This is a genomic window from Nostoc sp. WHI, assembly GCF_015714725.1.
Classification (GTDB): domain Bacteria; phylum Cyanobacteriota; class Cyanobacteriia; order Cyanobacteriales; family Nostocaceae; genus Nostoc.
The window spans coordinates 1-46,274 of record NZ_WBKM01000265.1 but is presented as its reverse complement, the minus strand read 5'-3'; the positions used below and the strand labels follow the sequence as shown (position 1 = coordinate 46,274).

44 protein-coding genes and 2 pseudogenes are annotated in these 46,274 nt (G+C 41.5%); 24 read left to right on the top strand and 22 right to left on the bottom strand.

The features are described from left to right. A partial coding sequence (locus tag F8S12_RS26960; protein WP_196519362.1) for a hypothetical protein occupies positions 1-312 on the bottom strand: 312 nt, incomplete at its 3' end. On the opposite strand from F8S12_RS26960, the gene ispE reads away from it, so the two are divergent. From ispE to F8S12_RS26940, 4 genes are all read left to right on the top strand, one after another. Beyond that, positions 307-1,281: a 4-(cytidine 5'-diphospho)-2-C-methyl-D-erythritol kinase gene (ispE, locus tag F8S12_RS26955; protein ID WP_196519361.1), complete on the top strand. Its 975-nt coding sequence runs from the start codon at positions 307-309 to the stop codon at positions 1,279-1,281. The genes F8S12_RS26960 and ispE overlap by 6 nt on opposite strands. Before the next feature lie 125 nt (positions 1,282-1,406). Next, positions 1,407-1,922 (top strand): DUF29 family protein, encoded by a 516-nt coding sequence (locus F8S12_RS26950; protein ID WP_196519360.1) that lies wholly within the window; start codon positions 1,407-1,409, stop codon positions 1,920-1,922. A gap of 32 nt (positions 1,923-1,954) precedes the next feature. After that, a complete protein-coding gene (locus tag F8S12_RS26945; protein ID WP_196519359.1) occupies positions 1,955-2,284 on the top strand; it encodes a DUF3082 domain-containing protein in 330 nt (109 codons plus the stop codon). Between the two features lie 75 nt (positions 2,285-2,359). Beyond that, positions 2,360-2,620: a hypothetical protein gene (locus F8S12_RS26940; RefSeq protein ID WP_196519358.1), complete on the top strand. Its 261-nt coding sequence runs from the start codon at positions 2,360-2,362 to the stop codon at positions 2,618-2,620. Between the two features lie 48 nt (positions 2,621-2,668). On the opposite strand, the gene F8S12_RS26935 is transcribed toward F8S12_RS26940, so the two are convergent. Further along, positions 2,669-3,565, bottom strand: coding sequence for an ATP adenylyltransferase family protein (locus F8S12_RS26935; RefSeq protein WP_196519357.1), 897 nt, complete (start codon positions 3,563-3,565; stop codon positions 2,669-2,671). A gap of 357 nt (positions 3,566-3,922) precedes the next feature. Between F8S12_RS26935 and F8S12_RS26930 the strand changes: the two genes are divergently transcribed. Next, a complete protein-coding gene (locus F8S12_RS26930) occupies positions 3,923-5,185 on the top strand; it encodes an HhoA/HhoB/HtrA family serine endopeptidase (protein ID WP_196519356.1) in 1,263 nt (420 codons plus the stop codon). A gap of 703 nt (positions 5,186-5,888) precedes the next feature. Here the strand turns inward: F8S12_RS26930 and F8S12_RS26925 are convergent. Together F8S12_RS26925 and F8S12_RS26920 are read right to left on the bottom strand one after the other, a co-directional pair. Continuing rightward, complete coding sequence (locus tag F8S12_RS26925) at positions 5,889-6,344, bottom strand: pentapeptide repeat-containing protein (protein WP_196519355.1); 456 nt, start codon at positions 6,342-6,344, stop codon at positions 5,889-5,891. Positions 6,345-6,632: 288 nt separating this feature from the next. Beyond that, a complete protein-coding gene (locus F8S12_RS26920) occupies positions 6,633-7,496 on the bottom strand; it encodes an alpha/beta fold hydrolase (protein ID WP_196519354.1) in 864 nt (287 codons plus the stop codon). A gap of 209 nt (positions 7,497-7,705) precedes the next feature. Between F8S12_RS26920 and F8S12_RS26915 the strand changes: the two genes are divergently transcribed. The 6 genes and pseudogenes from F8S12_RS26915 to opcA all read left to right on the top strand — a co-directional run bounded on the left by F8S12_RS26915 (position 7,706) and on the right by opcA (position 14,679). Beyond that, a complete protein-coding gene (locus tag F8S12_RS26915) occupies positions 7,706-8,521 on the top strand; it encodes a DUF1206 domain-containing protein (protein ID WP_196519353.1) in 816 nt (271 codons plus the stop codon). Between the two features lie 33 nt (positions 8,522-8,554). After that, positions 8,555-9,037, top strand: a pseudogene (locus F8S12_RS26910) (glycoside hydrolase family 10 protein); the annotation flags it as partial. Between the two features lie 442 nt (positions 9,038-9,479). Continuing rightward, the gene (gene fbp, locus F8S12_RS26905) at positions 9,480-10,529 is read left to right on the top strand and encodes a class 1 fructose-bisphosphatase (RefSeq protein WP_196519352.1); all 1,050 of its coding nucleotides are present in this window, start codon (positions 9,480-9,482) and stop codon (positions 10,527-10,529) included. A 337-nt stretch (positions 10,530-10,866) separates the two neighbouring features. Further along, positions 10,867-11,475: pseudogene (locus F8S12_RS42090) on the top strand (transaldolase family protein). Positions 11,476-11,586: 111 nt separating this feature from the next. Next, positions 11,587-13,116 (top strand): glucose-6-phosphate dehydrogenase, encoded by a 1,530-nt coding sequence (zwf, locus tag F8S12_RS26895; RefSeq protein WP_196519351.1) that lies wholly within the window; start codon positions 11,587-11,589, stop codon positions 13,114-13,116. A gap of 186 nt (positions 13,117-13,302) precedes the next feature. After that, the gene (opcA, locus tag F8S12_RS26890) at positions 13,303-14,679 is read left to right on the top strand and encodes a glucose-6-phosphate dehydrogenase assembly protein OpcA (RefSeq protein WP_196519350.1); all 1,377 of its coding nucleotides are present in this window, start codon (positions 13,303-13,305) and stop codon (positions 14,677-14,679) included. Positions 14,680-14,862: 183 nt separating this feature from the next. On the opposite strand, the gene F8S12_RS26885 is transcribed toward opcA, so the two are convergent. The 6 genes from F8S12_RS26885 to F8S12_RS26860 all read right to left on the bottom strand — a co-directional run bounded on the left by F8S12_RS26885 (position 14,863) and on the right by F8S12_RS26860 (position 20,426). Next, positions 14,863-15,276 carry a type II toxin-antitoxin system VapC family toxin gene (locus tag F8S12_RS26885; protein ID WP_196519349.1) on the bottom strand — a complete coding sequence of 138 codons (414 nt, stop codon included), beginning with the start codon at positions 15,274-15,276 and terminating at the stop codon, positions 14,863-14,865. Then, positions 15,273-15,482, bottom strand: coding sequence for a hypothetical protein (locus F8S12_RS26880; RefSeq protein WP_196519348.1), 210 nt, complete (start codon positions 15,480-15,482; stop codon positions 15,273-15,275). The genes F8S12_RS26885 and F8S12_RS26880 overlap by 4 nt, the downstream gene beginning before the upstream one ends. A 329-nt stretch (positions 15,483-15,811) precedes the next feature. Continuing rightward, a complete protein-coding gene (locus F8S12_RS26875; RefSeq protein ID WP_196519347.1) occupies positions 15,812-16,669 on the bottom strand; it encodes a hypothetical protein in 858 nt (285 codons plus the stop codon). 2 nt (positions 16,670-16,671) lie between these two features. Then, entirely contained in the window at positions 16,672-18,039 is a 1,368-nt protein-coding gene (locus tag F8S12_RS26870; RefSeq protein ID WP_196519346.1) for an AAA family ATPase, read from the bottom strand. Positions 18,040-18,044: 5 nt separating this feature from the next. Continuing rightward, complete coding sequence (locus F8S12_RS26865; RefSeq protein WP_196519345.1) at positions 18,045-19,160, bottom strand: DUF262 domain-containing protein; 1,116 nt, start codon at positions 19,158-19,160, stop codon at positions 18,045-18,047. A 630-nt stretch (positions 19,161-19,790) separates the two neighbouring features. Further along, on the bottom strand, positions 19,791-20,426 hold the full coding sequence (locus F8S12_RS26860; RefSeq protein WP_196519363.1) for a glutathione S-transferase: 636 nt from the start codon (positions 20,424-20,426) through the stop codon (positions 19,791-19,793). 107 nt (positions 20,427-20,533) lie between these two features. On the opposite strand from F8S12_RS26860, the gene F8S12_RS26855 reads away from it, so the two are divergent. The 3 genes from F8S12_RS26855 to F8S12_RS26845 all read left to right on the top strand — a co-directional run bounded on the left by F8S12_RS26855 (position 20,534) and on the right by F8S12_RS26845 (position 23,052). Beyond that, positions 20,534-22,009: a cobyrinate a,c-diamide synthase gene (locus F8S12_RS26855; protein ID WP_196519344.1), complete on the top strand. Its 1,476-nt coding sequence runs from the start codon at positions 20,534-20,536 to the stop codon at positions 22,007-22,009. Between the two features lie 204 nt (positions 22,010-22,213). Next, the gene (locus tag F8S12_RS26850; RefSeq protein ID WP_196519343.1) at positions 22,214-22,423 is read left to right on the top strand and encodes a hypothetical protein; all 210 of its coding nucleotides are present in this window, start codon (positions 22,214-22,216) and stop codon (positions 22,421-22,423) included. Between the two features lie 167 nt (positions 22,424-22,590). Beyond that, positions 22,591-23,052, top strand: coding sequence for a hypothetical protein (locus F8S12_RS26845; RefSeq protein ID WP_196519342.1), 462 nt, complete (start codon positions 22,591-22,593; stop codon positions 23,050-23,052). 97 nt (positions 23,053-23,149) lie between these two features. Here F8S12_RS26845 and F8S12_RS26840 read toward each other — a convergent pair whose 3' ends face one another. Beyond that, positions 23,150-23,590, bottom strand: coding sequence for a Crp/Fnr family transcriptional regulator (locus tag F8S12_RS26840; RefSeq protein ID WP_196519341.1), 441 nt, complete (start codon positions 23,588-23,590; stop codon positions 23,150-23,152). Positions 23,591-23,805: 215 nt separating this feature from the next. On the opposite strand from F8S12_RS26840, the gene F8S12_RS26835 reads away from it, so the two are divergent. Then, positions 23,806-26,799, top strand: coding sequence for a UPF0182 family protein (locus F8S12_RS26835; protein WP_196519340.1), 2,994 nt, complete (start codon positions 23,806-23,808; stop codon positions 26,797-26,799). A 172-nt stretch (positions 26,800-26,971) separates the two neighbouring features. Further along, positions 26,972-27,154, top strand: coding sequence for a hypothetical protein (locus F8S12_RS26830; RefSeq protein ID WP_196519339.1), 183 nt, complete (start codon positions 26,972-26,974; stop codon positions 27,152-27,154). Between the two features lie 57 nt (positions 27,155-27,211). Here the strand turns inward: F8S12_RS26830 and F8S12_RS26825 are convergent, their stop codons facing one another. The 8 genes from F8S12_RS26825 to F8S12_RS26795 all read right to left on the bottom strand — a co-directional run bounded on the left by F8S12_RS26825 (position 27,212) and on the right by F8S12_RS26795 (position 34,302). Beyond that, a complete protein-coding gene (locus F8S12_RS26825; protein WP_196519338.1) occupies positions 27,212-27,664 on the bottom strand; it encodes a hypothetical protein in 453 nt (150 codons plus the stop codon). Positions 27,665-27,761: 97 nt separating this feature from the next. Then, a complete protein-coding gene (locus F8S12_RS41775) occupies positions 27,762-27,890 on the bottom strand; it encodes a hypothetical protein (RefSeq protein WP_269144852.1) in 129 nt (42 codons plus the stop codon). Positions 27,891-28,007: 117 nt separating this feature from the next. Beyond that, positions 28,008-28,310, bottom strand: coding sequence for a hypothetical protein (locus tag F8S12_RS26820; RefSeq protein WP_196519337.1), 303 nt, complete (start codon positions 28,308-28,310; stop codon positions 28,008-28,010). Positions 28,311-28,633: 323 nt separating this feature from the next. Continuing rightward, complete coding sequence (locus tag F8S12_RS26815) at positions 28,634-30,046, bottom strand: glycoside hydrolase 100 family protein (protein WP_196519336.1); 1,413 nt, start codon at positions 30,044-30,046, stop codon at positions 28,634-28,636. Positions 30,047-30,108: 62 nt separating this feature from the next. Next, complete coding sequence (locus F8S12_RS26810; RefSeq protein WP_196519335.1) at positions 30,109-30,918, bottom strand: SDR family oxidoreductase; 810 nt, start codon at positions 30,916-30,918, stop codon at positions 30,109-30,111. Positions 30,919-31,181: 263 nt separating this feature from the next. Beyond that, a complete protein-coding gene (locus F8S12_RS26805) occupies positions 31,182-31,853 on the bottom strand; it encodes a class I SAM-dependent methyltransferase (protein ID WP_196519334.1) in 672 nt (223 codons plus the stop codon). A 66-nt stretch (positions 31,854-31,919) separates the two neighbouring features. After that, positions 31,920-33,278 (bottom strand): APC family permease, encoded by a 1,359-nt coding sequence (locus F8S12_RS26800; protein ID WP_196519333.1) that lies wholly within the window; start codon positions 33,276-33,278, stop codon positions 31,920-31,922. 595 nt (positions 33,279-33,873) lie between these two features. Further along, positions 33,874-34,302: a hypothetical protein gene (locus tag F8S12_RS26795; RefSeq protein WP_196519332.1), complete on the bottom strand. Its 429-nt coding sequence runs from the start codon at positions 34,300-34,302 to the stop codon at positions 33,874-33,876. A gap of 519 nt (positions 34,303-34,821) precedes the next feature. Between F8S12_RS26795 and F8S12_RS41010 the strand changes: the two genes are divergently transcribed. The 6 genes from F8S12_RS41010 to ilvD all read left to right on the top strand — a co-directional run bounded on the left by F8S12_RS41010 (position 34,822) and on the right by ilvD (position 41,703). After that, positions 34,822-35,067, top strand: a complete 246-nt coding sequence (locus F8S12_RS41010) for a hypothetical protein (RefSeq protein WP_230968296.1) — start codon at positions 34,822-34,824, stop codon at positions 35,065-35,067. Between the two features lie 10 nt (positions 35,068-35,077). Further along, the gene (locus tag F8S12_RS26790; protein WP_196519331.1) at positions 35,078-36,094 is read left to right on the top strand and encodes a hypothetical protein; all 1,017 of its coding nucleotides are present in this window, start codon (positions 35,078-35,080) and stop codon (positions 36,092-36,094) included. A gap of 361 nt (positions 36,095-36,455) precedes the next feature. Beyond that, positions 36,456-37,226, top strand: coding sequence for a pentapeptide repeat-containing protein (locus tag F8S12_RS26785; RefSeq protein ID WP_196519330.1), 771 nt, complete (start codon positions 36,456-36,458; stop codon positions 37,224-37,226). A 194-nt stretch (positions 37,227-37,420) separates the two neighbouring features. Continuing rightward, complete coding sequence (locus F8S12_RS26780; RefSeq protein ID WP_196519329.1) at positions 37,421-38,053, top strand: TenA family protein; 633 nt, start codon at positions 37,421-37,423, stop codon at positions 38,051-38,053. A 577-nt stretch (positions 38,054-38,630) separates the two neighbouring features. Then, positions 38,631-39,776 carry a calcium-binding protein gene (locus F8S12_RS42085; protein WP_196519328.1) on the top strand — a complete coding sequence of 382 codons (1,146 nt, stop codon included), beginning with the start codon at positions 38,631-38,633 and terminating at the stop codon, positions 39,774-39,776. A gap of 241 nt (positions 39,777-40,017) precedes the next feature. After that, the gene (gene ilvD / locus F8S12_RS26770; protein ID WP_196519327.1) at positions 40,018-41,703 is read left to right on the top strand and encodes a dihydroxy-acid dehydratase; all 1,686 of its coding nucleotides are present in this window, start codon (positions 40,018-40,020) and stop codon (positions 41,701-41,703) included. 298 nt (positions 41,704-42,001) lie between these two features. On the opposite strand, the gene F8S12_RS26765 is transcribed toward ilvD, so the two are convergent. Further along, positions 42,002-43,675, bottom strand: coding sequence for a flavin monoamine oxidase family protein (locus tag F8S12_RS26765; RefSeq protein ID WP_196519326.1), 1,674 nt, complete (start codon positions 43,673-43,675; stop codon positions 42,002-42,004). Positions 43,676-43,764: 89 nt separating this feature from the next. Between F8S12_RS26765 and F8S12_RS26760 the strand changes: the two genes are divergently transcribed. Both F8S12_RS26760 and F8S12_RS26755 read left to right on the top strand, forming a co-directional pair. After that, positions 43,765-44,004 carry a hypothetical protein gene (locus tag F8S12_RS26760; RefSeq protein WP_196519325.1) on the top strand — a complete coding sequence of 80 codons (240 nt, stop codon included), beginning with the start codon at positions 43,765-43,767 and terminating at the stop codon, positions 44,002-44,004. 91 nt (positions 44,005-44,095) lie between these two features. After that, on the top strand, positions 44,096-44,836 hold the full coding sequence (locus F8S12_RS26755; RefSeq protein ID WP_196519324.1) for a hypothetical protein: 741 nt from the start codon (positions 44,096-44,098) through the stop codon (positions 44,834-44,836). Here F8S12_RS26755 and urtE read toward each other — a convergent pair. Beyond that, a complete protein-coding gene (urtE, locus tag F8S12_RS26750; protein ID WP_196519323.1) occupies positions 44,799-45,497 on the bottom strand; it encodes an urea ABC transporter ATP-binding subunit UrtE in 699 nt (232 codons plus the stop codon). The genes F8S12_RS26755 and urtE overlap by 38 nt on opposite strands. 77 nt (positions 45,498-45,574) lie before the next feature. Then, a complete protein-coding gene (locus F8S12_RS26745) occupies positions 45,575-46,051 on the bottom strand; it encodes a hypothetical protein (RefSeq protein WP_196519322.1) in 477 nt (158 codons plus the stop codon). Positions 46,052-46,274 lie beyond the last annotated feature (223 nt).

The following is a 46,274-nucleotide window of genomic DNA, read 5'->3' as shown; positions in this document are numbered from 1 at the left end:
CATTCCCCATTCCCCATTCCCCATTCCCCATTCCCCATTCCCCATTCCCCATTCCCCATTCCCCATTCCCCATTCCCCATTCCCCATTCCCCATTCCCCATTCCCCATTCCCCATTCCCCATTCCCCATTCCCCATTCCCCATTCCCCATTCCCCATTCCCCATTCCCCATTCCCCATTCCCCATTCCCCATTCCCCATTCCCCATTCCCCATTCCCCATTCCCCATTCCCCATTCCCCATTCCCCATTCCCCATTCCCCATTCCCCATTCCCCATTCCCCATTCCCCATTCCCCATTCCCAGAAAATGCATTCCTACACCCTAATTGCCCCTGCCAAAATCAACTTGTATCTGGAAATTATTGGCGATGCCTCCGGCGGGCTACGCCAACGCCCCGATGGCTATCACGAGTTAGCCATGATACTCCAAAGTATCGGTCTTGCAGACCAAATTGGTGTGCATTCTCTCAGCACTGACAGCATCCGTGTTCACTGTAACCATCCACAAGTACCAACAGATAACACTAATCTGGCATACCGAGCAGCAGAACTAATGGCAACGCAATTTCCCGAAGCCTTTAGTAAATATAGGGGTGTAGAGATTACCATAAACAAACAGATTCCTGTAGCTGCTGGATTGGCTGGGGGTTCGACGAATGCAGCAGCTGTGTTAGTGGGGATAGATTTACTGTGGAAATTGGGACTAACTCAGTCAGAATTAGAAGAATTGGGAGCTAAACTCGGTTCAGATGTGCCGTTTTGTGTAGCAGGGGGAACTGCGATCGCCACAGGTAGAGGTGAACAACTTTCTCCCCTACCGAGTTTAGATAATATATATATACTATTAGCGAAATACCGCAGCTTGGAAGTTTCTACCGCTTGGGCATACCAAACCTATCGACAGCAGTTTGGTAATTCTGATATTCGAGATACCAATAACTTAGCAGCGCGTGCTAGTGCAGTCCATTCAGGAGCAATTGTAAAAGCTATCTTTGATAAAGATGTAAGACAAATTGCCCAAAAACTGCATAATGATTTAGAGCGCGTGGTATTGCCAGCCTATCCCCAAGTCTTGCAACTGCGAGAAGTAATTGCAAATCAGGAAGGCATTTTAGGAACAATGATGTCTGGTTCTGGGCCGACAGTATTTGCCCTCCTTGAGTCTCAACAGCAGGCAGAACAGCTTAAGCTGCAAGTAAGGGAAGCAATTCCTGATGAGGACTTAGAATTGTTTGTGACTCGGACAATTACACATGGTATTCAGATAGGTTCGTCAGTCTAAGTAAATCTTTATCGTTAATACAGCAGTTAACCAAGCAGAAAAGTAGTGAAAACTGACACTGAAGGACGAAAGCTAGGGGATTTTAGTTTATGCTGAATTTAGTATTGGAGCAGTCGCTATAATTTATGACTCAAGAACTTTGGGATTTAAGGAAGTCTATTCTTGATGGACGTTATGATGATGCTTTGGTACTTGTTGATGAGTTGGAGTTGATGAGTCGAAAGAGTTATATTAGAAATATTAGAAGTTTTCTCATCCGGCTGATTACTCATTTGATTAAAAATCAGGTCGAACAAAGATTAACTAATTCCTGGGTAGCCTCTATTAAAGGCTCTATTTTAGAAATTCAAGATTTAAATTTACAGGATAATAAGACTTCTCATTATGTGAAACAAGATGAATGGGAAGATTTGCTGAATGCTGCTTATGATGCAGCAATCGATCCTGCATCTGCTGAGATTTTTGATGGTTTGTATACACCTAAGCGACTGCAAACAATGGTTGATAAATCATTGATTATCTTTAGAACAAAAGATTTTTTAAATTTGACTTATACAAATTCTCAAAAATTTTTGCCTAGTGCTATTGATGAGATGTTGACGAATTTACCTGGTAGTCAAGAGTGGGAAGAAGGTAAATAAAATTGAAGTTTACCAGATTTAACAGAAATTATATGAATGACCAAAATATTACACCACAAACAGATGCTAAAGTACAGGTTAGAGCGAGTCCGTTAAGCAGTTTAACTGGTGCAGTGATTTCCGGCGGAATGGGATTTGCACTGTATTCGCTGATGATTGCGATCGCTACGAATTTTGCTACTAAACCTATTCATTCAGTTAATCCATTAGTGATAAAGATTTCCTCTGCTGTTCGTACCCTAGTTGTTGGTGTGGTTGCTTTGGGAAGCGGAATATTTGCTATAGTGGCAATTGGTTTGTTAGCTTTAGGAGTGCAATTATTAGTGCAACAATTGAACAAGCAAAAAAGCAATGAAAACTAGCACTTTGCTTCCAAAGATTATCTAGGGTAAGCAGATTACTTAATTCTAGAATTTACTTAACAAAGGTGGTAAAAAATGGGTCGCATGAATCCTTATACACTGCAATTGCAGATTACCCGAATGTTTGAGCAGGGACAATCATTTTTTGCCACAACTAAGGTGCAGGAATGGTTGCAAGAACGCAAACACAATCCACTAGATTATGACATTCTTTTCCATAAGAAACCTGCGCCTCCTGGTTCAAAAGAAGTGATGGTAGTAGAAATTGAATTACGCCGCAAAGATGGACAACCTGTAGATCCGTGGTTGCAAGAACAAGTAAATTTTCATGCCTGATTTTCGGAACCAGGAATTTGCAGATCAACGAAAAATAACCAATGACAATTAGGATACAGCAACATTCTTCAGGATAGTCATTGGCCCTTGGGCTTTGAGAATCTCCATTTCTGCCGCATTTCGCACTAGCAAGGCACCAGCGAATCCTAATGAATTCACAGAGATGGATTGGAAATGCTCCTGCGATCGCGGTACAATCAACATCCATTCTCGTGTCACCAGCAGATTGTAAGCATCAGATTGCATTGGATCTAAATCCAGAGCATCTAGCAAGGTGCGATAAGCCTCCAGTGTTGCTTGGGCTGCTGTGAAAGGACACTGCACCCAATGGGGAGCCAAGGATGCAAAAGCGTGTAAAAAAGGAAGTTTTGGTGAAGTTGCAATCAAGTTTTGAAATTGTACTGATGTCAACAGAGGTTCAATAGGAATCTGCGAACCTGAAGGTGCAAGTGGTAGTGGGACTAATTGCAAGTGCTTGTGTCGCTGACTGGCACCTGCGGTTTTGCCACTATTGTAGAATCCTAAACCATCAAAATCAGCCAGACATGCCCCCATAGCTGCAAAGTCTTCCAGAGTGAGTAAACTTTCCTGTTCCTCAAAGGCACGGGTGATGATTAGCAGGTGATAATCAACAACATTGAATTTATTTAAGATACATACATGGGTATCGGAGATATCCGCCACAAATAAATCCTTTTCGTAGGGCAAGAAAGGATTAAACTCTTTACCAGACGTGGCAGATTGTTTTTCTTGTTTCTCCTTAGCTGCTTTTTTGCGATTCAGGTTAGACAATATCCGCACTAAAAAGTGCACGCCATCCTGCTCGACAAATTCAAATTCTGTTGGTATCGACAGCAGTGCCCCGCATTGCAAAGCATATTCAGTCTGCTCTTTAACACTTGTCCATAAAGTGCCAGGTTTAAGCAATATTTTCCCCTGTACCATTTTTATTCCTTCAGCATAGATGGAACATGCAGTAGAAGCAATACGGTTCGGTTAACATATTTGGCTCTCGGAGATCCCCCCAACCCCCCTTAAAAAGGGGGGCTTTGTTTCCTATTTACCCCCTTTTTAAGGGGGTCGCCGCAGGCGGGGGGATCTTATCCGAACCGTATTGGCAGTAGAGGGGCATAACTGTCATTGGTGTCAACTTCAGAAAAAATCTGCTTTGTTTCGAGGTTTTGCCCTCATCCCCTGCTAAAATACCAAACTCTTTACAATAACGCAATATCTCTGCAACAAAACTGCCATAAATAATATCTACATTAGTAATACATCTAACCATATTCTTCTAGACAGCAAATGCAAAACGAATCTCCCAACAGAGAACACCCATCAAATAGCATTTCACATAACACCACTAATACCAAATACTATAATCGAGTCCCGTGGAAAAAGGCCGCCGCCTCTCTATCGCTGGTGCTACTGGGATCAGGCATGACGTTAGCAGGCGGCTATATAGCTGGAAATCCTCAGCAGGTGTCTAAGAGTGCATCTAATTTGGCACTGAGTCGAGTAAATGCTGCTCCTCCATTACCAGGCGCCACAGATTCTAACTTTGTTATCCAGGTGGTACAAAAAGTCGGCCCAGCAGTAGTACGGATTAATTCTTCCCGAACGGTAAGAAGCCAAATACCAGATGAATTTAACGATCCGTTTTTTCGCCGCTTTTTTGGTTCGCAACTGCCACAATCGCGAGAAAGGGTAGAACGCGGTACTGGTTCAGGTTTTATCATCAGTGCCGATGGTCGCATTCTCACTAACGCCCATGTGGTAGATGGAGCTGATACAGTGACAGTGACACTCAAAGATGGGCGTACCTTGCAAGGTAAGGTGCTAGGAAAAGATGAATTAACCGATGTCGCTGTTGTCAAGATTCAAGCGGATAATTTACCTTCAGTAGCCTTAGGTAACTCCGATACACTGCAACCCGGAGAATGGGCGATCGCGATCGGCAATCCCCTTGGACTAGATAATACAGTAACTACCGGAATCATCAGTGCCACCGGACGCAGTAGCAATCTAATCGGCGCTGCTGATAAGCGAGTAGAGTATATTCAAACCGACGCCGCAATTAATCCTGGTAACTCTGGCGGGCCTCTACTAAATTCTCGTGGCGAGGTGATTGCCATGAATACAGCCATTATCCAAGGGGCACAAGGATTAGGCTTTGCTATTCCTATCAACACAGTCCAACGTATTTCCAGCCAACTAATAGCTACAGGCAAAGTTCAACGTGCTTATTTAGGAATTCAAATGGTAGGATTAACGCCTCAGCTAAAACAAAATATCAATTCAGATCCCAATAGCGGTTTGAGGGTGAATGAAGATAAAGGTGTACTGGTTGTGAAAGTTGTGCCAAATTCACCAGCTGCTAAAGCAGGGATACGTGCTGGTGATGTTATCCAAAAAGTCGGTGGTCAATCAGTCACAGATGCCAGCAGTGTCCAAAAGGCAATAGAAAATAGCCAAATCGGGGGCAATTTACCTATGGAATTACGTCGCAATGGGCAGAATCTTAACATAGCTGTGCAACCTGGTGCTTTTCCCACGCAAGTGCAATAAAAGTTTTGCTAGTCCTGAATGTTACTAATTTAAGCAACACTCTAGGTATGCCATGTTTTTATAATATGGAAATACTATAGAAATGCGATCGCGCTGCAATACAGTTAAGTTAGTGATATTTAGTGTTCGGAGATCCCCCCAACCCCTTAAAAAGAGGTTACTATCTCTTTTACCCCCTTAAAAAGGGGGTCGCCGCAGGCGGGGGGATCTTAACTGAACTGTATTGCAGCGCGTTGTTCCAGTTGCGTAAATCTTGGGGCTATATTGCATTTTCGTTTCTCTCGTTCCCATGCTCTGCATGGGAATGGCTAATTAGAGGCTCTGCCTCCAGTTAGATATTGAGCCAGAGACTCAATGAATGCATTCCCAGGCAGAGCCTGGGAACCAGGAAAGCCTTATCAAGTTAAGTTTTTAGTACTTGTGTGTACACCGTAGCCTTGAAAAGGGGGTCGCCGCAGGCGGGGGATCTTAACTGAACTGTATTGGGCTATATTGCACTTTTGTTAGGGTTTCTCGGTTCAACTTTGATAAGAAATCCCTCTACCTTAATCATTGTGAAGTAACTACAAGGCAGAGGGTTTCATTTGTCTTAATATTTTTATCGGGCAGGTTTAGGGAAAAGTTTGCAAACAACCAGTTCCTTTGATTAAAAATCTAATAAAACTTATGTTGTGCTTATTTTAACCTGCCTACTCAGTTCAGCCTATTTCCAATCGGGAATCTCGGCATCTTCTCCACCAATACCGATTCCAGTGTTAAATATTTCTGCATCAGTGAGGTTGAGATCATTCATTGATGCTTTATACACATTAGAATCGTGAATCGTGGCGCGAGTAAAATTTACCCCGTTGAGATTAGTTTGCTTCAAATTCACATTCGTTACATAAGCTGATGTTAGGTTAGCACCTGCCAAGTTTGCACCCGTTAAGTCAGCACCTTCGAGGTTAGCCCCTACAAGGTTGGCTCCTTGGAGCTTCGAGCCTCTCAAGTCAGCACCAATTAAATGAGCGCCACTGAGGTTAGCTCCCGATAGATCACATTGGATACATTCGCCAGTTGAAAGCAGCTTTTGTAAGTCCTGCGAATTCTCGGCTCTAACCAAGTTCGTGAACAATAGGGGAGTTGCTAAGGCAATGGCCGCTAATAGCTGGAGTTTCATAATTTTCCCCCTTAATAATCAAGTTGCGTCCGTTCTTTCCCTCACGACTCTATTATCTCACTAAACTTCATAAGGTCAATCTATCTATGTCTTAAGAAGTTGGTTGTGATGTCAAAGAGCTATGATAGCGAGGGAAAAAATGCCATTTATTCTGTTTTTGGACGATTTGTACTCGATAAACCTCAAAAAACTGCCAGGTTAAATCACTGTTAAATCTTTTTAAAAGCTTGCACTACTCGTGATAATTTGGCTCGTTTGATAAGTATTTATACTTTATTAACTGTTAGGTTAAGTCTTTAGAAATTCTCTCATATACTGATTGACCAACTCAGGCTGTTCTTCCTGCACCCAATGGCCACAATTAGGAATATACTTGATTTGAAAGTCCCTAACATAGGCTGCGGTGTCGTAAGTTAGTTCCTTGCCGAGTACAGTGTCATTTTCTCCCCAAATCATCAGTGTTGGCACTTGCAGAACGCCCCAATTTTGATTTAATATTCTCTGTTGAAAAATATTGCGGTAGTAGTTCAACATTCTTGTGAGGGCACCGCGTTTTGCAGCAGCATTTTTATAAGCGTCAATATCCGCTTTGGTGAAAGCACTTTTGTTAACTGCTGTGTCTTTAAAAACTGTTTCAATTACTTGGTAGTCTAAAGATTGTAAAAGTAATTCTGGTATCCACGGTAGTTGAAAGATAAATATATAGGAACTACGCAGCAACTGTTCTAGGGTACGTAAGCCTTGGGCAAATTTAGCAGGATGAGGCATATTAAGTATAATTAATCGCTCCAACATTTCGGGGTGAGCATAGGCAAAATTCCAAGCGATCGCACCACCCCAATCATGTCCAACTAAAACACACTTTTGGTATCCTAATCCTTTAATTATTCCCTCAACATCTTTGATAAATTCATTCATTACATAAGCTGATTGCTCTGTTGGTTTATCACTATCGTTGTAGCCACGCAAGTCAAGGGCGACGACTTTAAAATCTTGAGCAAATTCTGGGATTTGATGCCGCCAAGAGTACCAAAATTCAGGAAACCCATGCAACATCAACATTAAGGGGCCTTCACCTTGGGTAACATAGTGGAGTTTCACCCCGTTGGTAATTATATATTCGTCTTTCCAAGAATGTTCTATTACAGACATAATTAATTAAATCTTAGCTTTTAAAACACTAAATAATAATACTGCATTTTAGCTTTCATATAATATTATTTGCAGCAACGTAACATCTCTTGAAAGACAGTATTTAGATAGTGATTTTTAGCAAAAGTGTTACATAACTTGCCTTAAGATAGATGTAAATTGTGGGGAAATACTGATAAAAAGTAGGCATAATTCTAACCATGCTTATCATGACACAACAGTTAACACATGATGCTTCATTGTGGGTTGAGCGACTGGCACGATTTGGCTATGTTTCCAAAGGAGTAGTTTACGCGATCGTGGGATTCCTGGCAGCACAAGCAGCTTTCGGCCCAGGTGGTAAAACAACTGATACCCAAGGCGCTCTCCAAACAATCCTCAACCAGCCATTTGGTAAGTTTTTGCTGACTTTAGTTGCAATTGGCTTGATTGGATACGTAATTTGGCGTTTTGTACAGGCAATTAAAGACCCTGAAAATAAAGGTAACGATGCCAAAGGTTTGGCAATGCGAATTGGTTACGCAATTAATGGCGTGATTTATGCAAGTTTAGCCTTAAGTGCTGTAAAACTCGTCATGGGTACAGGTGGCGGCAAAAATAGTAATTCTACCGAAGATTGGACAGCACGTTTGCTCTCTCAACCCTTTGGTCAATGGTTAGTTGGAACTGTGGGGGCTTTCATAATTTCTCTAGGCTTCTATCAGTTTTATCAAGCTTTTAGTGGCAAATTTCGTAAAGAACTTAATTTAACTGAATTAAGCAACACCGATACTGAATGGGTGATCAGTATTTGCAGATTTGGTTTGACGGCACGAGGTATAGTATTTTGTATGATCGGTTGGTTTCTAATTCAAGCCGCAAGGCAGTCAAAGGCCTCTGCCGCAGGAGGTTTGGATCAAGCATTACAGACGTTAGCCCAGCAGCCCAACGGAGCATGGCTTCTAGGTATTGTGGCGTTAGGTTTGGTTGCCTATGGGATTTACACAATAATACAGGCGCGGTATCGTCGGCTAGGCAATTTTTAGAGGGTGCAGCGCAGAAAATTTCAGTTTTGGAAAATGGCAATCATAGAAATACGTGGTATCTGGCTTACCACTACTGATAGTAAAGTTCTCAGATCAAAGCAACGCATTGCCGAGGCGATGGATTTCCTTGCAGAGACGGGATTTAATGTAGTGTTTCCCGTTGTTTGGAATAAGGCAGTAACTTTGTATCCTAGTCAAACAATGCAGCAGACTTTTGGAGTCGAAATTGACCCTTTATCTGTAGGACGCGACCCCTTAGAAGAAGTGGTGGTTGAGGCGCGGCGAGTCGGGTTGAAAGTCATCCCTTGGTTTGAATACGGTTTTGCCAGTTCCTACAATTTGGATAGCGGTATACTTTTGCAGAAAAAACCGGAATGGGCTGCGCGTGACTGTAACGGTAACTTACTGAAGAAAAACGGCTTTGAGTGGTTGAATGCACTCGACCCACAGGTGCAAGAATTTTTGTTGAACTTGGTGCTGGAGGTTGTGAAGAATTACGATGTCGATGGTGTTCAAGCCCACATTCCGCACTTCATTTTGTAACACATATATAGTCATTGCGATCGCGACCTTCGCAATGACATTGAAAAATTGATTATTGTAGAGACGGCGATTTATCGGGTCTCTTGCCTTAACCGAATCGCGTCTCTTGCCTTAACCGAACCGTATTGTTTCAGACGCTCAATTAAGCGCGATCGCGCGTCGGAAGCATCAAAAGCCTCCGCTCAGACAAACTCTGCACAACGCAGTGGCTTCTCTTAAGGAAAGACCGCCTTAGCTCACCACTGCGTGTTTACGCTCTGGGCGCGGAGGTTAACAAAGATTCATTTCTTTAGTTTATCTAAAGTCGCATCTAAGTTATCAAATTACCTTTCTAAGATAGAGGCAGCAACTATAAAAAAGTTGCCACACACGACTAAAACCCAATTAACAACCAGTCACTAAGGAAAACATAACAATGACTAAAGCACCAGAATCTTTAGACCTGTCTGTTAACGACGCTACAGACTTAGCTCTAGATCGTGATTGTACAACCTTATCCCGTCACATACTACAGCAACTTCAAAGTTTTTCGGCAGATGCACAAGATTTAAGTGCGCTGATGAATCGCATCGCCCTTGCTGGCAAATTAGTTGCTCGCCGCATGAGTCGTGCTGGTTTAATGGAAGGCGTTCTTGGATTTACTGGGGAAGTTAATGTGCAGGGAGAATCCGTCAAAAAGATGGATGTCTATGCCAATGATGTATTTATCTCAGTATTTAAGCAAAGCGGCTTAGTTTGTCGCCTAGCTTCAGAAGAAATGGAAAAACCCTACTATATCCCCGAAAATTGCCCCATTGGGCGTTACACTCTGCTGTATGATCCCATTGATGGCTCATCTAACACTGATAACAATCTCAGCTTAGGTTCCATTTTTGCCATTCGCCAACAAGAAGGAACTGATAGCGATGGTAAAGCAACTGACCTCCTCACCAACGGACGTAAGCAACTCGCTGCCGGATACATCTTGTATGGGCCATGCACGATGCTGGTTTATAGTATAGGTAAAGGTGTTCATTCCTTTGTCCTTGATCCCAGCTTGGGAGAATTTATTCTCACCGAAGAAAACATCCGAATTCCTACCCACGGCTCAGTTTACAGTGTGAATGAAGGGAACTTCTGGCAGTGGGAAGAATCAATTCGAGAATACATCCGCTACGTTCATCGCACAGAAGGCTACAGCGCCCGTTATAGCGGAGCAATGGTTAGCGACATCCATAGAATTTTGGTTCAAGGCGGCGTGTTTCTCTACCCAGGCACAATTCAAAACCCAGAAGGTAAATTGCGCTTGCTTTATGAAACCGCTCCCTTAGCGTTTTTGATTGAGCAAGCAGGCGGTCGTGCTACTACAGGACTGATGGATATTTTGGACGTGGTGCCAAAAAAACTGCATCAGCGCACACCTTTAATTATTGGTAGTAAAGAGGATGTCGCAAAGGTGGAGTCTTTTATTCAAAACGGCCATTAAGGAGGCAGGGGGCAGGGGGCAGGAGGAATATTGCTTGTTGCATCGGCTTCTTAACCTTTTTTAACTAGGTCACTATTTCTGCGATGCTGCACTGGACAAGGCTGACAAAGTTATCAAGGATGCATCTAGCCTATGGGATTAATTAAAAGTTAATCATGGTGATTTAGGATTGGAAATATAGAGTAGCAATTCTTGAGGATGTTTTAAAGATTATCTCAGCTAGCCGATGCGATAAGTGATTGGCAACGCCACAATTCAAAAGTCACCATCAAATGTTGATAGGTTTTGTCAACTCCATTAGAAAACATCATTAACAGGAGTGAAACAAGCTAGAGCTATGACAACCAATCATCTACAAGAAATTAACCAATGCGGTCAAAGTATCTGGATGGATAACTTGAGCCGTGGCATTATGAAATCAGGTGAATTCAAAGACCTACAAAGGATCTCTGGGATTAACTCTAACTCAGCTATCTTTGAAAAAGCGATCGCTAGCGACAAGACGCAAGGCATCAACGCTGGTAACATCATTTATAATGCCAATATCGAAGCCGGAGTTAGTGCTGGCTTGCCGACATCCGAAATTTACGAATCGCTAGTTTTTGCAGACATCCGCAATGCCTGTAATATTTTATGCCCTAGACCCCACCTATAGCGAGGTGATGTATGTCGATGAGTTGATTGGCAAGCGATCGCAAAGCCCACACTTCTCTGCGAGAGGCTGCGCCAACGACTTGGCTCAGTGACTACCGCAGGCGATCGTTTAAAAACGGGGGTACAAAAAGCTTACACGCTAATCGAAAACCTCAAAGATCCCGACATCGACATCGATCTCGATACCGTAATGGATGAATTGTTAGTTGAAGGTATTGATCAGTTTATCCAGCCCTTCCAGTCCTTGATGAACTCTTTAGAAGAAAATATCAAGGTATTGTCGCCAGTGTAGGGACTGGGTATTGGCGACAAGGGAGACAAGGAGAATAAACCCATGCCCCATGCCCCATGCCCCATACCCAATGCCCAATCCAAAATCTAAAATCCAAAATCCAAAATTCCTATGGTTAGTCTGCTAGAAAATCCCCTGCGCGTTGGTCTGCAACAACAAGGGATGCCCGAACCCCAGATTATAGTTATCTTTGGCGCTTCTGGTGATCTCACCTGGCGCAAACTAGTACCAGCACTTTACAAATTGCGGCGAGAACGGCGTATCCCCCCAGAAACGACCATTGTCGGCGTAGCACGGCGAGAGTGGAGCCATGAATACTTCCGCGAACAAATGCAAAAGGGGATGGAAGAGGCTCATGCTAATGTCGATTTAGGAGAACTCTGGCAAGACTTCTCTCAAGGTCTGTTCTATTGTCCTGGAGACATAGACAACCCCGAAGGCTATCAAAAACTGAAAAGTTTATTGAGTGAATTAGACGAAAAACGGGGTACGCGAGGGAATCGGATGTTTTACCTCTCAGTTGCCCCGTCATTCTTTCCTGAAGCAATTAAGCAGCTAGGAAGCGCGGGAATGCTAGAAGATCCCTACAAACATCGTCTAGTAGTTGAAAAACCCTTTGGTCGGGACTTGGCTTCTGCCCAGAGTCTTAACCAAGTTGTCCAGAAATATTGCAAAGAAAACCAAGTTTACCGCATTGACCACTACTTAGGTAAAGAAACAGTCCAGAATTTGCTAGTGTTTCGCTTTGCCAATGCGATTTTTGAACCCTTGTGGAATCGTCAATTTGTTGACCACGTGCAAATTACCGTGGCAGAAACCGTCGGCGTGGAAGACCGAGCTGGTTACTATGAAAGTGCCGGCGCATTGCGGGATATGTTGCAAAACCACCTGATGCAACTTTACTGCCTAACAGCGATGGAAGCACCCAACGCAATGGATGCAGACAGCATCCGCACTGAAAAAGTCAAGGTACTCCAAGCTACCCGTTTAGCTGATGTACACAATCTGTCGCGTTCAGCAGTGCGCGGTCAATATAGTGCTGGCTGGATGAAGGGACAAGTAGCGCCAGGGTATCTGGAAGAACCAGGCGTTAACCCCAACTCTACAACACCCACCTATGTAGCCATGAAGTTTCTAGTTGACAACTGGCGCTGGCAAGGTGTTCCCTTTTACCTGCGTACTGGTAAGCGGATGCCGAAAAAAGTCAGCGAGATTTCGATTCACTTCCGCGACGTTCCTTCTCGGATGTTTCAATCCGCCGCGCAACAAAGAAATGCCAATATTTTGGCAATGCGGATTCAGCCGAATGAAGGAATTTCCCTCCGCTTTGATGTGAAAATGCCAGGGGCAGAATTCCGCACTCGTTCCGTTGACATGGACTTTAGTTATGGTTCCTTTGGTATCCAAGCAACTTCCGATGCTTACGATCGCCTATTCCTTGATTGTATGATGGGCGATCAAACATTGTTCACACGGGCGGACGAAGTAGAAGCTGCTTGGCAAGTAGTAAATCCAGCCCTTTCTGTTTGGGATGCACCCGCAGATCCCACCACCATTCCCCGGTACGAAGCCGGTACTTGGGAACCAGCAGAAGCAGAATTCTTAATTAACCAGGATGGCCGTCGTTGGCGCAGACTCTAAAATTTTAGATTTTAGATTTTAGATTTTAGATTGGGGACAGTGAAAATAGGTAATGAGTTATGGATAAACGTGAAAAATCATTATTAACTACTAATTACCAAATTACCAGTTCTTAATCTCAAATCTCAAATCTCAAATCTCAAATCTCAAAATCCAAAATCCAAAATCCAAAATCCAAAATTTCCTATGGCTCCCCAAGCTCCTACCATTTTTTCACTTCAAGCACCGAAAGATATTTCGCTCAACGAAATAGATGCGGAACTTAATCAAATTTGGCAAAGTTACGGCATGACTGGTGAAGACGGTGGTCTTCCGGCTGCCACTCGCGCCACGACATTCACTTTAGTAGTTTACGAACCCGAAGAAACCCAATATCTTTTAGCCACTTTGGGATTTTACAACGGGCCAATTGACGGGATTGTAGGGCCTCAGATGGAAACTGCGCTGCGGCAAGTGCAGAAAAAATATGCCCTGCCAGAAACTGGAACAGCAACACATGAAACCTTGGCTAGACTGCGAGAAGAATTTACCAAACGTCAGGGAAACGGAGCTACAGGAGACAATGCTTCTAGTGGTACTTATAGCTTAAGTGCCGCAAGCCCCAGGATTGCTGATGAAATTGCCCTCCGCAATCCCTGCCGCATTATTGCGCTGTTTCCAATTGCTGGAGAAGATGAAGGAGTCAAGGCTCAAGTTTCTGCTTATTGCCCCATCCAAAAGCAATCGTCAAGTACACTCATCTGCTGCGAATACATAACTCTTAGCGGAACTGCTGCTGCCTTGGAACGCATCGGGGGAATGATTCCAGCATTGTTAATTGGTGGCTTGCCGAAGTTTCTTTGGTGGAAAGCAACACCAGATCCCAACAACGCTCTATTCAAGCGATTGGCAGCAGTCTGCAATAATGTCATTGTTGATTCTTGCGACTTTAACGAGCCAGAAAGTGATTTACTTAACCTCCAAGAGTTGGTAGAAACTGGCGTACCTCTAGCTGACTTGAACTGGCGTCGCCTTGCATCATGGCAGGAATTGACAGCCGAAGCTTACGATTCACCACACCGTCGCGCCGCCCTAAAAGAAATTGACCGAGTAACTATTGATTACGAAAAAGGCAACTCTGCCCAAGGTTTACTGTTTTTGGGGTGGCTGGCAAGTCGGTTAGAATGGGAGCCAGTTTCCTATCAAAAGGAAAGTGGAGATTACGAAATTACTCGTATTCGCTTTGTTGCCCAAGACCAACGACAAGTGGAAGCTGAATTAGCGGGTGTCCCCGTTGCTGATGTTGGCGAGATTATGGGCGACTTGATTGCCTTACGCCTCAGTTCGACAAATCCGCAGGCAGACTGTGGTACAGTCATTTGCTCAGAAACTGGTGGTTGTATGCGGATGGAAACACACGGTGGTGCCCAGTCCGCAGGTTTGTTTCAACAGGTGACTTCACTTTCGGAACAAAAGGCGGAAGCGTTGCTCAGTCAGCAGGTGCAACGCTGGGGCCGTGAGTCACTATTTGAAGAAAGCCTGGGAGTAACAGCGAAGATTTTCCAAATGGAAACAAATAGTTAGCTTCCCCTGGAAAGAATAAAAGTCACTCAGAAGCCCACACTCCCCCTTAACAGGTGAGTGTGGGCTTCTGAGTGACTCCTATATGAGAACATTATGTAATTTTCTACATAGGCTTTAAAGTCTTCGTGGGACTAGATAGAATCATCCTGAATAGTAAATATATTTTTCTTATTTACACTTAATTTATGATGGTAAAATTTGAAATCCAGCTTGATAAAAATGATTATCTAAGGTTAAAGCTGTAACAATCTCTCGTTGTTGCATAACGATAAATGATAAACAATCAGTGAGAGAATAAGATTTGTCTTTATGCTTTTGAAAATATTCCCATCCCTGATTAAATAGAGTTTGATCAATTTCGATTAGTTCTATATCAGGGCTTTCCAATAACCGATTACCAACTTCAACTGCTTTATAATGAAGGTTTCGACTATTAAAAAAAGTAACAACTTCATTAAAAATGTATGTTGTTGTTATTAAAAAAGGTTTGGATTGTATTAAAGTAGCCCAATTTTGTAATACTTTTTGATGAACATCTTCATTTTTTATTTCCAGAGCTAAAATATAGCTGATATCTAAAAAGTAGATATTTTTCATGGATTATAGAGATAATAATCGTGGTTAATTGCACCATCTTTTACATCACATTCCACCGGATTTGAACCTAAATCCCAAATAGAAGATGTTGGTTTTATGCTAGTAATAATAATTTTTCCATCTTCTTGAATAATGTCAAATTCTTGGTTTTCTCCTAATAGTTCTTTAGGGATTAATAAGCCTTTTTCTGTTGCTGTTAATTTCATGTTTAATTACCTCGATTAATTTTGTCAGTTAATAAAATGAATTTGCTTTGTAGCAGAGTAGGTATTATCTACCTACTCAACTAAGAAAAAGATTATTTGAGGAAACTTCCTTCTAAAATTTTAGCAAAATTATCGAGTCACGTTTCTCGATTTAAAGGTGCTGAAATTTCAGATTGCAGCAATTCAATTAAATCTCCTAAGTTGGCGGTATTTTATAGCGCAACACAATCCAGTGATGACTGCAATTAACGCACGGGTTTTGCCTGAGGCTGCGGGTGCGAGAAACGGTGCAGTGATATTAAGGTTCATAGCCCATAGACAAACATTGATTAGGATAAATCAATAGTTTTGTCTTTATCTTTTTTACTAGTATCAATATTTCCTTGCAAGTCAGCTTCCCCAATATGATATCCTCTTTTATCGAAAACTTCTAAGTGAGCAGCTTCACCATAATGTAAATTATCTACATACCAATACATTCCTGTAAGCAATTCACAATAAATACATCTGCCGTTATACTTCCGCGATTTTTTTTGAAATCTTGTAGTGTCTCGTAAAATTGTGTGTTCATCTCTTGGAGGTTCAGTAATATCTAAAGAATATTCTAATGAGCTTAGATTTAATTTATTTTCTAACCAATATTCCAGTGCTGGTTTACTATCCACACCATCTATACATATCTGATTGTCTTCCACATTATTTTTAATCACTGTAATTAAACAACAGTTAATAATATGTGGGTGAGTGATTTGAAAACTAGAATTAATAAAATTAACTAACAGATATTCTTTATTATTATTTTGACTTTTTCGTTCAGCTACTTCTGCCAAAGAAGTATCACAAACATTTTTATAATCATTGTCAATAGTTAAGCAATCAAATAAATCTTTTGAAGAATGCAGTTGCTCTGTACGCCATTGCTTGGGATTTGACTTATTGAAGACGATATTAATAAAGGCAGTTTTCAAGGATTTATCTTTCAGTTGGTTAAGACTAGCACTGAAACTAGATCCTTTGATTGCTTCATAATTAGCATATATATTGCTATCTTCTTTATAAAGTACTTTATCTTTAATTTTTTGATTGATTAATTCAAAAATCGAATTAAAAATTTTTATAGCATCCCGGAATTCTACCTCTGTCATAAACTGTCCTTCTAGAGATACTTCGTTAATAAATATTTCCATTACTACATTCCAAAAAGTCGAGAGAAATCTTTATCCATTTGATCAAAAAATCCTTCTGGCCATTCTTCAATTCCTCCGTTTGGTTGAACGGGAATTTGCACTACTGGCTGTTCTGGATTTTGCTGGAAATATAATATGCTTAAATCGTCTGGAGTGACAATTTTATCAAGAACGGCTATTCGCAAAGCATTCAAGATGTGGTCGCTGTGTGATTCAATAAAGACTTGTACACCACAACTGCTAACTCTAGCTAAAAATTGGGCTAATCGGGATTGCGCTCTTGGATGCAAATGTGCTTCAGGATTTTCTACGATTAATATTTCTCCTTCTTGTGCAATCAATCCTGAAACAACAATAGGCAAAATGCAATGGTATCCAAATCCAACGTTAGCTGGTTTAAAACGGTCTTTTGAGTTATTGGTATTAAATAAAAGTTCGAGTATATTACTATCAGAGCTAGGAATTTCAACCTTTGCTCCATTAAAAATTTCGTTAAGCCATTCCTCTGTCTGAGTATATAAAGTCTTGGCATCTTGACCAAGACATAAGTTTTCATTTATTAAAAAATCTCTCTTTTTATAGAGTAAATTAACTGTAAATTCACCTTTGGCTCCTACATTTGGAAATTTGTTCAAAGTAGCTTTAGAATAAGATTCTTGTGGCCCTAAACGGTCTGCTGAAATGTAATGTATTTTATAAAAATGCAAAGATTTATGCAGTGAATATACATCCAATGTAAGGCTGTGTTTTTGTGGAGTTTGAAAAACATATCCTCCACCATAGAAAGGTAATAAATTAAGAAGATGACAAGAGCCTTTTCGTTCCGGTAGTAGACCTAGAAATTTACCTCGGTTTACTTCATGAGAATCAAATCTATTTATATTCAAAATATTTGAATCTTTAATCTTTTTGTAGATTCCTTCAAATTCATAATCGTCTTGTATAGTCTTTTTAATATTTATGACAACTTTATCAGAAAAAGTAATATTACTTATCTGAGCTACCATATCATCTTCAAAGTTTTCCTCAAAATCATACTCTGCGTAGCCGTGAAGCTTGAGATTATCTTCTTGATTAGGATTCAGAATATGTTTATCTTCATAATGGTATATAAATTTGATTGATTCATTTCTGGAAATACTACTGTTTTTAATATCTGTAAAGCTACCTAAGTTGATACAACTACCATTTAATACAATTTGAGATGCACTATCATTATGCTCAATAGATTGCCTCATTAATAGCAAAGACTGAAGAAACGTAGACTTACCACATCCATTTATTCCTGTTAACAGAGTTATTTGACCTAATAGGAAGGATGTTCTTTCTTTAAAAATTTTAAAATTTTCTAATTCTATTTGTGTTATCATTATGCTTATAAACTTCCTAATGCTTCTTGTGCAAGTTTAAATCTAGTAATTACTTTAGCTTTACTACTCGTAGCATATCTTATAGCATCAATATATTCGGGATTTTGTAGTAATTTATCAAACTTATCTTGGATATTTTTTTTATTTTCTTGTAAAAAATCATCACTGTTAATTGAGAAAAAATAAGAAACAGATTCAAAAATAGCAATATTTATTCTTCCTCTCCTTTCTGGTGCAGGTAAACGGAAGTTTCTTCTGCCAAAAAACTCTAAACTTAAATTCATAACTCTCTCAAAATCATTTTTCAATAAATCTATTTGTTCATCTGACATCAAATTAATTTTTTTCATTGCATTTTCCACAAAATCGCTCAATTCACCCTGGTATTCTGTTTCATAATCAAAAATTTTAAATGCTAAGTAGCGCAAAATAGCTTCTCTATCTTTCATTCTTCTAGGAGATATTCCATAATCAATAGCTCTTTTAAAATAGTCTTTTTCTGATAGTTCTTTGAGAAGTTTAGTAGATTTTCCTGAAAAAATACCGTTTCGGACTTCTTGACGCTCAAGATATGTTCCACCCGTATTAATTCTATTAAAAATATCGTAAACAACTTTGGCTGGTACAGAAGGTTTAATAATGTATATATAAAGTTTTTTATCTTCTATTCTCGTTTGATAGTCACCGGGTAACTCTTTGAGTTTTGAAAAATTATAATCATTCAGATATGTTAAAGCTTCTAAACCTGTTAAGTTAAATTCGTCGTTAATAAATTCGTGTAATGTGGATATTCTTTGTAAGCCGTCTACAATAATATACTTACCTTCTACAGTTTGATTAACATACAAAGGAGGTAATGGAAAGTTAAGTATTACTGATTCAACGAAATTACTTTTCTTTTCTGGTGTCCAAACTAAATTACGTTGAAAATCAGGATCAACAATCAGGTTGTTATTATCATATTTTCTCATTAACTCGAAAACTGTTTGAAGGTCTTCTCTGATGTCAATATCTGCTTTAGTCGGGTCATAAGGATACAACCCCCCATTATCACTTCTATCTTCTTCAGCCGTATCTTCATCTTTTTGAATTACATCACTATCTTGTACTTCAATATCCATTTATCTTTACTCCTTTTGTTGGTTAATATACTCGATGTTGTTGGGATTTACAGTGAGTGGATCTTAAAGCACCTTATAATTTGATTATGACATTTTCTAGCCACTCAGAATCTCCTCCTGTTACATCCACTACAGCCTAAGCTAAACTATTGCAAAATCTCCAACTTCCTAACAATCTTCCTCACCTAACTCACCAACCGCAGTCAGTGCGTGTGGCTCGTTTTTCCCTGGATATCTAGTATGCTCGTTATGGATAACATCGGCAAAACTTACTATACGTAGAATTATCTGAGAATTGGGCGATCGCACTCCTATACAACGCTTTAGTAACTAATAATGTTTCTGATTTTGAGTTTTTTAATAATTTAAGAGTTGAAAATTGGTTTGTTGATAGCACTGAATTTGTCTAAGGAGAGATAATGTAAAAACAAAGTGATAGAAAAAATATCATCAGACATACAAACTCAAGGTAAAAATTGATCCATCTGGTAACTTGGTAATTACCGAAACTGTGAATTTCCCCCCAGAGATGTGGAAGTGATAGTCTGGCAAGTTGCTGAGATGCAGAGCGATCGCCTATAGTATTTGTAAAGTTGCGTTGTTGAGGGCGATCGCTTCTTGACGGTCTAATTATTGAAAGGATACGTCGTATTTGCCGCCACGCTCAAGCGCGCGTTTGTAAGCAGGTCGCGCATGAATTCGGTCGATAAATTCTTTAAGCTTTGGCCGGCTCTCGACTTCTTTGGGTTGCGTGGCAATTAGTTCGAGGGGAAAGCTCATTTGGATATCGGCGGCAGTAAATTCTTCGCCCACAAACCATGTACTTTTACCAAGTTCGCTTTCTACGTAGTCAAAGTGAAGTTTGATCTGAGGCGCGACAAATCCGCTAACGACGCTGCTGTCTCCTGCCCCGAAATTGTTCAAGACTACCTGCATCACCAGCAGTGGCATTGCAGAGCCTTCGGCGTAATGCAGCCAATAAGTATAGCGCACATACTCCGATGTCCCGGATGCCGGAACTAGCCGATTATTGCCATAGCGATCAATTAGGTATTCGATGATGGCACCCGACTCAGCGATTGTGAGGTCTGCATCTGTAATCACTGGTGACTTGCCGAGGGGATGGACTTGTTGCAGCGACTCTGGTGCAAGCATTGTCTTTGGATCACGTTCATAGAATTTGATTTCGTATTCGATATCTAATTCCTCAAGCAGCCATAGCACACGCTGCGATCGCGAGTTGTTAAGATGATGAACAACGATCATAAAACGTTCCTCTTTTGCAGATGTGGTCAAACACAGAATAATATTACCAGTCAAAATTTAATTAATACTTAAATAGTTGCTGCATCAAAATCTTATTTGTTTCATTTATGGCTTTAATCATTGCTGGGGAACGGAGTGGGGTGGGCAAGACAACAGTCACGCTGACCCTTTTAGCATCTTTACGTCGTCGCGATCGCCTGGTGCAATCTTTCAAGGTTGGCCCAGACTACATTGATCCAATGTTTCATCAGCACGTTACTGGTCGTGCTTGTCGGAATTTAGACCCAGTACTAACTTCCGAAGCCTACGTTCAGCAATGTTTTGCTCGTCATAGCCAACTGAGTGAATATGCCCTAGTGGAAGGGGTAATGGGGTTATTTGATGGAATTGGGCATAGGGCATGGGGCATGGGGCATGGGCAAGAAAAGCAAAAATCAACAGACTTTGCAAGTACTGCCCACATTGCGCGGCTTTTAGATTTACCTGTGGTGTTGGTGATTGATTGTAGTCGCCTTTCTGGTTCTGTAGCTGCGATCGCTCACGGCTACCAATCTTTTGATCACCGAATTAAAATCGCTGGGGTAGTACTAAATCGAGTTGGAAGCGATCGCCATCTCTCTCTACTCAAAGATTCCCTAGAACCACTACAATTACCTATTCTCGGCGTACTGCGTCGTCAAGATAACATCACAATTCCCGATCGCCATTTGGGTTTAGTACCCACAGCCGAACTTCCCGAACTTAATGCTTTAATTGATCGCCTCGCCGATTTAGGAGATACCTGCTTTGACTGGGAACATTTGTTACCTCTATTAAAATCTCCACCCTTGTCCTCCTTTTTAACAAAATCCTCAGACGCTACGCCAACGTTAACGCAAAACTTAATTACGAATTACGTTAGCGTAGCGGTAGCGAGTCCGCGAGCGTCATTACGAATTACGAATTATTTAAGGATTGCCATTGCCCGCGATCGCGCTTTTAATTTTTACTATCAAGACAATCTCGACTTGCTGCAACAGTTGGGTGCAGAACTGGTTTTCTGGAGTCCATTAGAAGATGCTGGACTACCACAAAACATCCAGGGAATGTATTTTGGCGGTGGTTTCCCAGAAGTTTTTGCCCAGCAACTAGCAGAAAACACCAGCGCCCGTGATGCAGTGAAAACAGCAATTGTGACGGGAATGCCTGCGATCGCTGAATGCGGGGGTTTAATGTATTTGTGTGAGCAAATTATCGATTTTGAGGGTAAATCTTGGTCGATGGCGGGAGTATTACCGACATCTGCTGTGATGGGTGGACGTTTAATTTTGGGATATCGTCGTGCAGTAGCTTTGCAAGATAATCTGTTAGTGAAGGCAGGTACAACTGTTTACGGACATGAGTTTCATCGTTCTTCTTTAACCTCAACTCCCACTCAGCCTTTATTTGAAACTTCTCGCTACGATTGTGAAGAAAATATGGGATGCGAGGGATGGGGTTTACCTGTTAACATTCACGCTTCTTATGTTCATCTGCACTGGGGAGAAAGTGTAGAGATTCCCCAGCAGTTTCTAGAGTATTGCCTGAGACATAATCACTTTTGAATAGTCATAACTTGTAATATCTCTCTGCTTTACTAGACTTAAATAAATTTAGGCAAGGACATAGTTTTTAAAAGTCTGATTTATATGGCTTTAATACAAGCTCTGGTTCATCAAAGTCTTGACTAGAATAGCTTTTTAGGTTATTATATTGATAGGGAACTATACCTAAAAATTGCTATTAGCCCGCAAATATGGAGAGTTAAGATGGCACGCTCAGTTAATATTAGTCTCAGTGACACTGCTACCAAAGACCTAGAAGAAATTTCAAAACAATTGAAAATTGATAAAACTGAAGTTCTTCGTAGAGGTCTAGAAATCATGAAAGTTTACTCTGATGCTAGCCGCACTGAAAACACAAAGCCTGAACTTTTATTAAGGACAGGAGATACTGCTCAACAATTGGTTGTTGGGTAACAGCAAGTCTATTTTCATAAACTTGGTATGCACTTGTAAGTTTTGATAAGCCATACATAAGTTAAGTAAATGTTAGTCTTGCTCAAAAATGCAACAAAAGCCTTGTTTAAAACTTTTCTCCCTTACTTTCTGCAAGTAGGGGAGAAGCTTTATTTTAACTGATAAATATGCTAAATCCTGATCAACCTAATTCTCAGCTTCCAGAGGAAAATCAACCATCTGACTCTTCGCATCCAGAAGACATAAAACTTCCAATAGGAACTCTAAAACTAGACCTAACCAAAAAACTAGACCTAACCAAACGTGACCCTGATGCAATGAATCCAGTGAAGGTGCTGACCAGTGATGATGGGCGTAAAACTATTAACCTATTCATATCAGGGTTTTTAGGAGGATCATTATGGGTTACTTTGATTGTGCTTATCGGTTTTAACTATTGGAGTGTCAATCAGCTTAGTCAAAAATTAGCATCTCTAAAAGGAGATGATAAAGATAGTTATATTAAAGATGCTATTGCAGCTAATAATGACACGGCAAGAGGTTTATATGCTTTCTTAACACCTTTGGCCGCTGGAATAACAGGTTATTATTTTAATCTTGTAAATTCAAGTGAAAATAAAAGTAATTAGGAAGAAAAGAAATAATTGATTGATTAGTGGTAGACATAAATCAGTTAGGAAAGATATAGTCAAGAAGATATTTACGCTAGTTTTTTAAACTTTGCTCTTAAGTTTTGACTCCGTTTGTATTCATATCGTCATTTAATCTGCGAATCAGACGAGATAACTCACGAATAATATTCACCGCGATTTCGGGAGTTTCTTCGATCGCATCATACAATTGCTCTTGCGTCAGTTCTAAAAATTCACAGTGTTCTAGTGTCGTCGCGGTAGCGGAACGGGGTTGAGTATCAAATACTGCCATTTCGCCGAAGTATCTTCCTTGTTCTACCTCTGCGAGTTTTTGCTCTCCAATGTGGACTTTAACTCGCCCTGACACAACAATGTAGAGCGATCGCCCTTCTTCTCCCTGGCGAAAAATGGTGTAATTAGCTGGAAATGACAGTTCGTTCATCACTGAAGTGAGCCGCACAATAAAATCATCCCGCAATTCCTTAAAAATCGGGACTCGCCGGACAAATAATAAACGGTCAACACTGGTTAGCATAATTACAATTTAAAAATCATACATTACTGAATATCTGAAAATTGAAGTGGGAGTGCGATTAGTCATATTAAACGATGTTTATTGCTAGTTGCCAAGGATATTGCCCCTTTTATCAGCAGAAATCCACTTAAGCATCTAACAAGGATCGTCTTCAATAAGAGCGATCGCTTACAGTTATCTTAGAACCGGAAAACATTTGACTGTTAGGGTAAGGAATGTTCTGGAAATGGAGCTTTAGACTATTCATCGTATTCCTGGGGCTGTGGCTACTCTTGGATCTGGGTTCCCGCCTGGGAGTAGAAATTTTTTGGTTTCAGGAAATCGGCTACCTGCAAGTATTTGTGTTGCGGGTAGTGACTCGTGGTGTTTTATGGGTATCGGTGGTTGGTATAACTGCTGCCTATCTACTGATAAATCTTGCTCTAGCACAACGGCTAAAATATCCCCAGTCTGAGAAGATTGAGGAAGTTGAACTTAACAGTGAATTAAAAAACTTTTTCAGTCCTGATTATCCCAGACGTGATGAAATTTGGATACCTAAAGCACAAAGCTCTAAACCATTAAAATTACGTTGGTTATTACCCCTAGCTCTGGTACTAAGCTTGTTAATCGGGTTAATGCTGGCTCACTACGGTCAAATTGCTCTTTCCTACTGGCATTCTCCAGTTAATAAGATTAGTCTACCTATTCGGGTCTTATTCCGACCAGAGACAATCTGGCAACTGTTAAGGCAGATTGTCGCTCAAGTCTGGTATCTTGGCTTAATTGTGGGAGGCGAGATCGCTATCTTAGTTTATCCTCAATTTTTACTAAGAGCGATCGCACTCGTGTTCAGTGCCATTTTTGGGTCGATACTATTCCAAAACTGGACACAGGTGCTGCAATATTTCCACCCCACCTCGTTCAATTACTCTGAGCCTTTATTTGGTCGAGATATTAGCTTTTACGTATTTTCTCTACCCTTTTGGGAACTGCTAGAACTCTGGCTGATGGGATTATGTTTGTATGGCTTCGTCGCCGTTACCCTCACTTATCTCTTGTCGGCTGACAGTTTGAGTCAGGGGATTTTTCCTGGTTTTTCGCCCCAGCAGCAGCGTCATTTATTCGGTATGGGTGGCTTATTGATGCTGGTAGTGGCTCTGAGTTACTGGCTGAGTCGTTATGAACTCGTGTATTCTAACCGTGGTGTTAGTTATGGTGCTAGCTATACGGATGTGATGGCCCAGTTGCCAGCGTATACCGTCTTGTGCATCGTGGCAGTAGCGATCGCAACTTACCTACTTTGGCGAACGTTTTTCTGGAAACCCAAATCTCAGTATCGTCACTTAGTATTTTACGGATTGGGAATTTATCTAGTACTGGTTGTATTAGGTGATGTTGTTGTACCTGCTGTGGTGCAATATTTAATTGTCCTACCTAATGAGTTGCAACGGGAGCAACCCTACATTCAGCGGACTATCGCCTTGACTCGCCAAGCATTCGATTTAGAGGCGATCGATTCCAGAGGTTTCAACCCTCAAGGAACACTAACTGAAGCTGATATTCAAACGAATGACTTGACAATTCGCAATATTCGCCTTTGGGATCAGCGGCCACTGTTACAAACTAACCGTCAACTGCAACAAATTCGGCCATATTATCGGTTCCCCGATGCCGATATTGATCGATATACTCTGAAAACAGATGTAACTTCCCGCCGCCCATCTGCCCCTCAAAAGCCACCAGAACCTCAGCAGGAAATAGTTGAATTAACAGAACGGCGCCAGGTATTGATTGCCGCACGAGAATTAGACTACACTGGCGTACCACAGGAAGCTCAAACATGGGTGAACCGCCATTTAATTTATACCCACGGTTTCGGGTTTACTGTTAGCCCAGTTAATACAGTTGGGGCGGGTGGATTACCAGAATATTTTGTCAAAGATATTAGCGGTGATAGTAGCGCTCTCACAACTTCCAGTGCAGCCATTCGTGACAGTATTCCCATTGGGCAACCCCGAATTTATTACGGTCAAATCGCCAATACCTACGTAATGACTGGCACAAGAGTTCGAGAGTTAGATTACCCTAGCGGTAGTGATAATGTTTACAACTCCTACGATGGTTTGGGTGGCGTTGAAATCGGTTCAGCATGGCGACGGTGGTTATTTGCCATATATTTGAAAGATTGGCAGATGGTGCTGACGCGAGATTTTTTGCCAGAGACAAGGGTGCTACTGCGGCGAAATGTCAAGCAAAGAATTCAAGCGATCGCACCCTTCCTCAAATTTGACAGCGACCCTTATTTAGTTGCTGCTGCTGCTGATGAAAATTTCCCAAGTAATCCAAGTTATCTTTACTGGATTGTTGATGCCTACACAACGAGCGATCGCTATCCCTACTCAGACGCTGGTAGCGATAGGATTAACTACATTCGTAACTCGATCAAGGTAGTAATTGATGCTTACAACGGCAGCGTTAATTTTTATATTGCCGATAAGAGCGATCCGATCATTGCCACTTGGTCAGCGCTATTTCCCAACACTTTCAAACCGCTCAGTGCCATGCCGGTTAATCTCCGCAGTCATATCCGCTATCCGGTGGACTTTTTCAAACTTCAATCTGAGCGGTTGATGACTTACCACATGACCGATCCCCAGGTATTTTACAACCGGGAAGACCAGTGGCAGATTCCTAATGAAATCTATGGCAATGAAACCCGTCCGGTAGAGCCGTATTATTTGATTACTAGTCTACCCACTGTAGACTTTGAAGAATTTATCCTACTTTTACCTTATACTCCCAGACAACGGACTAATTTAATCGCTTGGTTAGCAGCGCGATCGGATGGTGAAAACTACGGTAAGTTGTTGTTATATACCTTTCCCAAAGAAAGACTGATTTATGGGACAGAGCAAATCGAGGCGCGGATTAACCAAGACCCAGTAATTTCCCAGCAAATTTCCCTGTGGAATCGTCAGGGTTCCAGAGCCATTCAAGGCAACCTATTAGTAATTCCCATTGAGCAATCGCTGCTGTATGTCGAGCCAATTTATCTAGAGGCCACACAGAATAGCCTACCAACTTTGGTGCGGGTAGTCGTGGCTTACGAAAACCGGATTGTCATGGCACAAACCTTGCAACAGGCATTACAGGCAATCTTTAAACCAGAAGTCACGCCAGCCCCAGCAATTATCCGCCCAGTAGAAGAAGCACCCCCGTCAGGTTAAGTACACATCTCATTAATTCTCCGCGTGCCTCTGCGCTTCCCTCTGCGCGACGGCAGTCGCTACAACGGGGGGAACCCCCGCAACGCGCTGCCTCCCCTCTGCGTTTAAACTTCCCCCCTCAATTCACCACGATTTTACGCAAAGCTGTACTATTAGTAGACACCAAAAGTTAATGGACATGGTACAAGATAACCAACTAGAGATTCGCCACGTTAGTCCTAAAGTAAGGCAGTTGATTAAAATCTACGCGAATATTAATAACTGTACGCAATCAGAGATGTTAGAACGCATTGTTTTGCAGTGGAACGCCCAACAAAGCGAGAGCGAACGACCGCCAGGGGACGAAGATGAATAGCTTTGTTAGACAATCCTTAGTCCGCTTTTAGTCAGAGGCTTTGATTAATTTAACTATTTAGTTAGAGAAAAACTTTCTAGAAATTGGGTCTTCTTTGAGGGATTGAATAAAATCTCTCAAAGTCATCATGTTGCCCTTGAAGGTAAATTTTGGAGTGCCATTTGGAGCAACGATTCTCACTTCACCGTCTTGGATCTGGATCTTATTTTTAATGCTATCCCATAGACTATCGAAGCTCTCATCATCCTCACAACCATTGGCTTCAAGAAATCTTTGGCGCACTTCTGTTTTTAGCGCTAGTGCTTCTGCTGCTTGGGTACGCGCCTCAAAGTGCTTAATTACATCTTCATAAGCACTCTCTCTCAGGATTTTATTTTCAGCCTGAACTTGATCTAACTGAGTTTTTATGAGTTGCAGTTGGGACGATAAAGCGGCTGATTTTTGATATTCAACTTTTAAAGCTTGCTTTGCATTGGCTAACAAGGTTTTATCATCTGGCTGATCTTGCATCTTGAATTTTTTCGGATTCTATATTTTGTCTCTTGATCAACAGATTTTAGGTAATCGGCTCTCGTCAGTTATATGATAAAAACTGGCGAGAGCTTATTCATTCAGGAGTGCTGAGTGCTGAGTACTGAGTACTGAGTAACCCCATAGATAAATCTAGGGGATTGAAGTAAGGACGCATTAAATATGCGCTACGCATCTCGAAATAAATATCTATTTCTTTTTCCATTGCCTTTAGGCAGGGGCTTTAGACCTTTTGTGCTGAGTGCGATTATTACTTTTTTTACTCAGCACTCGTTACTCAGCACTGTTTCGGTAAATATTCTGTAGGTTATCTAAGTATTAGTTATGTCACCAATAATGGTGATTCAGAGGTAGGATTTTCCTGGAGACTACTGATGCAAAAACTAATGTGGGAGCGGATAGCTCGCTCATAAACTTCAGTTTGGTAAGTGCGTACTCCTATAGGCTGATATATCAAGTTAATTTCTGGGAATTCAGACCAATACATCAGAAAAATGTCTTTAGCTGGAGTAATTATTTCATAATTATTCTCTTGTCTCTTCTTTCTAAGCCGACAATTATTTAACTGTAATTTTTGTCTGAATAGTTTTTCAAATTCTGGAATTAAATTTGAAGTAATTTTCATGGTTTATACACGTTAAAACGTGCTACTTATGCAAAGACTATCCTGAGATATAAGGTAAGTATTACACTTAAGATACCCTTACAATATAGTGTATCAGTTATTGGGTATTTAAGAATTGGAGGTTATTTTTCTCTTCTTCGGGTGATAGAAGAGGGTTAAGTTCTATTGAGGAGGATTTTACATAGCACACCTTTAGTATCTCTTAATTTCTACTTTAGGCGATCGCATCTGATACCGCGTCAGTATAGCTAGTTAGCAGATACACCCTAATAACTACACCACTAAATCATTTTCTCTTTAGAGCCTTGGGGGGCATTCAGTAGCTATATGCTACAACCTGGGCCTTCAAGACCCTCTGGAAAGCTGATTAATTCTAAATACTCTGGATTTGCGACTAACTGTTTAGCTGCTAGGAATCCGGCAATGCTCCAAGTTTGACAAATTCTGGCTTCTTTGCCAATTAAACGACCATTATTCCCATCGTAGTATTCTGGGAATTTATCCTTAAATAAACGCCTTTCGGCAATGGCGATCGCAGCTTGAGCAAGTTCTGTTCGATTTGTTTTTAGCGCCGCAGCAGTAAAGAACCACAGTAAAACTGGCCAGTTACCGCCGTTGTGATAAGACCAAGGGCTGTTTTTAGAGTCACATCCTGTAACAATTTTCCACTCTAAACCATCCATTGCTGGAAAGCAGATTTTAACAGGCATAGAGCCAATCAAGTCTTGCCAGCGTTGGGCAAACAAATTCATAATTCTTTGAGATTCGGCTTCACTTGCTAAGGAAGCGATGATTGACATGAGATTTCCCAAAGTAAAAAAGCGAAAATCCATCCGTCCCGGCCCCAGATTTCCCGCTAAATATCCTCCAGATTCGGGCAACCACTCGGTCAACCAAGTAGGGATTGATTCTGATTGGATATTGAATTTATTGGCAATTTCTTTACCAAATTCGTTACCCTTGTAACGATAAATTTCCCCCAATCGCTTCAGGTCTAGCCAGTAATAGTTGCGGATATGATATTTCAAAGCTCCCAATCGCCTATTGACTCTGCCAAGATAACTCTCGCCATCCGCATCTAGTAAAAGTAATTCGCTAGCAGCCCTGAGAGACGCATAGAATAACACTTGAATTTCTAGAGGATGTTCGTAGACTCCCATGCGACGGTCAATCATAAACGAGCCATCAGGAACTAACATTGTTGGGTACAGGGAAAACCGATGTACCAGGCAAAGATCCAAAATTAGCTTAATTCCGGCTTGAAAATCTGGCTGACGTGCTAAGTCTAAATCGCCTGTCGCTTTTTCATAAGCCCGTAGCAGAATAATCCACCACATACAGGAATCAACTGGGGGAACGCGAGCGATCGCCTGCTCACCAAAATCAGCGACCAAAAATTCTTCATTTCCATTAGAATGTACTTTGAAACTTGCAGGCATCAACCCCGCTCCCGGTTCAAAGCAATCCATCTGCTTGTCGTGACTTTGTAATTTTAGTGTTTCTATTAAAAAGTTGCGGACAATTTCTGCTTTGCCGTCCATGAGAAACACCAAAGCAGAAGGGACAAAATCGCGGAGGAAGCACTGGTCATAATTAAGTGCATCTGACTCTGACGACTCTGGATCGTGGGCGGCTACAGTACCAATGGGTTTACCCTGGTAATAAATTATGGACTTTTCCAAAAGTTGCCAGGCTTCTGCTTCCAGCAGACTGCTATTATCGATGGCGCTAGTCATAGGCGTTTAATTCCACTAATGGTATGTATCGGCTCAATTGTGGAAAGTACGCCAGCCTTACCTCAAGCTGACCAGGTTTCCCGGAAGTCAGCATACAGAGTCAATCCACCATCTATAAACAGTGTTTGTCCGGTGATGTAGGCGGCTTCATCCGAAGCTAAAAAAGCTACTGCGGCTGCCATCTCCTCCGAGGAGCCAGCACGCCCCATTGGGATATGACTTTCCACCATCGCCTTTTTTTCAGGATCATCTATCCAGTCTTGATTTATTGGTGTCATCGTAGCTCCGGGGGCAATAGCGTTTACACGAATACCTCGGCTGGCATATTCCAATGCTAAGGTTTTGGTCAGGTTTTCCATACCGCCTTTACTGATGGAATAGCTAATGTACATCGGTCGAGGAATAATTTCGTGAACGCTGGAAATATTAATTATCACTCCGGGACGATTCAGAGACAGGAGGTGTTTAATAGTTTCACGAGCGCAGAGATAAGCACCCCGGAGATTTACGGCAATCACGCGGTCAAAGTCTGCTGTGGTAACTTCGTGGGATGGACTATCTGCTTGAATGCCGGCATTGTTGACCAAAATATCTACACTGCCGAATTCTTCAACCACGGTGTTAACCATCTCAACAATGTCTGATTCTTGGGAAACATCTCCTTGAACGAGCAGCGACTTTACACCACAATTTTCGACATTTTGGCAGGCTTTTTGCAATGCCATCTCTTCCGTTTCTGCCCCACCTTCAGGGTCTTTACGGTAATTAATGGCAATGTTGCACCCCTCTTGAGCAAGTCTAATGGCGATCGCCTGACCGATGCCTGACGTTGCACCTGTAATTAAGGCATTCTTACCTTTTAAGCCTATCATATTTCCTCCCTAAGCTGCTTTTGCTTGAATTTACACTTCTTTCAAACAATTTTGGATTATTTCTTAAATTCAAAGTCTAAAATTGGCATTGTCAACCCCCAAGGGAGGGAATTCAAAAATAGGTATTTTATTATTTTGAATTTTTAAGTTCTTAAACTAATTCTCAAAAATCAGGCTACAGATCCAAGAGATGGAAACTCAACTTGAATCTGATGCCTCTTAATTACGAATTACGAATTACGAATTACGAATTGGTATTAGTCCTAGCGCAAATTCGCTGGCACTTGTTCAGGAACCACCCAGTAGTAAACAGTTTTGCCCTCTACATTCAACGTCTGCTGTGGTTTCCAATCGCCCATATCGAAGGCGTGGGAGACAATACGAGTACCAGGTTTGAGTTCTTTCAATAACTTGGGACGGAGTTGGAGGTTGATTTCGGGTAGAAGGTAAAGTGTAACTACTGTTGCTTCACTAAAATCAGTCTTGAACAAATCTTGCTGGACAAACCGCACGCGATCGGTTACTCCTGCCTTCTTGGCATTCTCATTAGCTTCTTCTATGCGTTCGGGGTTAATATCTATACCTACACCACGCGTACCAAACTTTTGTGCCGCAGTATTCACAATTCGCCCGTCACCGCTACCAAGATCGTAAAGCACATCATTCTTACCTACTTTTGCCACTTTTAACATTGCATCCACAACTGGCTGTGGTGTTGGCACGTAAGGAACATCGCCAGGGCGTTCTTGGGGTTGAGTTGTAGGCGTAGTTGTAGGAGTTGCGGTTTCAGTCTGAGCCGTTTCAGTCTGAGCCGTCAGAGTTGAAGGTTGTGTCCCGGCTTGCAAGTCTTGCTCTTGCGCCGTACACCCAGCAATTCCCAAGCTGGTAATACTAACCCCTGTAACCAGTAAAAACAGAATTTTTTTGAAGTTCATAAATTTTCTCCTTTGTCAATAGTTATCGGGTATTGGGCATTGGTTGTTCTTCTTGTCTCCCTGATCTCACGTCCTACCTTGGCGGTAGTTATTCCAGAACAACAGGGGGATACCTGCTGCCACAACTAAAACACCTGCAATTGCTCCCACGCCTGTATAAACCAAGCTGGAGTAGAGTAAATAACCGCAGACGGCGCAAAAGAGCAATGGTGTGAAAGGATAAAATGGCACTCGAAATGGGCGGACTATGTTGGGTTCGCGGATTCGCAATACCAGCAGTGATATGCCTGAAAGCAAAAAGAAGAACCAAAAAACAGGGGCGGTGTAATCCACCATTGTTTGAAAGCCTTTGCGGGTGAGCGTGCCTAAAAAAACCAGTGCTAAGGCGATCGCTGCTTGCAACAATAAGGCTTGAGTAGGACTACTAGAATCTTTTTGCCAGCGTCGCATAAAACCAAATACCGAAAAATCCTGTGCCAGGGCGTAATTGGTACGCGCTCCGGTAAAGATTGTGGCGTTGGTTGCTCCCAAAGTAGCGATCGCAATCAGTACACTGATAAACAAGGCTCCCGGTGCGCCCCAAATAGAGCGCATTAAGTCTGCCGCTACTGCTTCTGACTGTGCCATGTTTACTAATCCCAGTCCCCGCAGATAAGCCAGATTGATCAGCAAATAAATGGCGGTGATGATGCCAATACTCCAAATTAGCGATCGGACAATATTACGTCGGCCATCTTGAATTTCTGCGGAGATGTAAGCCGCCTCATTCCAACCGCCGTAAGACAGTAGCACAAACACCATCGCTAGTCCCCACGTTCCTGATGAGGCAGATTCTACAGGGGCGGCAGAATTAGGAATGGCGGTAAGTCCAAGAATTACTACCAGCAACAAACCTAGAACTTTTGCAGCACTCAGCAAGTTTTGCGTCCACTTACCCTGCTGCAAACCAATGATGTTCAAAGCAGTTAAAAGTGCGATCGCCACGGCTGCATAAACAGAAGACGAAAACGTGCCTAGTCGCCATATTTGAGAAACATAATCGCCAAAAACAAATGCCAAAAGAGCAATGGAACCAGTTTGAATCACTGCCATCCGCGCCCAGGCAAATAAAAAGGCGACTCCCCGCCCGAACGCACGTTTCAAATAATAGTACGTACCTCCAACATTAGGATAGACAGTTGCCAACTCTGCATAGCACAGCGCTCCTACCAAAGACACTACACCACCAATTAACCAAAAAAGCAATACACCAATATCACTACCTGCTTGAGCTGCCACTAAAGCCGGGGTTTGAAAAATCCCCGCGCCGATGACAACGCCAACAATAAGAGCCACTGCGTCTGATAATGTCAGCGATGGTTTAGGTGCTGCTACTTCAGTCGATGCTGTCTCCTCAAGCAAACTGTAGTCTTTACGTCTACTCACGTTAGTTCCTTATTAGTGTTGAGTGGGGACTGTTCGCTTTGTTTCATAGTCTTTGCTTCAACAGAGGAATCTTGTATGTACTCAGGATTTTGGAACTTATGATTCAACATGACCTTTTTGATTTGGGGGTCATCAGCCGAATAAGTGGTCTTTCAGGAAGGCTAATTTGAATCACTGTTTTACCTATACCTCAATAGTTAAAAATAAATGTGACGAGAAAGTGACAGTCACCAGTGATATGTTTTCAAACCGTAATATTCATCTCGTTAACTTTACTACAGCGATCGCCCCAAATTTTTTTGCTAGACAACATTTAGAAGTATTTATATTGTTAGCTTGTCTTAATTCTTTCAATAAGATATAAAATCTGACTCAGTAAAACGTCTCCCATCGGTGGGGTTTTTAGTAACCTAGAGAATGATTGACTAATCACGGGTAATCATGCTTTCTTTCATCAAGCAGCTAGAGAGGGCGATCGCCCAAGAGTTTTAGATATAAATAATACATCCGTCTTTTTACTCAACTGCACAAAATCAAATTGATGAGACAAGGAACTTAACCCCCTTCTTCTATGCACCCTTGCAGGTAATCGGTATTAGTATCTACTACTGGGAAAAAGTAGAATGTCTATTACTTCACCCACTATCAAACCCAATATCGCTAGGACTGTTAAAATCCAAAATGAATCTAGTTTATTATAACCAGAAAAGCGCATTTCCAAATCAGCTAAGAGCGTAGTTGCTAAGGGTATAAGAAATAACTTGAATAATATTGACCAAGTTGCTACTAAAGCAATTGATATACTTAAAAATAATATTACAACTAAGGTTTTAGAGCCAAATTCAACTAAACGCTCTAACCAAGAAATACTCTTCCGCACTACAGCTATGACCATAGCCGCGACAAAAGCTCCCACCAACCAAATAATATGATTAGCGGCAAGATACCATCCCAGCAGAGTGTAAGCCAGCCAAAGTAATATTAAAGGCATCAAAGGAATCCTGTTAAAAAATTCCACATTCATAGTACAAAGGCTTGTACAACTACCAGGTTAATATCTTGATTGTAGTAAGAAATGATTACTACTCTAACTTGTATACTTACCAAGTTTACTCAGGATATTCCTATATCTACAGGGTAAATTTTAAAACATAATTGACTTAAATATTGGGCATTTTCTTGAGATATTTAGGTTTCTTTGTGCTGAGTTACCTACATAGGACTTACGCAAAACCACACCCTGTCGGGGCAATACCCTGCGGGAAGGCGCTTCTCTACGTTCGCGCAGCCTGTCGTAGACAGACGCTCCGCGTAGCTTGCTTCTCGGTACGAGTATGCGTCTACATGAATTTCCCCTAGCTGAAAATCATTCTTTTCGGCTATTGTTTGCATAAGTCCTGAGATGCTGCCAAGGAATATCTACATCTTGTGCTTGGCATCAAATTCACAGATTTGAATAAAACTTCTACATAAACACACACTGATGCAGTTTCATTTGCTTGAATAGCTATATTGATATGACAGCAATTCAAAATTCCTGATTATGGCAAGTAAACTCATTGATGTTAGGGAATATATTGTCAAGGCGCACAAAAGACAGATTCACACTCGTGTTTTCAACTTTGTCTGTAAAGAGTGCAACGAAGCTACGAAACGCGAGACTTTCGGGCCTCGACCATTATATTGTGAGAGATGTCGCCCTCCCCAAGCGTCTAAGAAATCCCAGAGGACATCTCACAAAGCAAAACCCAGAGCAATGTCTTATAAAAGTGATATGAATTTAAATTAATTGCAGCCTTATGACTCCCAAAGAACAATTACAACCACCTCCGGGTACCTTTCTCACGCCATTGTTGGAACTACGAGACTATTATGCTCGCCTCACAGAAGAGTACGAACGCCTATTTGTGCAAGCGCGATCGCAGCTTGATCATGTAGAAGCGTTGTTGTCTAACTGGTCTTTTTCAAATGTCAATACGGCGGCTGATGAAAACCCAAATGCTTCCCAGGAAGGCTCTCTGGCGTTTTTATCACCCCATGACCAAATTTCCCAAATCAACTTGGTCAAGTCTGTACAGTCAGAATTCATCAACTCAAACAACGTTGAGATAGATAATTCTTTTTCTGCTGCTGTTGATACAAAAGAGACTCAAACTCCAACTACATTTCCAGATATAGAGAGATTCCCAGAGAACAACAATAGTTCAACGAAGGTGGCAGAAATCCAAATGCTACCCCAATATCAAGCTCTTTCTCGAATGGAAGCCATAAAACAGCTATTGCAAGAGCAGATAGGCACTGTGTGTCATATTGATTTCATTGTGCGATCGCTTTATGGAGAATTAGATTCCAGTCTATTCAGGGTAGTTAAAGGTAGGGTTCAATCTTCCCTTACCCAAGGCAGAGAAAGCAATTACTGGGTAACTATTCCCGAAGAGCCAGGTTGTTATACTCTGGATTTAAGTTTGGTAACTAATAGCAATGGTGCTTCTAAGAGGATCAGAGCCAAAAGCAAGAAACCTTTTGTACCTCCAAAGCCAAAAACAGTACCGATGCTCAAATCCTTTGAGGGTCAATTCTTGATTGATGCCCTCACCTCTCTTTTAGAACAAAATCCCGGTAGAGTTTTTAGCGTCGCTGAAGTAATCGCCGGAATTTACGGTGAGCTAGATTCTGAGCAACTTAGAGAAATCAAAAATAAGGTACTGAATGAATTATCTAGAGGCCATCGCACAGGAAGATTTTCTAGGGTTCCTGACCAAATCGGCTTCTACACCTGGGACTCCAATATCAGATTGGAGGGTAGTTCTCGCTAAATTGGGTGTTGTGTAAGTAGTCTTACACAATGTCATTGCGCTAGGCGCAGCCATGCCAAAGGGCTTTATAGAGCGTTCGCGGTAGCGTCTGGTAGAGAAGTGCAATGTCGGCGCACCCTCTTGTAGAAAAGAGTAGCAATCCCAATACTTGCGATTGCAACTCTTAGAGACGCTCCGCGGAGGTTGCTTCTGAAAGCCAGATATAAAGCCTGTTTTACTTCTGAATTCTGACTTCTGAATTCTGCTGTAGGTGATATCGGCAACTACAGAGGGCAAACTGTTCAGATTGCTCATATCATAAGCTGAGATATAAATCAGTCTCAGATCATGTCTAATATTGAGTAAGAAATATTACGCAAATATGAAGATCCACATCCTAGCCACAGCCGCATTTTTAACCACAATCAGCTTGACAACAACCGTACAAGCCGCAAATTCTGAACACGTTAGACAGTTATTGGCAACTAAACAATGTCAAAACTGTGATTTGACGGGTGCAGGTTTAGTAATGGCTGATTTATCTGGAGCCAATTTGAGCGGTGCTAATCTCACAAGTGCAAACCTCAGTCGGGCAAACTTGAGCGGTGCAGATTTGCGGGGTGCAAACTTGAGCGGTGCTAGTTTATTTGGTGTTAACCTGAGCGAGACTAAGTTTAGTGGCGCAAATTTGGCGGGTGCTGATTTGAGAAATACGTATCTAACAAATGCAGAATTAACTGGTGCTTACCTAAATGGTACTAACTTTCAAGGTGCAATTGGTATACCATCACAAATTGCTTCACCAGAGGATTTCTATGCTTGGGGTGTAGCAGAAGCCCAAAAAGGCAACCAACAGCAAGCAATTAGTTATTTTAATCAAGCGATCGCTATTCAACCAGAATATGCAGGTGCTTACTTAGCTCGTGGTGTCGCCCGCTACCAAATGTTAGATAGAAAAAGTGCGTTTCAAGATGCCCAAGTTGCTGAAAAATTGTTTACATCCCAAAACAACAACCCTGGAACGCAAACAGCCCAGGCTTTTATTCAAGAACTACAAACACCCGTAAATGAGAAAGTAAGCACTGGTAACCCTAGTTTCTTTGACTTTTTAGGAAGTCTTGGCTCAGTCTTACTCCAGTTTCTACCTTTTTAAGTGCTGAGTTCTGACGGGAGAGTTGAAAGAACAGGAAGGATAATAACTAATGACTAATGACTAAAAATTAAGGCGTTGCTGAATCAAGGGATGAAATGTTATGTATTGAAATCTAAAACTCCTTATTCTCTCTGCGTCTGGGCGCCTCTGTGTGATAAAAATCATCCCACAACTATGCAACGTCAAAATTAATAATGAGTTTATCCAACGAATTGTGGACAGCAAATCAAGATTTAGCTAAAGCTTGCTTAGATCATCCTTTCGTTCAAGGCATTGGCGATGGTAGTCTTGAGCAAGTGAAATTTGCATACTACGTAGGGCAGGATGCTTTTTTCTTAGAAGCTTTTGCCCGTGCGTACAGTATCGCCGCAGCTAAAGCACCAGACTGGTTAGGTTTCACTACATTTCATAACTTAGCTAGTGGAGTTTTAGAAGAACTGCGACTGCATAGTGGCTATGCTTCCCAGTGGGGAGTCAATTTGCATTCTGTGGAACCTGGTTCTGCTACCCGCCGCTACACTGACTTTTTGTTAGCAACTGCTTGGGCTGGAGATGTCGGTTTAACAGCTGCGGCGATGTCTCCCTGTATGCGTCTCTATGCCTTTTTGGGAGAACAGTTAGCTCATAATGGCATTCCTAATCATCAATATGCAGACTGGATTCGTACTTACAGCAGCGCAGACTTTCAACCATTGGCACAACAATTAGAAAATTTGGTTGACAATTATGCTACTACCAATTCTGGAGTGTATTCAACCTACCGTTATGCGATGTTTTGTGAACGTGACTTTTTTCAGGCTGCGTGGATTTTAGAGCAGTTTGCTTAATATAGCAATCCTATTTGAGTTGTGAAAACGATCGCACCGCCCATACATCAGAAAATCAGATAATACAATCGCAATACAAGCGATGATGGCACCCAAGGAAAAAAGATGTCAGAGAATTTGAGAAGCCAAATTGTCACCCAAGGAGTGCAGCGATCGCCTAATCGAGCTATGTCTGCGGGCAGTTTGACAGCCGCACACACTTTAGTGTTAAAAAATTAATGACCATGATGCCCTATTTGGTATATTTGATTTTCTTTGATATTTGTGATGCAGAATACAATAAAAATCTTTAAAAAAGGGTATAGTTGGGTGTGCATTCAAATGTGCATTCAAAGTTTAATTATTCCTTTATTAGCCTAATACTGGAAGTAGTAAAAATATAACCCACAAGAATACAACATGATTATTGACACTGTTTTGATGTCAATATCATGGTGCTTCTCAAATCTTCAGAATTGACAGCAAAGACCTCCTTAAATCAGGTCTACTTCAGATGTGTGTTCATTTTCCACCTCGTTTCTTCATCATGAAGAAACGCGGTAATTCTTTTACCCTCTAACTTAAGGAGAAATTCATCATGGCAATCATTAACGGTAGTGATTTTAATGACAATAATACCATCAACGGTATCCCACCTATCTTGCGCCCTGCCCTAAATGGGGGTGCTGCCAGCGATATCGTGAATGGCAATGACGGCGACGATATTCTGAACGGCAATGGCGGTAACGATACCCTCAATGGGGGTGTCGGCAACGATATCCTCAATGGGGGTGTCGGCAGCGATACCCTCAATGGGAATGCTGGCAACGATATCCTCAATGGGAATGCTGGCAGCGATACCCTCAATGGGAATGCTGGCAACGATATCCTCAATGGGAATGCTGGTAACGATATCCTCAATGGGGGTGTCGGCAGCGATACCATCACAGGCAGTCAGAGTAACGACAGCATTGATGGTGGAGATGGCATTGATACCGCAGACTATAGTCAACTAGGTCAAAGGATTACCTTGTCAGGTGTTGGAACCGTTACCAAAGCTGCCGCATTTGGGCAAGACCAACTCTTTCAAGTAGAAAGGATTGTTGCTGATGCTAGTGTTGCCAACAACACCATAGATGCATCCCAATCTTTGCCAGGAGTATCTATCAGTTATAACCTGCAAACCCAAAGTTTGGTTTCCAATAACGTTCCTGGTTTTGGAACATTGTCATTTACTGCGGTCAACTTTGATAATGTCATCGGCACAAATGCAAATGACAGTATTGTTGGCGATGCCCAAAATAACCAATTATCTGGTAATGATGGCAACGATACCATTAACGGTGGATTGGGTAACGATACCATTAACGGTGGTAGCGGGAACGATCGCCTCATTGGCAATAGAGGAACCGATCGCCTCGCTGGAGGATTGGGTAACGATATTTTTGATTTCAACTCAGTTTTAGACAGTCAACCTGCTGCTTTACGAGATATTATCACTGACTTCGCTGGAAACGGTAACTTGGCAGGTGACCAAATCGATCTATCTACTATTGATGCTAACCCCTTTTTAGCGGGCAACCAAGCTTTCAGTTTCATTGGGGCCGGCGCATTCTCCGCAGTCGGTCAAGTCCGATATTTAGAAGGTTTTCTTCAAGCTAACACAGATTTCGATTTTGCCGTGGATTTTGCGATTCAGCTCGCAGGAGCGCCAGGACTGGTGGCAAGCGACATTATCGTTTAATAAATAATCGAAATAGTCGAGGTCTAATATCAAGTTAGATTAATCCCGTTAGAACCCCACTAAAGCTATGCTTTTGCACCCCTCCCCACCTCCGGAAGGGGTGTTTTTATGATGGCAATAGCTAAACGTTGAACTATAGAAAATTACCAATGCTTGCTCATGCTCGATCGCACCGCGTAGATATGAGAAAATCAGGTAATACAATCGCAATACAAGCGATGATGGCACCCAAGGAAAAAAGATGTCGGAAAATTTGAGAAGCCAAACCGTAACACAAGGGGCACAGCGATCGCCTAATCGAGCTATGCTACGGGCAGTTGGTTTTAAAGATGAAGATTTCAATAAAGCTATTGTAGGCATTGCCAATGGCTATAGTACGATCACTCCCTGTAATATGGGGATAAATGTACTGGCACAAAGAGCAGAAGTTAGTATTAAATCCGCCGGGGCAATGCCGCAACTATTCGGCACGATTACCATTAGCGATGGGATTTCGATGGGAACTGAAGGAATGAAATATTCCTTAGTGTCGCGGGAAGTCATTGCCGATTCCATTGAAACTGCCTGTACTGGACAAAGTATGGATGGTGTGCTAGCTATTGGCGGTTGTGATAAAAATATGCCAGGGGCAATGCTGGCGATCGCTCGGATGAATATCCCGGCAATATTCGTTTATGGTGGCACAATTAAACCCGGTCACTACAACGGACGCGACTTAACTGTTGTCAGTTCTTTTGAAGCTGTTGGCCAATACAGTGCCGGGAAAATTGACGAAAAGGAATTATTAGAAGTTGAAAGTCGGGCTTGTCCGGGTGCGGGTTCTTGTGGTGGAATGTTCACAGCTAACACCATGTCTTCAGCATTTGAAGCCCTGGGGATGAGTTTACCCTATTCTTCGACAATGGCAGCCGAAGATGCTGAAAAAGCCGACAGTACAGAAAAATCAGCGTTTGTTTTAGTCGAAGCAATTCGCAAACAAATTTTGCCCCGCCAAATCATCACGCGCAAATCTATAGAGAATGCTATTTCTGTGGTAATGGCGGTGGGTGGTTCCACAAATGCAGTATTGCATTTTTTGGCGATCGCTCGTGCTGCTGATGTAGAGTTGACTTTGGACGACTTTGAAACTATCCGCGCCCGTGTCCCTGTCTTGTGTGATTTGAAACCAAGTGGTAAATATGTAGCTACCGACTTACACAAAGCTGGCGGTATTCCGCAAGTAATGAAGATGCTGCTTGTGCATGATTTACTATATCCAGACAGCATTACTATCACTGGTCAAACCATTGCAGAGATATTAGCAGACATACCAGAAGAACCGTCTACCAACCAAGATGTTATCCGTCCTTGGAATAACCCGATGTATGCCCAAGGACACTTAGCTATTCTCAGAGGGAATCTCGCAACAGAAGGGGCTGTAGCGAAAATTACCGGAGTCAAAAAGCCAGTAATTACCGGGCCAGCACGGGTATTTGAATCGGAAGAAGCCTCTTTAGATGCTATTTTGGCGGGTAAGATTCAGCCAGGTGATATTCTGGTCATCCGCTATGAAGGGCCTAAGGGTGGCCCTGGAATGCGAGAAATGTTGGCTCCCACCTCGGCAATTATCGGCGCTGGGTTAGGTGATACCGTGGGATTAATTACTGACGGGCGGTTTTCTGGCGGTACTTACGGGATGGTAGTTGGTCATGTTGCGCCAGAAGCGGCAGTTGGGGGTGCGATCGCTCTTGTACAAGAAGGTGATAGTATTACCATTGACGCACCCGCTCGCCTATTGCAGTTAAATGTATCTGAGGAAGAATTAGCTCGTCGTCGTGCAAATTGGCAACCTCCCGCACCACGTTACACTAAGGGCGTGTTGGCGAAATATGCCAAGTTGGTGTCTTCTAGCAGTATTGGTGCTGTGACAGATTTGGATTTGTTTTAAGAAAAAGTTCTTGATTGTGTATAAGAGGCTCTGACTTGGAGATTCAGGAGCCAGAAGTGATAATATCCTGGCTTCTGGCTTCTAACTCATTTGAAAATCGAGCGTTGGTGAATCAAGAGATGAATGTCTCACGCAAAGGCAAGGCAGCGCGTTGCGGGGGTGGAGGAGTTTGTAGCGACTGCCGCGCAAAGACGCAAAGGAAAATCAATAAAATCATTCCGTATTTATGCAACGCCGAAAATTGCTATATCTCACACGGAGGCTGATTCATACTTTCACTCAGCAACGCCGCACTTTACTATTTGGTTAAGTCGTTAGAAAAACGCTGCTGCCTTGGAATTTTGCGATAGTGATGTAGTTGATTGGTAGTAATTGGCTGTTGCTGTTGAGTAGCGGTATCTGGCCAACCTAAATCTTTGAGGATTCTTCGGGCTGCAACTTCACCTGTTCTACAACCGCCTTCCATATATCCTTGGTAGGATAAAGAGCAGTGTTCGCCAGCAAAAAATAGATTGCCTACACGTTTTTGTTCAGATCCAGCTATGCTTGTCCATTGTCCGACTAAATAGCAAGCATAGGAGCCTCTTGTGTACTGTTCTCCAGGCCAATAGGCACGAATGGCTTGACCTTGACGCAGCTTTTGAATTCCGGGGAAAATCCTATCTAATTGTGGTAAAAATATTTGGGCTTGAGATTCTGCTGAACCTTTGCCTAAAGATAAACCATGTTCACCACCAGTAAAGTTATTAATTAGACCTTTGACGCCTTTTTGGTAGCGACTTTGTTCCCAGGTACTTTGAAAGCCTAAATCAGTAAATGTTGATCCTGTTGAATTATATTGAGTGCGCCACAATCTTTGTTGATAGGCTGTAATTAATTTGGTATTTGTACCATATCCTAGTTCTGCGATCGCTTTCTTTTTAAATGCTGGTAAATTCACATCCAGCTTCACTAAACGCAAGGTGCTAAAGGGCAATGTCAGCAAGATTCTTTCATAGGTGCGATCGAATTTTTTATAACCAGACCGTAAGCTAACTCTATAGCGACCATCAGGACGAATACAGATAGCTTCTAATTCTGTCTCAGGTTCTATAACATTTGCTAAGGAATTCGCTAACAAGCGGGGTACTTGGTCATTACCACCGCGAATAGTATAACGTTCATCGCTTTCGCCGTAAACTGAGAATATATCAGTGTTAGTACCAATCAAAAACACTAGATTCAAACAAGATTGTTCTGCTGCTTCTCGTCCATATTCGGTAGTATAAGAAAGCTTCAACATTTCTTGCAGAATGGGATTAATTTTTGCTTGCTTTAAATATTCTGCAAGGGAGGTATTATCTAAAGCGAAAGCTGCCTGATTGTAAGAGCGATAAGTTACATCTCCATCGCCAATAGAAACTAAATCCTCCTCAATTTTATTTGCTAAAGGAATGAAGTAATTAATAATTTCTAGTTCGGGAATTTTGCGTCCTTGAAAGTACCATGTTTCTGGAACTAATCCCTTATCAGTAGCGAGTACATCGACTATTGTTAAACCAAGTTCTTGAGCAAGCGATCGCAACTTCGTATGATCTGTATCAATAAATTCTCCACCTAGTTCCACAGTCACGCCAGTACCCGCAGCATTGGCTAAACTCCGCATCCGACCACCAACGCGATTCCTCGCCTCAATGATGTCTACAGGAACCCCAGCTTGACGTAAGCGGTAGGCAGCAGTCAAGCCAGCAATCCCTGCACCCACTACAAGCACCTTGGGAATCGTGGCAAAAGCCGTAGAATCACGTCCATTATGCCAGGTAGCTGTAGCTAATCCGCTTGCTAATCCCAAACCTCCATAAAGTAAGCGGCGACGAGTGGTTCTTTGTTTTAAAATGTCAACTACCTCATCCGTGGGAATGCCAGTTTTGATCGATGCCCTCGCAATTTTATAAGCGCGTTGCAAAGATACCATTAGTGCAGACCTAGCCATTTAACGCACCTCTATTGTTGCTAATTTTCAAATAATATTAATTATTGCAGGTTTAGATCACTTTTTTGATGAAGTAATTAAATTAACATATGAAAACTAATCAAATTCTTCCTGGAAGTTTTGGTTTACCTATATTAGGTGAAACACTTTCCTTTGTTTTTGACCGCGATTTTTATAAAAAGCGCTACCGCCAGTACGGGCCTATGTTCAAAACTCATCTTATTGATAAATCTACTGTAGTGATGGCAAGGACGGAAGCGTTAGAGTTCATTTTATCCAGCCACATATTGTTGCTGCACACCTTCTATGCAGCTATCATTGGGAGATAATGCCCAATCAAAGTTTAGAAGTAGTTATGGTTCCCACGAATCGCCCCAAAGATGGGTTGCGAGTTCGATTTCAGCCCCAGTAAAATGTTTTATGGCACCTCAAATAGACATACATTTGCCTAACGAAGTTTTGCAACGCTTGCAAAATGCGAAAGATTTTGTGGACGAAAGTGTTAACTCTGTAACTAATTCAGTACAACAAGTTGGGGAGTCTTTGAAGGCAACAGCAAGTACAACGACCGATAAGGCAATTGATACAGTTACGACAAGCTTAGAACAAAGTTTGCAAACGGCCGAACAATTTAAGAGTACAACATCGGAAGTTGTAAAAACAGCAATTACTTCTTCTGTGAGCGATTGGCTGACACAACATCCGGTATTTTTTAAGTTAGTTCAAATACTAGGTTTGGCAGCTAATCACCCAATTATCAGTTTAGTGATTCTGCTGTTTGCACTTACTCTACTATGGAGCATCATTAAAGCAATTGTCCGCTTAATTGAAACAGCTAGTTGGTCAATACTCCAAGTTCCAATAAAATTACTTCAGACTTTAGTTAAAGTTAGCTTTTTATCTTTAACTAAAGTTGGCAATTTTGCTTTTCAACAAATGACGGTAGCTCAAACAATCGATAACCTGCCAATTTTGTTACCTGAAAACTTTCAAATAAATAAACAACAACGATTGACAGAAATTTCTAGTCGTTTAGAAGCAATTCAAAAGGAACAGCATAAACTTTTACAAGAAGCAGCAGACTTGATTGCTTCTGACACAATTGATATAGAAATCTCAAAAATTAAACAGCTAAAAAGCGTTGAATCACATCTTGGCTGAGTTCGGCGGTGGAACCGGAAGCGACAATACCGCCTTTTTGCATAGCGTAATAGTAATCGGCTTGACGGACAAAGTGCAAGTGTTGCTCTACCAATAAAACAGAAACACCTGTAGTTTCCACGATGCGACGGACTGCGGCTTCAATTTCCAGGATAATTGAGGGTTGAATACCTTCAGTGGGTTCATCTAAGACGAGTAATTGGGGTTGTCCCATTAAAGCACGTGCGATCGCTAATTGTTGTTGCTGTCCTCCACTCAAATCGCCACCCATCCGCGCAAGCATGGTTTTCAATACCGGGAATAAGCTAAAAACTTCTTCTGGAATTTCTGCTTTTTTTACTGGTTTGCGTCTAGCTTCTAACCCCAGCAGCAGATTTTCTTTTACTGTCAAACGAGGGATAATCTCTCGTCCTTGAGGGACATAACCAATGCCCAACTTTGCCCTTTTATCAGGAGATTTAGAGTTGATTAATTCTCCGTCTAAGTTAATTGTGCCACTGCGGGGTTTGAGTAATCCCATAATGGTTTTGAGTAGGGTTGTTTTACCTACACCATTGCGTCCAATTAGGCAAACCATTTGCCCAGATGGTACGCTTAAATCTACATTGCGGAGAATGTGGCTTTCGCCGTAGTAAACATTAAGATTAGAGATTTTTAGCATTAGTTCACGCAGAGGCACAGAAAGGAAAAATTGAGTTTTTATAGTTTTGTAGAAGGCTGTAATCTGAACTTCAAATATCAATCATTTAAACTATCAACTAAAGTCATACTAGAATGAAACATATGCAACTCTAAACCATGAGATACTGCTTCATTCCATATTTCTTCACTTGTATCTACTTTGTAAAATGGCAAATTACTTTTCCAAGGGTATAAAGTCTCAGTTGTTTTCAAACACATTTCTCTCATAATAAGGCTATTTGGAGGTAAATAACTAACTCTAAATATAAGTCTTCCTATCTGAATACTTACCATAAAGAATGAGTCAGTCAATTCTTTTGCTTGAGTTAAAGAAATGTTTTTAAATCTAACTGGAATAAGTTTATTTACTCTATAAGTACTAACAAAATTTAGAGTATATGATTCAGAATATGCCACTTCAACTGTTACTCCGTTTGGAATACAGCCTTCCTTAATATTTTTATATTGATTTAGTGAAAAAACTTGATGATATGTAGTCTTATTGATCAGTAATAGCGAGGTTTTTAGCAGCAATTCTCATTTTGAAAACAAAAGAAGATAAAGTCCTCTTGTTTACATAGAGAACTTCTGTCTAATTATGATTTATTTGAAAGATAATCATAATAATTAACTGAAGAGAAACAATTTTAAAAATCTGCCCATGAAAAAATAGATTTCAACTTATAAATATAGCTGAAATTCCGACCTACTTTGTAAATTCTCTTAATTAATAATCTTTACCTCCTCTCAAAAATTT

What these genes read in the sequence shown, in the direction of transcription:
- F8S12_RS26840 (WP_196519341.1), bottom strand. Translation starts at nt 23,590, where the DNA reads ATGCTAACCAGTGTTGACCGTTTATTATTTGTCCGGCGAGTCCCGATT.
- F8S12_RS41775 (WP_269144852.1), bottom strand. Translation starts at nt 27,890, where the DNA reads ATGGAAAAAGAAATAGATATTTATTTCGAGATGCGTAGCGCATATTTA.
- F8S12_RS26825 (WP_196519338.1), bottom strand. Translation starts at nt 27,664, where the DNA reads ATGCAAGATCAGCCAGATGATAAAACCTTGTTAGCCAATGCAAAGCAA.
- opcA (WP_196519350.1), top strand. Translation starts at nt 13,303, where the DNA reads ATGGCTCCCCAAGCTCCTACCATTTTTTCACTTCAAGCACCGAAAGAT.
- F8S12_RS42085 (WP_196519328.1), top strand. Translation starts at nt 38,631, where the DNA reads ATGGCAATCATTAACGGTAGTGATTTTAATGACAATAATACCATCAAC.
- zwf (WP_196519351.1), top strand. Translation starts at nt 11,587, where the DNA reads ATGGTTAGTCTGCTAGAAAATCCCCTGCGCGTTGGTCTGCAACAACAA.
- F8S12_RS26865 (WP_196519345.1), bottom strand. Translation starts at nt 19,160, where the DNA reads ATGGATATTGAAGTACAAGATAGTGATGTAATTCAAAAAGATGAAGAT.
- F8S12_RS26765 (WP_196519326.1), bottom strand. Translation starts at nt 43,675, where the DNA reads ATGGCTAGGTCTGCACTAATGGTATCTTTGCAACGCGCTTATAAAATT.
- F8S12_RS26795 (WP_196519332.1), bottom strand. Translation starts at nt 34,302, where the DNA reads ATGAATGTGGAATTTTTTAACAGGATTCCTTTGATGCCTTTAATATTA.
- fbp (WP_196519352.1), top strand. Translation starts at nt 9,480, where the DNA reads ATGACTAAAGCACCAGAATCTTTAGACCTGTCTGTTAACGACGCTACA.
- F8S12_RS26815 (WP_196519336.1), bottom strand. Translation starts at nt 30,046, where the DNA reads ATGACTAGCGCCATCGATAATAGCAGTCTGCTGGAAGCAGAAGCCTGG.
- F8S12_RS26940 (WP_196519358.1), top strand. Translation starts at nt 2,360, where the DNA reads ATGGGTCGCATGAATCCTTATACACTGCAATTGCAGATTACCCGAATG.
- F8S12_RS26845 (WP_196519342.1), top strand. Translation starts at nt 22,591, where the DNA reads ATGCTAAATCCTGATCAACCTAATTCTCAGCTTCCAGAGGAAAATCAA.
- ilvD (WP_196519327.1), top strand. Translation starts at nt 40,018, where the DNA reads ATGTCGGAAAATTTGAGAAGCCAAACCGTAACACAAGGGGCACAGCGA.
- F8S12_RS26820 (WP_196519337.1), bottom strand. Translation starts at nt 28,310, where the DNA reads ATGAAAATTACTTCAAATTTAATTCCAGAATTTGAAAAACTATTCAGA.
- F8S12_RS26920 (WP_196519354.1), bottom strand. Translation starts at nt 7,496, where the DNA reads ATGTCTGTAATAGAACATTCTTGGAAAGACGAATATATAATTACCAAC.
- F8S12_RS26805 (WP_196519334.1), bottom strand. Translation starts at nt 31,853, where the DNA reads ATGAACTTCAAAAAAATTCTGTTTTTACTGGTTACAGGGGTTAGTATT.
- F8S12_RS26850 (WP_196519343.1), top strand. Translation starts at nt 22,214, where the DNA reads ATGGCACGCTCAGTTAATATTAGTCTCAGTGACACTGCTACCAAAGAC.
- F8S12_RS26870 (WP_196519346.1), bottom strand. Translation starts at nt 18,039, where the DNA reads ATGATAACACAAATAGAATTAGAAAATTTTAAAATTTTTAAAGAAAGA.
- F8S12_RS26945 (WP_196519359.1), top strand. Translation starts at nt 1,955, where the DNA reads ATGAATGACCAAAATATTACACCACAAACAGATGCTAAAGTACAGGTT.
- F8S12_RS26935 (WP_196519357.1), bottom strand. Translation starts at nt 3,565, where the DNA reads ATGGTACAGGGGAAAATATTGCTTAAACCTGGCACTTTATGGACAAGT.
- F8S12_RS26760 (WP_196519325.1), top strand. Translation starts at nt 43,765, where the DNA reads ATGAAAACTAATCAAATTCTTCCTGGAAGTTTTGGTTTACCTATATTA.
- F8S12_RS26925 (WP_196519355.1), bottom strand. Translation starts at nt 6,344, where the DNA reads ATGAAACTCCAGCTATTAGCGGCCATTGCCTTAGCAACTCCCCTATTG.
- ispE (WP_196519361.1), top strand. Translation starts at nt 307, where the DNA reads ATGCATTCCTACACCCTAATTGCCCCTGCCAAAATCAACTTGTATCTG.
- F8S12_RS26830 (WP_196519339.1), top strand. Translation starts at nt 26,972, where the DNA reads ATGGACATGGTACAAGATAACCAACTAGAGATTCGCCACGTTAGTCCT.
- F8S12_RS41010 (WP_230968296.1), top strand. Translation starts at nt 34,822, where the DNA reads ATGGCAAGTAAACTCATTGATGTTAGGGAATATATTGTCAAGGCGCAC.
- F8S12_RS26835 (WP_196519340.1), top strand. Translation starts at nt 23,806, where the DNA reads ATGTTCTGGAAATGGAGCTTTAGACTATTCATCGTATTCCTGGGGCTG.
- F8S12_RS26860 (WP_196519363.1), bottom strand. Translation starts at nt 20,426, where the DNA reads ATGATCGTTGTTCATCATCTTAACAACTCGCGATCGCAGCGTGTGCTA.
- F8S12_RS26785 (WP_196519330.1), top strand. Translation starts at nt 36,456, where the DNA reads ATGAAGATCCACATCCTAGCCACAGCCGCATTTTTAACCACAATCAGC.
- F8S12_RS26855 (WP_196519344.1), top strand. Translation starts at nt 20,534, where the DNA reads ATGGCTTTAATCATTGCTGGGGAACGGAGTGGGGTGGGCAAGACAACA.
- F8S12_RS26930 (WP_196519356.1), top strand. Translation starts at nt 3,923, where the DNA reads ATGCAAAACGAATCTCCCAACAGAGAACACCCATCAAATAGCATTTCA.
- F8S12_RS26780 (WP_196519329.1), top strand. Translation starts at nt 37,421, where the DNA reads ATGAGTTTATCCAACGAATTGTGGACAGCAAATCAAGATTTAGCTAAA.
- F8S12_RS26915 (WP_196519353.1), top strand. Translation starts at nt 7,706, where the DNA reads ATGACACAACAGTTAACACATGATGCTTCATTGTGGGTTGAGCGACTG.
- F8S12_RS26885 (WP_196519349.1), bottom strand. Translation starts at nt 15,276, where the DNA reads ATGAAAAATATCTACTTTTTAGATATCAGCTATATTTTAGCTCTGGAA.
- F8S12_RS26880 (WP_196519348.1), bottom strand. Translation starts at nt 15,482, where the DNA reads ATGAAATTAACAGCAACAGAAAAAGGCTTATTAATCCCTAAAGAACTA.
- F8S12_RS26810 (WP_196519335.1), bottom strand. Translation starts at nt 30,918, where the DNA reads ATGATAGGCTTAAAAGGTAAGAATGCCTTAATTACAGGTGCAACGTCA.
- F8S12_RS26790 (WP_196519331.1), top strand. Translation starts at nt 35,078, where the DNA reads ATGACTCCCAAAGAACAATTACAACCACCTCCGGGTACCTTTCTCACG.
- urtE (WP_196519323.1), bottom strand. Translation starts at nt 45,497, where the DNA reads ATGCTAAAAATCTCTAATCTTAATGTTTACTACGGCGAAAGCCACATT.
- F8S12_RS26950 (WP_196519360.1), top strand. Translation starts at nt 1,407, where the DNA reads ATGACTCAAGAACTTTGGGATTTAAGGAAGTCTATTCTTGATGGACGT.
- F8S12_RS26875 (WP_196519347.1), bottom strand. Translation starts at nt 16,669, where the DNA reads ATGGAAATATTTATTAACGAAGTATCTCTAGAAGGACAGTTTATGACA.
- F8S12_RS26755 (WP_196519324.1), top strand. Translation starts at nt 44,096, where the DNA reads ATGGCACCTCAAATAGACATACATTTGCCTAACGAAGTTTTGCAACGC.